Source organism: Pseudomonas sp. AC083, from assembly GCF_979253165.1.
This window is the reverse complement of sequence record NZ_CEEDDH010000001.1, coordinates 1-57671: the sequence shown is the minus strand read 5'-3', so window position 1 is coordinate 57671 and position 57671 is coordinate 1. Positions and strand designations below refer to the sequence as shown.

The 57671-nt window shown below is 60.4% G+C and carries 41 protein-coding genes and 2 riboswitches (1 of these 43 running past the window's edge); of the genes, 20 read left to right on the top strand and 21 right to left on the bottom strand.

Annotated elements, in window-relative coordinates:
* A protein-coding gene (gene cobW, locus AC0IXA_RS00205; protein ID WP_024012737.1) for a cobalamin biosynthesis protein CobW crosses the window boundary here: on the bottom strand, nucleotides 1-390 show its 5' end (the start). The gene continues 675 nt to the left of window position 1, outside the view; only the first 390 of its 1065 coding nucleotides appear in the window; the start codon lies at nucleotides 388-390; its stop codon lies off the left edge, out of view.
* Between the two features lie 99 nt (nucleotides 391-489).
* Nucleotides 490-701: riboswitch (cobalamin riboswitch) on the bottom strand.
* Between the two features lie 779 nt (nucleotides 702-1480).
* Nucleotides 1481-1699: riboswitch (cobalamin riboswitch) on the top strand.
* Between the two features lie 123 nt (nucleotides 1700-1822).
* On the opposite strand from cobW, the gene AC0IXA_RS00200 reads away from it, so the two are divergent.
* The 4 genes from AC0IXA_RS00200 (at nucleotide 1823) to cobM (ending at nucleotide 3968) form a co-directional block, all read left to right on the top strand.
* Complete coding sequence (locus AC0IXA_RS00200; protein WP_016774486.1) at nucleotides 1823-2020, top strand: CbtB domain-containing protein; 198 nt, start codon at nucleotides 1823-1825, stop codon at nucleotides 2018-2020.
* A gap of 11 nt (nucleotides 2021-2031) precedes the next feature.
* Nucleotides 2032-2733, top strand: a complete 702-nt coding sequence (locus tag AC0IXA_RS00195) for a CbtA family protein (RefSeq protein ID WP_056785224.1) — start codon at nucleotides 2032-2034, stop codon at nucleotides 2731-2733.
* Complete coding sequence (locus tag AC0IXA_RS00190) at nucleotides 2730-3143, top strand: cobalamin biosynthesis protein (RefSeq protein WP_341637682.1); 414 nt, start codon at nucleotides 2730-2732, stop codon at nucleotides 3141-3143. The genes AC0IXA_RS00195 and AC0IXA_RS00190 overlap by 4 nt, the downstream gene beginning before the upstream one ends.
* Nucleotides 3144-3221: 78 nt before the next feature.
* Entirely contained in the window at nucleotides 3222-3968 is a 747-nt protein-coding gene (gene cobM / locus AC0IXA_RS00185) for a precorrin-4 C(11)-methyltransferase (protein WP_341637683.1), read from the top strand.
* A 116-nt stretch (nucleotides 3969-4084) separates the two neighbouring features.
* Here cobM and nfuA read toward each other — a convergent pair whose 3' ends face one another.
* Together nfuA and AC0IXA_RS00175 are read right to left on the bottom strand one after the other, a co-directional pair.
* On the bottom strand, nucleotides 4085-4669 hold the full coding sequence (gene nfuA / locus AC0IXA_RS00180) for a Fe-S biogenesis protein NfuA (protein WP_003225494.1): 585 nt from the start codon (nucleotides 4667-4669) through the stop codon (nucleotides 4085-4087).
* A gap of 103 nt (nucleotides 4670-4772) precedes the next feature.
* On the bottom strand, nucleotides 4773-7067 hold the full coding sequence (locus AC0IXA_RS00175; RefSeq protein WP_471811052.1) for a fatty acid cis/trans isomerase: 2295 nt from the start codon (nucleotides 7065-7067) through the stop codon (nucleotides 4773-4775).
* Between the two features lie 155 nt (nucleotides 7068-7222).
* On the opposite strand from AC0IXA_RS00175, the gene metH reads away from it, so the two are divergent.
* On the top strand, nucleotides 7223-10933 hold the full coding sequence (gene metH / locus AC0IXA_RS00170) for a methionine synthase (RefSeq protein WP_471811050.1): 3711 nt from the start codon (nucleotides 7223-7225) through the stop codon (nucleotides 10931-10933).
* A 49-nt stretch (nucleotides 10934-10982) separates the two neighbouring features.
* On the opposite strand, the gene AC0IXA_RS00165 is transcribed toward metH, so the two are convergent.
* On the bottom strand, nucleotides 10983-18350 hold the full coding sequence (locus tag AC0IXA_RS00165; protein WP_471811048.1) for a dermonecrotic toxin domain-containing protein: 7368 nt from the start codon (nucleotides 18348-18350) through the stop codon (nucleotides 10983-10985).
* 133 nt (nucleotides 18351-18483) lie between these two features.
* Complete coding sequence (locus tag AC0IXA_RS00160; protein ID WP_471811046.1) at nucleotides 18484-25635, bottom strand: NEL-type E3 ubiquitin ligase domain-containing protein; 7152 nt, start codon at nucleotides 25633-25635, stop codon at nucleotides 18484-18486.
* Nucleotides 25636-25787: 152 nt separating this feature from the next.
* Between AC0IXA_RS00160 and AC0IXA_RS00155 the strand changes: the two genes are divergently transcribed.
* The 3 genes from AC0IXA_RS00155 to AC0IXA_RS00145 all read left to right on the top strand — a co-directional run bounded on the left by AC0IXA_RS00155 (nucleotide 25788) and on the right by AC0IXA_RS00145 (nucleotide 28616).
* On the top strand, nucleotides 25788-26006 hold the full coding sequence (locus AC0IXA_RS00155; protein WP_041478699.1) for a DUF2970 domain-containing protein: 219 nt from the start codon (nucleotides 25788-25790) through the stop codon (nucleotides 26004-26006).
* 473 nt (nucleotides 26007-26479) lie between these two features.
* Nucleotides 26480-28138, top strand: a complete 1659-nt coding sequence (locus AC0IXA_RS00150; RefSeq protein ID WP_122692730.1) for a nitrite/sulfite reductase — start codon at nucleotides 26480-26482, stop codon at nucleotides 28136-28138.
* Nucleotides 28122-28616, top strand: coding sequence for a DUF934 domain-containing protein (locus tag AC0IXA_RS00145; protein ID WP_122507084.1), 495 nt, complete (start codon nucleotides 28122-28124; stop codon nucleotides 28614-28616). Before AC0IXA_RS00150 ends, AC0IXA_RS00145 begins: the two co-directional genes overlap by 17 nt.
* A gap of 67 nt (nucleotides 28617-28683) precedes the next feature.
* Here the strand turns inward: AC0IXA_RS00145 and sohB are convergent, their stop codons facing one another.
* Entirely contained in the window at nucleotides 28684-29715 is a 1032-nt protein-coding gene (sohB, locus tag AC0IXA_RS00140; RefSeq protein WP_471811043.1) for a protease SohB, read from the bottom strand.
* 204 nt (nucleotides 29716-29919) lie between these two features.
* On the opposite strand from sohB, the gene AC0IXA_RS00135 reads away from it, so the two are divergent.
* Together AC0IXA_RS00135 and AC0IXA_RS00130 are read left to right on the top strand one after the other, a co-directional pair.
* Nucleotides 29920-30630 carry a histidine phosphatase family protein gene (locus AC0IXA_RS00135; protein ID WP_016774478.1) on the top strand — a complete coding sequence of 237 codons (711 nt, stop codon included), beginning with the start codon at nucleotides 29920-29922 and terminating at the stop codon, nucleotides 30628-30630.
* Between the two features lie 63 nt (nucleotides 30631-30693).
* Nucleotides 30694-31011 (top strand): SCP2 sterol-binding domain-containing protein, encoded by a 318-nt coding sequence (locus tag AC0IXA_RS00130; protein ID WP_016774477.1) that lies wholly within the window; start codon nucleotides 30694-30696, stop codon nucleotides 31009-31011.
* Nucleotides 31012-31089: 78 nt separating this feature from the next.
* Here the strand turns inward: AC0IXA_RS00130 and AC0IXA_RS00125 are convergent, their stop codons facing one another.
* The 5 genes from AC0IXA_RS00125 to AC0IXA_RS00105 all read right to left on the bottom strand — a co-directional run bounded on the left by AC0IXA_RS00125 (nucleotide 31090) and on the right by AC0IXA_RS00105 (nucleotide 34415).
* The gene (locus tag AC0IXA_RS00125; RefSeq protein ID WP_471811041.1) at nucleotides 31090-31596 is read right to left on the bottom strand and encodes a hypothetical protein; all 507 of its coding nucleotides are present in this window, start codon (nucleotides 31594-31596) and stop codon (nucleotides 31090-31092) included.
* Between the two features lie 95 nt (nucleotides 31597-31691).
* Nucleotides 31692-32729, bottom strand: a complete 1038-nt coding sequence (locus tag AC0IXA_RS00120; RefSeq protein ID WP_471811039.1) for a hypothetical protein — start codon at nucleotides 32727-32729, stop codon at nucleotides 31692-31694.
* Between the two features lie 12 nt (nucleotides 32730-32741).
* Entirely contained in the window at nucleotides 32742-33209 is a 468-nt protein-coding gene (locus AC0IXA_RS00115) for a PAAR domain-containing protein (RefSeq protein WP_471811037.1), read from the bottom strand.
* Nucleotides 33210-33447: 238 nt separating this feature from the next.
* Nucleotides 33448-33942, bottom strand: a complete 495-nt coding sequence (locus tag AC0IXA_RS00110; protein WP_016774476.1) for an RES family NAD+ phosphorylase — start codon at nucleotides 33940-33942, stop codon at nucleotides 33448-33450.
* Nucleotides 33939-34415 carry an MbcA/ParS/Xre antitoxin family protein gene (locus tag AC0IXA_RS00105; RefSeq protein WP_122610537.1) on the bottom strand — a complete coding sequence of 159 codons (477 nt, stop codon included), beginning with the start codon at nucleotides 34413-34415 and terminating at the stop codon, nucleotides 33939-33941. Before AC0IXA_RS00105 ends, AC0IXA_RS00110 begins: the two co-directional genes overlap by 4 nt.
* A gap of 350 nt (nucleotides 34416-34765) precedes the next feature.
* Here AC0IXA_RS00105 and AC0IXA_RS00100 point away from each other — a divergent pair, with 350 nt between their 5' ends.
* The 3 genes from AC0IXA_RS00100 to AC0IXA_RS00090 all read left to right on the top strand — a co-directional run bounded on the left by AC0IXA_RS00100 (nucleotide 34766) and on the right by AC0IXA_RS00090 (nucleotide 37960).
* On the top strand, nucleotides 34766-35629 hold the full coding sequence (locus AC0IXA_RS00100) for a LysR family transcriptional regulator (RefSeq protein WP_024012724.1): 864 nt from the start codon (nucleotides 34766-34768) through the stop codon (nucleotides 35627-35629).
* Nucleotides 35630-35741: 112 nt separating this feature from the next.
* Complete coding sequence (locus AC0IXA_RS00095) at nucleotides 35742-36887, top strand: sterol desaturase/SRPBCC family protein (protein WP_471811034.1); 1146 nt, start codon at nucleotides 35742-35744, stop codon at nucleotides 36885-36887.
* Entirely contained in the window at nucleotides 36884-37960 is a 1077-nt protein-coding gene (locus AC0IXA_RS00090; RefSeq protein WP_471811032.1) for an SMP-30/gluconolactonase/LRE family protein, read from the top strand. The genes AC0IXA_RS00095 and AC0IXA_RS00090 overlap by 4 nt, the downstream gene beginning before the upstream one ends.
* Nucleotides 37961-38067: 107 nt before the next feature.
* Here AC0IXA_RS00090 and AC0IXA_RS00085 read toward each other — a convergent pair whose 3' ends face one another.
* Nucleotides 38068-38232, bottom strand: a complete 165-nt coding sequence (locus AC0IXA_RS00085; RefSeq protein WP_016774471.1) for a hypothetical protein — start codon at nucleotides 38230-38232, stop codon at nucleotides 38068-38070.
* 99 nt (nucleotides 38233-38331) lie between these two features.
* Nucleotides 38332-38586 (bottom strand): hypothetical protein, encoded by a 255-nt coding sequence (locus tag AC0IXA_RS00080; RefSeq protein ID WP_471811030.1) that lies wholly within the window; start codon nucleotides 38584-38586, stop codon nucleotides 38332-38334.
* Between the two features lie 204 nt (nucleotides 38587-38790).
* Here AC0IXA_RS00080 and AC0IXA_RS00075 point away from each other — a divergent pair, with 204 nt between their 5' ends.
* Entirely contained in the window at nucleotides 38791-39312 is a 522-nt protein-coding gene (locus tag AC0IXA_RS00075; RefSeq protein WP_016774469.1) for a DUF4142 domain-containing protein, read from the top strand.
* Between the two features lie 56 nt (nucleotides 39313-39368).
* On the opposite strand, the gene AC0IXA_RS00070 is transcribed toward AC0IXA_RS00075, so the two are convergent.
* Complete coding sequence (locus AC0IXA_RS00070; protein WP_471811606.1) at nucleotides 39369-39632, bottom strand: hypothetical protein; 264 nt, start codon at nucleotides 39630-39632, stop codon at nucleotides 39369-39371.
* 260 nt (nucleotides 39633-39892) lie between these two features.
* Here AC0IXA_RS00070 and AC0IXA_RS00065 point away from each other — a divergent pair, with 260 nt between their 5' ends.
* The 6 genes from AC0IXA_RS00065 to AC0IXA_RS00040 are packed head-to-tail and all read left to right on the top strand — an operon-like array spanning nucleotide 39893 to nucleotide 45323.
* Nucleotides 39893-40744, top strand: a complete 852-nt coding sequence (locus AC0IXA_RS00065) for an STAS domain-containing protein (RefSeq protein WP_341637695.1) — start codon at nucleotides 39893-39895, stop codon at nucleotides 40742-40744.
* A 4-nt stretch (nucleotides 40745-40748) separates the two neighbouring features.
* Complete coding sequence (locus AC0IXA_RS00060; RefSeq protein ID WP_016774466.1) at nucleotides 40749-41111, top strand: STAS domain-containing protein; 363 nt, start codon at nucleotides 40749-40751, stop codon at nucleotides 41109-41111.
* Entirely contained in the window at nucleotides 41108-41512 is a 405-nt protein-coding gene (locus tag AC0IXA_RS00055) for an anti-sigma regulatory factor (protein ID WP_016774465.1), read from the top strand. Before AC0IXA_RS00060 ends, AC0IXA_RS00055 begins: the two co-directional genes overlap by 4 nt.
* A complete protein-coding gene (locus AC0IXA_RS00050; RefSeq protein ID WP_341638017.1) occupies nucleotides 41509-42522 on the top strand; it encodes an ATP-binding protein in 1014 nt (337 codons plus the stop codon). The genes AC0IXA_RS00055 and AC0IXA_RS00050 overlap by 4 nt, the downstream gene beginning before the upstream one ends.
* Nucleotides 42515-43390, top strand: coding sequence for a sensor histidine kinase (locus AC0IXA_RS00045; protein ID WP_122507075.1), 876 nt, complete (start codon nucleotides 42515-42517; stop codon nucleotides 43388-43390). The genes AC0IXA_RS00050 and AC0IXA_RS00045 overlap by 8 nt, the downstream gene beginning before the upstream one ends.
* Nucleotides 43380-45323, top strand: coding sequence for a response regulator (locus AC0IXA_RS00040; protein WP_073474818.1), 1944 nt, complete (start codon nucleotides 43380-43382; stop codon nucleotides 45321-45323). Before AC0IXA_RS00045 ends, AC0IXA_RS00040 begins: the two co-directional genes overlap by 11 nt.
* A gap of 331 nt (nucleotides 45324-45654) precedes the next feature.
* Here AC0IXA_RS00040 and AC0IXA_RS00035 read toward each other — a convergent pair whose 3' ends face one another.
* The 7 genes from AC0IXA_RS00035 to lexA all read right to left on the bottom strand — a co-directional run bounded on the left by AC0IXA_RS00035 (nucleotide 45655) and on the right by lexA (nucleotide 57510).
* The gene (locus AC0IXA_RS00035) at nucleotides 45655-48288 is read right to left on the bottom strand and encodes an excinuclease ABC subunit UvrA (RefSeq protein ID WP_471811026.1); all 2634 of its coding nucleotides are present in this window, start codon (nucleotides 48286-48288) and stop codon (nucleotides 45655-45657) included.
* A gap of 38 nt (nucleotides 48289-48326) precedes the next feature.
* Nucleotides 48327-50438, bottom strand: a complete 2112-nt coding sequence (locus tag AC0IXA_RS00030) for an ATP-binding protein (RefSeq protein ID WP_341637697.1) — start codon at nucleotides 50436-50438, stop codon at nucleotides 48327-48329.
* A gap of 135 nt (nucleotides 50439-50573) precedes the next feature.
* Nucleotides 50574-51263: a GntR family transcriptional regulator gene (locus AC0IXA_RS00025; RefSeq protein WP_122707997.1), complete on the bottom strand. Its 690-nt coding sequence runs from the start codon at nucleotides 51261-51263 to the stop codon at nucleotides 50574-50576.
* Between the two features lie 517 nt (nucleotides 51264-51780).
* A complete protein-coding gene (locus AC0IXA_RS00020) occupies nucleotides 51781-54858 on the bottom strand; it encodes an error-prone DNA polymerase (protein WP_341637698.1) in 3078 nt (1025 codons plus the stop codon).
* On the bottom strand, nucleotides 54855-56270 hold the full coding sequence (locus AC0IXA_RS00015) for a Y-family DNA polymerase (RefSeq protein WP_341637699.1): 1416 nt from the start codon (nucleotides 56268-56270) through the stop codon (nucleotides 54855-54857). The genes AC0IXA_RS00020 and AC0IXA_RS00015 overlap by 4 nt, the downstream gene beginning before the upstream one ends.
* A 5-nt stretch (nucleotides 56271-56275) precedes the next feature.
* Nucleotides 56276-56893 carry a translesion DNA synthesis-associated protein ImuA gene (gene imuA / locus AC0IXA_RS00010; RefSeq protein ID WP_024012713.1) on the bottom strand — a complete coding sequence of 206 codons (618 nt, stop codon included), beginning with the start codon at nucleotides 56891-56893 and terminating at the stop codon, nucleotides 56276-56278.
* The gene (gene lexA / locus AC0IXA_RS00005; protein ID WP_341637700.1) at nucleotides 56893-57510 is read right to left on the bottom strand and encodes a transcriptional repressor LexA; all 618 of its coding nucleotides are present in this window, start codon (nucleotides 57508-57510) and stop codon (nucleotides 56893-56895) included. Before lexA ends, imuA begins: the two co-directional genes overlap by 1 nt.
* Nucleotides 57511-57671: the final 161 nt, after the last annotated feature.

Genomic DNA, 57671 nt, shown 5'->3' with positions numbered 1-57671 from the left:
AACGGTGCAGGCGCTACGGATTTCCGGCCACTGGAAGGCCTGCACCAGCGGTTTTGGCAGGGCCAGGCCCGAGGTTTCAATAAGGATGTGGTCGAGATCGCCGCGACGGGCAACCAGTTCGCGCATTACCGGGAAGAATTCTTCCTGCACCGTGCAGCACAGGCAGCCGTTGGCCAGTTCGTAAACACGGCCGCTGGCCTCTTCTTCGGTGCAGCCGATGGTGCATTGCTTGAGGATTTCACCGTCGATGCCGAGCTCGCCAAACTCGTTGACGATCACCGCGATGCGCCGGCCCTGAGCGTTATCGAGCATGTGTCGCAGCAGCGTGGTTTTGCCTGAACCGAGGAAACCGGTGACGATGGTGACGGGGAGTTTGGCCAGTGTTTTCATCGGTATGCCCTTTGGCAAGCGGCGGGCATACGGGACGAGAACCGGCAGCGCGCATGCACGCCGGAAGCATTCGCCACCGGATCACCCCGCCCGGTTGTAGTGAGAATCTGTGACGAGGCAGGTCTCCTGGCTGACGGCGTTCAGGCGCTGGGCCTGGCGTCCATTGCGCCTTCCCGCTGGCTCATCGGTTGAGCTGGCAGTGGCGTGGCAACGAACATCACCGTTCACAGTTGCGGGGGCAGCCGCGGCTTTGACCGCGTTCCCTTCTTAGCTTCGGCGAGTGCCGAAGAACCTCGAAAGCGCAAGGCTACGCATGGGTCCGTCATGGGTCAATGGTCGGTGAGTCTGAAACTGGGGTATATCCGTTGCTGCGGTAACGGCTTCTTATGGTTTCGCTCTTACAGCGAGTCCCTTTTTCAAACGCCGGAGTGCCGGCCCAGCAAAAAGGAACCAAAAGGCTTTGCCCCGGCGTACGGCCCGCTCGCTGGAGCTCGGGGTACCTTCGTTACGGAGGGGCAAAAGATCAAAAGCAACAGCAAAAGCAAAAGCCAGATCAAAAGATCGCAGCCTTCGGCGGCTCCTACAGTTGGATTGGGTACCACTTCAAGAACAGGTCGGCTGTCAGGCCGCCTTCGCGAGCAGGCTCGCTCCCACAAAAGCAAAAGCAAAGCAGCGCAGCTGCCCGCGGCGAAGCCGCCCCACTCAACAATGAGCGCAAGCTCGAGTGCTCTTGATCTTGATCCACCGGCGAAGTCGGAAGGCTGAGCGGAGGGATTGATCCGGGCGTGGGAGCGCAGCGACCGTACGACGCAGTCGTACACAGCGGAAGGAGGTGCAGCGAAGCAAACCGGAGCCGCTGCTCCCGGATCAGTTCCGCAGCGAAGGAACCCGAGCCTGCGAGGGCCGAACGTAGGAGCAAGCCTTTTTGGGTACTTTTTCGGCGTTTGGAAAAAGTGCCTCGCCGTAAGGGCGAAACCGTAATCAGCAACACCCGCAGCAACGGATATACACACAAAAACATCAGAAAAACACCCCCACCGCAGCACCGAAAACTCCCCGGAAATTGACTAAAAACCCAAACCCATGTTCTCCTGCCCACCTTGTTACGGGTGCCCTTCACAGGGTGAAACGGGAAACCGGTGAATCATGTGCTTTACTCAAAGCCATGTCAGTCCGGTGCTGCCCCCGCAACGGTAAGCGAGCGATGCGTCAGATCCACTGTGCCCCGGCATGGGAAGGTGATGCTTGCAGGTCGGCCTCGTGCCAACCCCTCGCGAGCCCGGAGACCGGCCCGCAACACCCAGCGCGCGCAAGCGCCGCTGACCACAAACAAACCCGCGGTGGGCGGGCGCTGTTCGAAATCCCTGCGTGCCCGGCTCGCAGGGATTTTCATGCGCTCTGTTTACCCGCTGACATTTCAGAGGGAAGCGCTATGTCGATCATCAGCAATACCGTCAGCCACACTGACCACATCTCCAGCAGCACCACACTCGGCCAACGCGTGGCCGCCGCCCTCTTCGCCTCGATCCTCGGTGCCAGTCTGGTCTGGTTCGCCGGCTTCTCGCACATCGAAGCGGTGCACAACGCCGCTCACGATACCCGCCACAGCGCCGCGTTCCCGTGCCACTGAGGCTTGCCGAGATGATCAAGCGTATCGCGCAAACCGCAGGCTTCACCGGCTTGCTGGCCGCCCTGCTGCTGACCCTGCTGCAGAGTTTCTGGGTATCGCCACTGATTCTGCAGGCCGAAACCTTCGAGAAATCCGAACCGGTCGCGCAAGTTCACGAACACGCCGCCGGCACCGCCGCCCACAGCCATGATGGCGAAGCCTGGGAGCCGGAAGACGGCTGGCAGCGCGTGGTCTCGACCACTGGCGGTAATCTGGTGGTGGCGGTGGGTTTCGCCCTGATGCTCGCCGGCCTGTACACCTTGCGCGCGCCAACCAAAACCTCGCAAGGGCTGCTCTGGGGTCTGGCCGGTTACGCGACGTTCGTACTCGCGCCGACCTTGGGCCTGCCACCTGAATTGCCGGGCACTGCGGCTGCCGATCTGGCTTCGCGGCAGATCTGGTGGATCGGCACCGCCGCTTCGACCGCCGTCGGCCTGGCACTGATCGCCTTCAGTCGTCACTGGCTGATGAAGCTTCTCGGTGTGGCGATTCTCGCCGTGCCGCATGTGATCGGCGCGCCGCAACCGCAGGTGCATTCGATGCTTGCCCCAGAGGCACTGGAAACCCAGTTCAAAATCGCTTCGCAGCTGACCAACGTCGCGTTCTGGCTGGCCTTGGGCTTGATCAGTGCATGGTTGTTCCGCCGTAAAAGCGCAGGTCCATATCAGGCATGACCGATGACCGCGCAGCGCCGACCCTCGTGGTCGGCCTCGGCTGCCAGCGCGGCTGCCCGGCCAGTACGTTGCGTGCATTACTCGATCAAGCGTTGCAGGCGCACCGCATCGAGCTGCGAGCGGTCAAGGCTTTGGCGAGTATCGACCTCAAGCGCCACGAACCGGGGTTGCTGGAACTGGCCACACAATTGAACCTGCCCCTGCAGTATTTCAACAGTGCCGAGTTGGCGCCCTATCAACAGCGCCTCAGTCATCAATCGCAGATCGCCTTTGAGCGCACCGGCTGCTACGGCGTGGCGGAAAGCGCCGCGCTGGCGCTGGCCGAGCAACTGATTCAGGCTCCGGTGAAACTGCTGATTCCCCGGCTGAAATATGCGCAGGCCACGCTGGCGTTGGCCGGCGCCGGGTAAAATCCCGATAATCCCCGCCATTGATCATGAGCACACTTCATCTGAGGTGCGGCTGCGCTTCTTCACAAGGATTCAACGATGACCGTCTACTTCATCGGCGCCGGCCCCGGCGACCCGGAACTCATTACCGTCAAAGGCCAACGGCTGATTCGCAACTGCCCGGTGATCATTTATGCCGGTTCGCTGGTACCCGCAGCGGTGCTGGAAGGTCATCAGGCCGAAATCGTGGCCAACAGCGCTGAACTGCATCTGGAACAAATCATCGATCTGATCAAAACTGCCCATGCTAAAGGCCAGGATGTTGCCCGTGTGCATTCGGGGGATCCAGGTCTGTACGGCGCGATCGGTGAGCAGATCCGCTACTTGCGTGAGCTGAACATTCCTTTCGAGATCATTCCGGGCGTGACCGCGACGGCAGCATGCGCAGCGCTGCTGGGCGCCGAGCTCACTCTGCCGGATATCTCGCAAAGCGTGATTCTGACCCGTTACGCCGACAAGACCGCGATGCCGGCCGGCGAGGAACTGGCCAGTCTGGCGCAACATGGCGCGACCATGGCGATTCATCTGGGGGTCAATCATCTGCAAAAGATACTGCTTGAACTGTTGCCGCATTACGGTGCGGATTGCCCGATTGCGGTGATTCACCGGGCAACGTGGCCGGATCAGGATTGGGTGGTGGGAACATTGGCGGACATTGCCGCAAAGGTCGAGGCCAAAGCGTTTCGGCGCACGGCGTTGATTCTGGTCGGGCGGGTGCTGGGCAGTGAGGTGTTTAGCGAGTCTTCGTTGTATCGCGCCGGGCATGCGCATCTGTATCGACCGTGAGTGGAACGCGGAGCGTCCCGGGCTGCGTACCCACGCAGAGCGTGGGCACGATCGAACCACAGGCATAAAAAAACGGCGCTCACGGGGCGCCGTTTTTCATGTTCGCAGCGAACGCCTTAGTAGTAGGCGTTTTCTTTCTGCGTGTGGTCGGTCACGTCGCGAACGCCCTTGAGCTCCGGGATGCGCTCGAGCAGAGTGCGCTCGATGCCTTCCTTCAAGGTCACGTCGGCCTGGCCGCAGCCCTGGCAACCGCCACCAAACTGCAACACAGCGATGCCGTCCTCGACCACATCGATCAGGCTGACCTGACCGCCGTGGCTGGCCAGCCCCGGGTTGATTTCGGTTTGCAGGTAGTAGTTGATGCGCTCGTTGACCGGGCTGTCGGCATTGACCATCGGCACCTTGGCATTTGGCGCCTTGATGGTCAGCTGGCCGCCCATACGGTCGGTGGCATAGTCGACAACGGCGTCGTCAAGAAACGCTTCGCTGAAGGAATCGATGTAAGCGGTGAAGCTTTTCAGCCCCAGCGCGGTATCTTCAGGCTTCTCTTCGCCCGGCTTGCAGTAGGCAATGCAGGTTTCGGCGTACTGGGTGCCAGGCTGGGTGATGAAGACACGGATGCCGATGCCCGGGGTGTTCTGCTTGGAGAGCAGATCGGCCAGGTAATCATGGGCGGCGTCGGTAATGGTAATAGCGGTCATAAAAACTCCTCGCAGGCTTGGGCGCAGTTTACGCCAATCGGCGCGACTGACAAAGTCCTAGTATTTTTGTCGGGAAAGAATCCCGGCATATGCCTGCGAATGCTCAAAGGTTCTCGTACCGGTTCATATCCAGCACACCCTCTTCCACCGGATCGGTTTCGTGGATGTACTGGCTCAGATCGTGGAAATACAGCCAGAACTGTGGATGACTGCGACGAATGCCCCAGCGTTCGACGATTTTTTCGAACCGATTGGCATCCCTGGCATTCTCCATCGCATCGACAAACGCTGGCACCTGCTCGGCCGGTACGTTGAAGATGAAGTTCGGGTAACTGGTGAGTACGCCCGGATAGATCGTCAAGGTGTCGAGACCCGGTTGATAGCGCAGCGACTCACCGAGCAGAAACGCCACGTTGCTGTGCGCGCGGTTGCGCAGCACGCTGTAGACCTCGCGCTTGCCGCTGGCGGTTTCAACGCGCAGCAAGGTCGCTTCGGGCATCTGGTCGATGACTTTCAACCCTGCGGCCGGTCGCGAGGCCAGACGGCTCAGGGCCTGCTCGGCGTTCTGCAACGCCGGATCTATATTCGGTCGCGAGCAATAAGCGCCGTCGCAGCGATTGATCGGGTCTGGCCGCGCGTTCAGATCACCGTAGCGCGCCAGCAACTGCATGGCGAAATCGTGTTTCGGGTCTTTCTCGTCGAGCTTCAGCGCGGTCGGTTTGTCGTCATCAATGGCCTCGTAATCGAGCCACATCTTGAATTGGCCGCCGTCCTGGTACCAATCGTTGAGGTAATCCTCGCGTGAGTCGGCGGGCATCAGGCGCAGGAAGTTCTGCTCCGCGCCATTACGGATCAGGTCGAAATACAGGCGAGTCTGCGCTTGATGGGAGACGTTGCCGAACACGTCGAAGTTGACCGCGAGCTGGTAATAGGTGCGCTCAAGCAGCGGATAGTCGAACAGCCACATGGTTTGCGGCACCTCACCGATCAGCCCCTTGGTCACCGAAGCACTGTCGAAATGGCGGAAAATGCTCAGCAAGGCGTTGTCGTTGCCGGCCCACAGCGTCGACCAGCTCGGCGCCGGCAGATCGGCGTAGCTGTCACGGCGCAGTGCCTCGTATTCGTTGCGCTTGTCGCGATAGTTGCGCCACAGGCTCAGCACGCTGCCGACATCGTCGTTCTGCCCCGGCATCGCCAGCAGCGGCGTGGCCTGGCCACGGTAGTTCGGGTCGGTGATGTAGAGGTCATGCTCCGGGGCCTGGAACAGCGCCCAGAAGTTGTCGCGGATCACGTCGGTCGCGATCTGCCCACGGCACACCGGGCCGCGAATGAAGGTGCGGACGAAGTATTCGGCGTTATCGAGCATGAACTGATAGCGCGCCTGCGCCGGAATCGCCTCGAAGGTGGCAAACGGATTGGCACGGCTCTGCGGCCCGTAACCCGGCAGCGCATTGACCTGCCAGTTGCCGCTGTAGAACAGGCTCTTGATCCGGGCCATTTTCGCCGCGCTCAGCGGATAAGTGATGTGCGTCTTGTGCACGATCACCCCCTGCACCGGCCACAAGCGGTAATACACCTGCGTGCCCGGGTCGTCGTTCGGGCGGCGCGTGGCGATCAGGTCGATCGGCTGGCCGCTCGGCGTACGCGACCGTACCCACTGGAAATAATGCCCCGGCTCGCCGTCCTTGAAATAAATGTGCGCCAGATACCAGTGCTCGAACAGCCAGCGACCGACCAGACTCTGCCGGGCGCCGGGGGCGTTGAGCAGGTTTTCCCACTGCAGGATCTGCATGGCCTCTTTGGCACTCGGCGCCAGGCTCTGCTCGTCAATCGGCGCGCCAGACGCCAGCCAGCGCTGCAAGGTCTGATATTGCTGGTCGGTCAGCCCGGTGACCGCCAGCGGCATGCCCTCCTTCGGGTGCGCGCCGGCATATCCGTCGAACTCCGCAGGCATTGCGCATAGATTGTTGCGATTGAGCCCCAGGACAATGTCTTCGGGCAGCTTGGCGTTCGGCGTCAGCGGCGTCTTGTGGCCGAGTTCAAGCATGCGTGCCATCAGCGCAGCCTGACTGCCCTGGGCGTCGAGTACCGAATAGAAGTCTTTCTGCTGCCAGGCGCGCTTGCCGAAGGCGTCGTAAAACAAGCGCGTGGTCGGTGCTGCCTGGGTGCGTTCGCCGTCATATACCGGCATCTTGCTCGCGCCACGGGCGGCGCCTTCGCCACTGCCGAGATTGAGCTGACAGGCCGAGTCATAGCACGCATGGCAGGCTACGCACTTCTCGGTGAAGATCGGTTGGATGTCTCGGCTGTAGGAGATGGAAGAAGAAACGGCAGGATCTTGCGCCGCAACGCTCCCGCTCAGGACCAGCAACCATAAACTGATGAAGCGGTGCGGCATGTTGCTGATCTCGATGATAAAAAAAGGCTGCGATTCTACCGTTATGACGCTCGTACCAACATGAGCGATATTCATGCAAAAGCTGCACATGCTCCAAAAGCGCACAGGTTTGCTATGATCCCGCTCCTTCGTAATGGTCTTTCCGAGTAGTCCACATGTCCGATCGCAGCGTCCGCCTTCAAGCTCTCAAGCAAGCCCTCAAAGAGCGCATCCTGATTCTCGACGGCGGGATGGGCACGATGATCCAGAGCTACAAGCTCGAAGAACAGGATTATCGCGGCAAGCGCTTCGCGGACTGGCCGAGTGACGTCAAGGGCAACAACGACCTGCTGGTGATCACCCGTCCGGACGTGATCGGCGGTATCGAAAAAGCCTATCTGGACGCCGGCGCCGACATTCTCGAAACCAACACCTTCAACGCCACGCGCATTTCCATGGCCGATTACGGCATGGAAGAGCTGGCTTACGAGTTAAACGTAGAAGGCGCACGTCTGGCGCGCAAGATTGCCGACGCCAAGACCGCCGAAAACCCGGCCAAGCCGCGCTTCGTTGCCGGCGTGCTCGGCCCGACCAGCCGCACCTGCTCGCTGTCGCCCGACGTCAACAATCCCGGCTACCGCAACGTGACCTTCGATGAGCTGGTGGAAAACTACACCGAAGCCACCAAAGGCTTGATCGAGGGCGGCGCCGACCTGATTCTGATCGAAACCATTTTCGACACCCTCAACGCCAAAGCGGCGATCTTTGCCGTGCAAGGTGTGTTCGAAGAGCTGCACCTCGAACTGCCGATCATGATTTCCGGGACGATCACCGATGCCTCCGGCCGGACCCTGTCGGGCCAGACCACCGAAGCGTTCTGGAACTCGGTGGCCCACGCCAAGCCGATCTCCGTGGGTTTGAACTGCGCCCTCGGCGCCAGCGAACTGCGTCCGTACCTGGAAGAGCTGTCGAACAAGGCCAGCACCCACGTATCCGCGCACCCGAATGCCGGCCTGCCGAATGAATTCGGCGAGTACGATGAACTGCCGTCGCAGACCGCCAAAGTCATCGAAGAATTCGCCCAGAGCGGTTTTCTCAACATCGTCGGCGGTTGCTGCGGCACCACACCGGGCCACATCGAAGCCATCGCCAAAGCCGTGGCCGGTTACGCGCCGCGGCAGATTCCGGATATCCCCAAGGCCTGCCGCCTCTCCGGTCTGGAGCCGTTCACCATCGATCGCAGCTCGCTGTTCGTCAACGTCGGCGAACGCACCAACATCACTGGTTCGGCAAAATTCGCCCGCCTGATCCGTGAAGACAACTACACCGAAGCCCTCGAAGTCGCTCTGCAGCAGGTCGAGGCCGGCGCGCAGATCATCGACATCAACATGGACGAGGGCATGCTCGATTCGAAGAAGGCCATGGTCACCTTCCTCAATCTGATCGCCGGCGAACCGGATATCTCGCGCGTGCCGATCATGATCGACTCGTCGAAATGGGAGGTCATCGAAGCCGGCCTCAAGTGCATCCAGGGCAAGGGCATCGTCAACTCGATCAGCATGAAAGAAGGCGTCGAGCAGTTCATCCATCACGCCAAGCTGTGCAAGCGCTACGGTGCTGCGGTGGTAGTGATGGCCTTCGACGAAGCCGGCCAGGCCGACACCGAAGCGCGCAAGAAAGAGATCTGCAAACGCTCCTACGACATTCTGGTCAACGAAGTCGGCTTCCCGCCGGAAGACATCATCTTCGACCCGAACATCTTCGCCGTCGCTACCGGCATCGAAGAGCACAACAATTACGCCGTCGACTTCATCAATGCCTGCGCCTACATCCGCGATGAGCTGCCGTACGCGCTGAGCTCCGGCGGCGTGTCCAACGTGTCGTTCTCGTTCCGTGGCAACAACCCGGTGCGTGAGGCGATTCACTCGGTGTTCCTGCTCTACGCGATCCGCGCCGGGCTGACCATGGGCATCGTCAATGCCGGCCAGCTGGAAATCTACGATCAGATTCCGGTCGAGCTGCGCGACGCGGTCGAAGACGTGATCCTCAACCGCACCCCGGACGGCACCGACGCCCTTCTCGCCATCGCTGACAAGTACAAGGGCGACGGCAGCGTCAAGGAAGCCGAGACCGAAGAGTGGCGCAACTGGGACGTCAACAAGCGTCTGGAACATGCGCTGGTCAAGGGCATTACCACGCACATCGTCGAAGACACCGAAGAATCCCGCCAGTCGTTTGCGCGGCCGATCGAAGTGATCGAAGGCCCGCTGATGTCCGGCATGAACATCGTCGGCGACCTGTTCGGCGCCGGCAAAATGTTCCTCCCGCAAGTGGTGAAATCCGCGCGCGTGATGAAGCAGGCCGTGGCGCACTTGATCCCGTTCATCGAACTGGAGAAAGGCGACAAGCCGGAAGCCAAGGGCAAGATCCTCATGGCCACGGTCAAGGGCGACGTGCACGACATCGGCAAGAACATCGTCGGCGTGGTGCTTGGTTGCAACGGCTATGACATCGTCGACCTCGGCGTGATGGTTCCGGCCGAGAAGATCCTGCAGGTCGCCAAGGAAGAAAAATGCGACATCATCGGCCTTTCCGGCCTGATCACGCCGTCGCTGGACGAGATGGTCCACGTTGCCCGTGAAATGCAGCGTCAGGATTTCCATCTGCCACTGATGATCGGTGGCGCGACGACGTCGAAAGCGCACACCGCGGTGAAGATCGAGCCAAAGTACAGCAACGATGCCGTGGTCTACGTGACCGACGCGTCGCGCGCCGTCGGCGTGGCGACACAATTGTTGTCCAAGGAACTCAAGGCCGGTTTCGTCGAGAAGACCCGCCTGGAATACATCGACGTGCGCGAGCGTACGTCCAATCGCAGCGCCCGTACCGAACGCCTGAGCTACGCCGCCGCGATCGCGAAGAAGCCGCAATTCGACTGGGCCAATTATCAGCCAGTGGTACCGACTTTCACCGGCAGCAAGGTGCTCGACAATATCGATTTGAACGTGCTGGCCGAGTACATCGACTGGACGCCGTTTTTCATCTCCTGGGACCTGGCCGGCAAGTTTCCGCGCATCCTTGAAGATGAAGTGGTCGGTGACGCCGCCACTGCGCTGTACAAGGACGCCCGGGAAATGCTCACCAAACTGATCGACGAAAAGCTGATCAGCGCCCGTGCGGTGTTCGGTTTCTGGCCAGCCAATCAGGTCAACGAAGACGACATCGAGCTGTACGACGATAACGGCAAGCCGCTGGCCAAGCTGCATCACCTGCGTCAGCAGATCATCAAGACCGACGGCAAACCGAACTTCTGCCTCGCCGACTTCGTTGCGCCGAAAGACAGCGAAGTGACCGATTACGTCGGTGGTTTCATCACCACCGCGGGCATCGGCGCCGAAGAAGTGGCCAAGGCCTATCAGGACGCGGGCGATGACTACAACTCGATCATGGTCAAGGCCCTCGCCGACCGTCTCGCCGAGGCTTGCGCCGAATGGCTGCACCAGCAAGTACGTAAAGAGCACTGGGGTTACGCCAAGGATGAAACGCTGGACAACGAGGCGCTGATCAAAGAGCAATACCGCGGCATCCGCCCCGCTCCCGGCTACCCGGCCTGCCCGGATCACACCGAGAAAGCCGCGCTGTTCACCCTGCTCGACCCGGAAGCTGCGGAAATGCGCGCCGGACGCAGCGGTGTGTTCCTCACCGAGCACTACGCGATGTTCCCCGCCGCTGCGGTCAGCGGCTGGTACTTTGCTCATCCGCAGGCGCAATACTTTGCCGTGGGCAAAATCGACAAGGATCAGGTACAAAGCTACACCGCGCGCAAAGGCCAGGACCTGAGCGTGACCGAGCGTTGGCTGGCGCCGAATCTGGGTTATGACAGCTGAGTCGGACCTCAGACCTGGGAGCGCCCTGCTCCCAGGTCTGCTCGATCAATCAGTCACGGCGCCACGAAGGCCCGGGTTTCGGTGAGGATGGGGCCGGTGGCGACGCTCCCGCATCCTGCGACGCCAGGCTCTCCAGTTCTGTGCGAGTCAAAGCCTTGAGTTTCTCGATACGCGCATCCGCCAGTTCGATTTCAAGCACCCTCATCGCGTCCAGATAATCGCTGTTTTCTTTATCGGGGTAGGCATCCTCGACCGCTTCGTGCCGCCGGGTGGCTTCGCGCTCAAGTGCCTCGAACGCCTCGATGTGGCGATCCTGCAGATAGCGGATCCAGTAGTCCCGCGCAATCAGATCCTCCAGAAACATGGGTGATGCCTCGTCCGCGAGAACCGAGGCACGCGCATTGAGCAATCGTCGCCCGCGAATCGGTGAGGCGTACAACATGTGTTCGGGTTGCGCCGGCAACTCCAGGTCGTCCGGCCAGCCGCGTGTCAGGCCGATGCGGTATTGCAGGCGGACTTCCGCGCGGTCCTTGTTCCTGGCGGCGGCTTCGGCCAGTCGATCCACCCTTTCCAGGCGGAACAGCCGTCGAGTCAGATCAAGCAACGCCCTGCCGCGTTGCAGCGGACGATGCCGTGGAATGTCGCGCAGGGCGTTGAACTCATAGACGCGGGTTTCCAGTTCGCTGAAAGACAGGATCCGGCCATCGGGGCACGTGCCGTGGGTTTCGGCGTTGAGAAACAGCAGCTCGCGCAGTTCAGCGTTTTCCGTGGCAGCCTGGATCACCTGCCAGACCCGGTGGGTCAGATCGGCACCGGCAAACCTGAATTCCAGGGTGTCGGGCAAAGTCGAGAGCAAATGAAAGAACGCCTCATGGTTGGCCTGTCGAGCCAATTGCAGCCATAGCGCTTGCCGCGCTGCACGCGCATCTGCATGGGTATAGGTCATCCATATATCCATCGCCGGTGCCGCCACGTCCTGCGCCGGATTGGCAATCACCTCCGCTGCCTCCACACCGGCATGCACATCCACGGGCCTGCTACCGCCACCGCCTCCGCCACGCGGGTCATCATCGTTGTCGCTGTCGGAGCCAGAGCCAGAGCCAGAGCCAGAGCCTGAGCCCGAATCCGATTCGGAACCGGTATCGCTTTCCGAGTCGCTCATACGCTCGGCGATCAGGCGCTGCAAGGTCTCCGGCGTGTAGCCCAGCACGTCACCGCCGCCATGCGCAACGCTGTAGTCCCTGATCTGCTCCAGCGAATTAAGCTCCAGCGAATTCTCCGACAGATCGGTGCCTGCCACGAGCGCCTCATGATTGCCGCCCAACAGCCGGTCCGGGAAAACCATGATGTTGTTGCCCGACAGGTCCAGCCTTTGCAGATGCGCCAGTTCAAGCACGCCTTCAGGCCAGCGTTCCAGGCCATTCTGGCCGAGGTTGAGGGTTTCCAGACGGCTGAAGGTTGCGGCGTTGAATTCTTCCAGCTGATTGTGACTGAGGTCGAGCCAACGTAGCCGCGCCCCGCTCGCGTGCTGATACACCGATTGCGCCTCGGCCAGGCGATTACCGCTCAATTCCAGCCGTTCGAGCCGGCTCAGACTGGCGACAGCTTCCGGCAGGCGTGCCCGGCCAGTGCCATTGAGCATCAGAGTGGTCAACTCAGGAAAGGCCGGGCAGAACAGGTTGAAGCTCTCGACGGAAAACTTTGCCCCGGTCAGGTCCAGTGTTCGCACATGGGAAAACACGTTCGACAGCGCAGGCAAATCACCCATGCCACCCGCTGAAAGGCTCAGCGTCCGCCCGGCGGATTCGGTATGGCCCGTGAGTCCGTCCCGCCAGCAAGCGCGGATTCTGGTCGCATCGAAGTACCTTGTTGATGGCTGCGCCCTTTCACCAGCCCCTTGCGCCGCGTTGAAGATCCAGCCATTCAACTCGCGCGTCAACGCCTCGTTACTTGCTCGCCACTGGCTCAGTCTGCCGACCATTTGCTCAGCGGACAGACCCTCATTGCGTAAACGCTCAACGCTGGCCTGGGCATTTTCAAGCGAAAGTGACGGAAAGATTTCCACCACGGTACGGCTCATGTCGGCGCCTTGCGTAATGGCCGTGGCGGGTGGCAGCGGCAATAGATGAGCGGCGCGATTGAGAGCCGTGTCAGGCGTGGCACCGCCGAAACCGGCGGGTAACGAAGCCGATTGCGATTCGAACCGTTGCAGCGCCCCTTCGGGCAAACCCAAGGTCATTTCGACACGTCGCTGCGCCGCCTCCATGCTCGCTTCGCCGCTGACACTGAAGCGGTTGTTCAGCAGCCGGGTCTTGAGCAGCACGGTGTCGTTGGCAAGCACCTGTTCCGGGAGCGATCCGATGGTGTTATGGCGCAGATCCAGTGCCTGCAAATGCGCCAGGTTCTCCGCCCCCCTCGGCCACTCATTGAGCCCGTTTGAGCTGAGGTTCAGCGTCCTGAGCCCGGTCAGGCGAGAAACGTCCAGTGTGTCCAGCCGATTGAGGCGGGCATTGAGATGTTCCAGATTGCTCAGCGCGTTGAATTGACCTTGAACCTCAGGGGTCACGGCGATACGGTTGAAAGACAGGTCCAGCTGTGCAAGCCGGGTCATATCGGCTGCCCGGACCGGCACTTCTGTCAAACCGCAAGCAGTGACTTCCAGGCTTGTGGCGCCACTGAATGCCTGGAGAAAGCCGCGGATCTGTTCGACCGGCACAGTCAACCGGTCCAGCCGAACCCTCTGCACATGAGCAAACGTACCGGCTGGCAATTGCGGCAGCTCACTGACCGACTCCGCGCCCTGCGTCCAGGCGGTGTCAATCAGTTCAAACATGCTGGCGTCGTCCAGATCGCTGGCGGATATCCCGTCCTCAGCATCGAAGGGACGAACGTCATCGTTCAAGCGATAACGCCGGCGTATGGCCGCGCGCCAGTTTTTTTCCAGGGCACGAACCACCCGGGCATTGGGCGGCGCTTGCCAGCGCGCTGCCGGCGTCGCCGTACGCAACTCCGCGGATGCGCTGGCCTCGTAGAACTGGCGGAAAATTGCGTTGTGTTCCACGCGCAGAATCTCCACGGCTTTAAGTCGGGTTTCCGGAGTGTTCCACAGACTCATGATGCGCTGAGGTAACGGGTTGAGACGCCCGGCCTCACCCGTCAGAAACTTCAGTTCCCCGGCGCAGTAGCGGCGGACCATCGAATCCAGGTCAACCAGATGCCCCCACTCCCCCATGTAGTTTTTTACATAGTCGTAAGCCGGTTTGAACGCTCCATGGGAGAACCTCGACCAGTCCAGGGACAAACCGGCCCAGAGTTTCTCGTGCCCGGCATAGAGGGTCTGTGGAAGGGAAGCGATGGCGGTCTGCGTCAGATCCAGACGCTCCAGCTCAGGCAGTTGTTCCACATAAGCCGGCCACTGTCTCAGACCCGCCGCTTCGATCTTGAGTTTCTTCAGTCCTGCAAGGGGGGCCAGATCCAAATCAGGCGGACTGCCTGCGCCGCCGAGAAAATCGAGATGAAGCTCCTCAAGGGCGGTCAGGCTACGCAATCTTGTCGACAGATCGGAAGCCATCACTCTGGCTGGCGTTCTGAACTTGAGCTTTTTCAGCGCGGACATGCGAGTCACGCTCAGGGGCAAGGTCGTCAGTGACTGCTCGCGCGCCATATAGGTGCCGAACAGACTGCCCCGCTCCCCCAGCGACAACTTTTCGATATTGGCAAATCGTGCCAGGAAGGCGTCAGCATTGGCGTCGGTCAAGCCGCCGCCGCCAATCGAAAGTTCACGCACGTGAGCAAAGTCGGCGGTCAGCTCTGGCAGAGGATCGTAGGTGAGAATCAAGAGCTGATCGGCACCCGCGAGCCCAGTGGACAAAGCGTTGCGCCAGCAGGCTTTGAGCGCTTGAGCGGTGCGAAACTTGTAATTGGTTCCGGAACGTTCCCAGGGCGCCGCCGTCGCTGTCCCTGCCCATTCATCCAGCGTCGCATTCAGTTGTTCCCACTCACGCCGACGGGATTGCAACAGCTCGAAAATGGCGCGGTTGTCTTTTCCTGCCCGATATTGGTCAAGGAGGAAGCCGCGAGCCTGTTCGTCGGTCAGTTGCGGGTAGATATCCTGCACATGAGCCAGCAAATTCGGTGCCCATCCCGCGCCGCGTCCACTGGCGGGATAACCGATCAACGTGCCGTGCACCCGCACCGGCGGTTTCATCCACCTGGCCTGGGGGGCCAGCAGCGCGTGGGCATCACCCTGGTGCTGGTCGGCGTAATCGATGATCTTGGCTTGCAACTCTGCGGACTGCCCGACCTCAGGGACACCGAGGCTGCGGCGCGCATGATCAGGCAGGGCATGCATGATCGAGGAGTAAAAATTGTCGCCGTTGCGAGGCAGGCTGTTGAGTGCCTCACCGCGCTCGTTGTATGCCTGAAACTGAACGCCTGTTTTGATCAGGTATTTTTTCTCGCCGGCGGTTTCACTGCCGATGCTGTCGAGCAGCATGCCGGCGTCGTGGCCTTCGCGTACTTCAATGCGAAGGCTGTCGGGCCAACCCGCCAATTGCTCCAGCGTGTGCAACGCCAGGCGCCGGCTGTCCGCAGAAGCGACGTTTTCGCTGCGCAGACCGGCATATGCCGCTACCTGTCGACTCTGGCGCGCGTACCAGCGGGCCTCCTCCAACAGACGCAGCGGTATTCGTTGCCCTGCGCCGAGTTGCTCAAGATCATCGGGGCGAGCATGTGCCAGCACCGTTTGTGCCGCCGGTTCACTGAGTCCCGGGCAGGCCTTCTGTAAACGCACGACCTGCGGATCGACGGGGTCGGTCCCCAGGTAAATGCTGTCGTAAATCGCCGGCTGGCGGGTGCTGGCGTAGTCGGCGATCTGCTGGCCGAACTCTGCCGGCCGGGCATTGCGCACCCGTGCACCCTGCTCGCCCAGCAGCCGAGTGATTTCTGACTCGTCCAGCGCCGCGAGGATACGTGCTGGCAGTTCACCGCTGGAGATATCGGCCCGCGATATCTGAATGGGTGACTTGACGCCGATGTCGCGAAACCGCCGCGCGGAGCCATACCTGACGGACTTGCCGGACAATTGCTCGCCGTCGAAGACTTCCAGCACCCGGTTCTCCGGCCAGCGCGGCATTTCGGTGATCAGCGGCAACGCGTAGAGGTACAGTTCATCGATCGGTTTTATCCCGCGCAACTGCTCGACAACCAGTGCCGCGTTGCCGTCTGCTTGCATCATGCGCATGGCCTGGGTCAGTTCCGGTGGTGGCAGCGAAGAATCAATGTGCATCTTGCGCAATGCGGCTTCACTGACACCGCTGATATCGGCAGCCTTGATCAGCTGTGCATCGGAGAAGGCTTCGGTTGCATGGCCGATGCGCCGCAACAGTGTCAGACGATCCCAATCCCGCGGACGTTCCAAAGTATGCCGCCAGGCACCGCTTCCATTGCTGTGGAGCACCGGCTGCCAGGCGTTGATGTCGGTCGGATGCCTGATTCGCCATTTGCCGATCGATGCATCGAAAAACTGCTCATAGACCTTGCCGCTCTGGCGAATATAGGTTTTACCCTCAAGCACGTGCTGGCCGGCACTGTTTGGCCCGGGACTGTCAGGCAGTGCAACAGTCGACTCGTAAGCGCTCAGGTCGGGTTTCCACAGCCGGGTTTCGCCGTTGGGCAACTTCACCGGATGCAGACTTTCAATGACCGGCACGGCTTTGGCGCTCGAGATTTTCCTTACGGCGGCGCCCACACCGGCCATCAGCGCAATCTGCGCAAGGTTTTCCGCCACATCGATCAAATGATCCTTGGCCGCACGCCGATCGCCCTCGGCCCATTCGATTGCGCCCTCAAGCGTTTCATAGAGCAGTTGCCCGGCCATCACCACCATCATCACTTCGCCCAACACAGGCACGAACATCGAGACCATGTTCAGACCGAGCATGCCAAGTTGCATCAGATGGGCCAGTTTGGCGTCCCTTGCTCGCGCGTCTACCTCGGCAGTCGGTACCGCATGGCTTCGGGCATCATCGATCAGCTTGGTGCGGTTCTGGCTATAGAGGTATTGCCACAGGTCCTCGTTGGGAGCCCAAAGTCCCTGCCCCTTGCGTCCCAGGGTGGACGGTGCGATGTAGGGGTCCGCCACTGGCTCCCATTTGACCTGGCGTTCGGGCGGTACCTGCTGAATGCGGGTGAACGCTGAACCGCCGGTGAATCCCTGCAGCACTGCCAGCCATGGGGAGCGCAGCAGATCCCAGCCATCGCCCGGTGAGTCAGCCGCCTTTTGCCTGAACTGGCTGAAATACTCGGGACGCTGGTCATAAGGCAGGAACTGGCCGAGAAAGCGCTGGTAGGCGGTGGGCTCCGCGCCCGTCTGTTGCAGAGTGTCGCGTGCAGTGAGCAAGCGTTTGAGTTCGTCGCGCATCTGCTGGAACGTGTAGCGCTTGAGCGGATGTTCAGGATCGTGCGGGATGTAAAGAATCAGTTCGTCGGTGTAGCGGTATTTCTCGCAGATGACGAACGCGACGCAGCCGGTGAGTCTTTTTTTCATCAACCCCAGGTCCTTGAACCAGACCTGTTTTTTACCCATCCAGGGGTGCATCTCGCCGTCAATCACCGAGAGGATCATCGCGTGATCCGCAGCCTCGATATCCTTCTGCAACAGCGCCTGCTCGGCCGCAGCGCGCAGCGTCGCCTTCTGGGCGGCGATGAAGCGTTCGGCAAGCAACGCCTCAGCCACCGCTTCCTCAGGATGAAAGAATTCTTGCAGGTAAGTCTGGTATTGCTGGCCGATATCCAGATCGCGGCAAAGGCGCAGAAACTGGCTGACCGAAATACCGATCTCTACGTGGTCGAACGTCTGCGCCGTGGTGGTTGCCACGACAAAACCAGAGCTTGAATGGTAGGTCCCTTCGCATTCGCCAGCTTCGAAGTTGTGCAGTGCGGCTTCCAGCAGCGTTATCTTCAGCGCCTCGAATGAGGCCAGCTCGATTCGCTGGATACCGATCTCAACCGGGCGGCGCAGACACAGCAGCGTTTTGTCGACATCGATATCCAGCGAGTGTTTGTCTTTCAGCGCTTTGATGACCAATGGCCGGGCAAACGTCTCGACGTCCTGAAGTTTCGCCATGCGCTTGTCGAGACTGTTCTGGGCGATGACACTGGCCTTGAACGTGTCGTCCACGGTTTTGCGCTGGGCCGGCGTCGCATCCTGATACCAGGCTGGCAACGTCGTCGCAACCGCCTTGAAGGCTTCGCGCCGTTGCGGCGAAGCCTCGGTCAACCATTGCGGGATCGAGGCCTCAAGAAACTCGCCGTGCAGGCTTTGCGTGGCAATGGGTTTTACTGACCGACTGACGTCTGCCGGCCGAGCGGTCGACGCAGGCTGCGTCGACACGGGTTTAGGGGGGATAGCGATCATGGTCACTCCTTGTTGATGGAGCGCTCAGCAGACCATGTCGCGTTATCGCTTCTGCGTTATCCGGATATAGCGCAACCATCAGTGGTAAGCGGATGTGACTTGTCCTGCCTCGGACCGCCTCAGCAGGGTGCCCTCAGGAACCGGATGGTGAAGGCAGGCGCCCGGGTTGTTCGGATTCCGTGGCGAAGCTGTTCAGCTCGTTGATCACCCGGCGTGTCAGCTCGGCGCGTTTCTGTGTGCGCAGCACGTCCATGGCCTTGCCCAACCTGTACAGCTCAATGTCGTATTGCTCGGAACTCAGTTCATTGCGGGCGAGACGCTGATTGAGCTGGTCCCACAGTTGCTGGCGTCGCTCGTCAACCGCAACGTCCAGCGCGGCCATCTCTTGTGGGTGGAGATCTTGCAGGTAAGAGATCCAGTAGTCGCGCTCTGCCATGCTTACGGACAGCGCATCGGTGCCCTCTGCCTCAAGAATCGAGGCGCGGGTGTACTCCAGCAGTTCATCACTCAGCGGGACGTCATAAATCATCGACGCGGGTTGGCCCGGTAAATCGACACCGTCACCCCAGCCGCCCGTCAAACCGATGCGATATTTAAGGCGCACTTCCGCACGATCCATACCCAGCGCTGCGGCTTCAGCCAGCGTTTCGACGCGATCCAGACGAAACAGTTGCCGCGACAGACGCAGCAGCGCCCGACCTCTGGGGGCCATTCGATTCAACGGAATGTCATGTAATTGGTGATGTACCGCAACCCGCACTTCCATATCACTGAATGTCAGAATTCGCCCGTCCGGGCAGGTACCATGGGTCTCGGCGCCCTCAAACAACAGTTGCCGCAGCTCAGTATTTTCGGCAGCGGCTTGCATGACACGCCAGACTCTCTCGGTCAGGTCGCCTCGCACCTGCAAGTAGTCTTGCGTGTCGAGCAACAAGCGCAGCAACTGGAAAAACCGCTCATGATCAGGTTCTTGCGCCAATTGCGCCCAGAGTTCGGTTCTCTGCGCAACCTGCTGCGGATCGCTGTCGGCCAGCCATGGATCGCGCGAGCGTGGCGCGACATCGTTGGCTGGATCGAAGACGTCCTCGGGAGGAAATACTTGCGCATGGGGGTCGTGAACAACGCCGCCAGCGTTTTCAATTGCAACGCCGTTTTCGGGAATTCCTAACAGATCACCAAACACCAGACGTTCGATCATTGCCTCAATCTGGCCGCGCGTCATGCCCAGCACATACGGTGCCGAGTGTTCGCGGCTGTAGCGCCTGAGGTCCTGGAGTGCCGAGAGCGACAAACGGCGATTATCCGACAAATCCGAGCCCGCGATCAGACCGGAATGATCATCAGCGAAAAGCGCCCTGGGGATGTCGGTGATTTCGTTACCGCACAGGTTCAATTCCCGCAATCCGGGCGCTCTCAACACCCCGTCAGGCCATTCGCTCAATTGGTTGTATCGCAGATCCAGAGACTCGATCACACCATAGTCGGGCGGATTGAATACGCGAAGTTCGTTGTAACTCAAATCCAGCGTGCGCAGCCGCGCATTGCCCAGCAAAGGGTAAACACTCGTCGCACTGCGCAAGCTGCAATACTGCATCTCCAGTCGCGTCAAATGGCGCATTCGCAGCACCGGAGCAGGTACCGCACCTAATTCGTTACCACCCAGAAACAACGTATCGAGGTCGGGAAAACCCTCGAGAAAACCCGCGCTTCCCCGCGCTGTGATCCCTGCCCCGCTCAGATCCAGCATCGTCACGCCCGGAAACTGCACCACAAGCGCCGGCAGTTCTCCAGTCTGCAATCCTGCCAATTCGAGCTCCAGACCGACGCTGCCGGGGTGTTGGGTCAGGGTGTCGCGCCATGTCTCGCTGATTCGCCGGGCCACCAGTGAACGCACTTGCGCACTGACCAGGACAGTGTTCGTTCGTACTTCCCTGGTATAAAGCCAATCGTTCAACTGACGGGTCAGCGCCTCGCAGCTCAGATGCCATTCGCTGATCTGCGCATCGATCTGAGCGTCATTCAAGGCCCGTGTCCGCAGCACCAGCAGACTACGTTGCGCCCGTTCGCGATTCAGTATCACCGCCAACCGCTGCAAATGCCCCGAAGCGCCTGAACTGACAGGCGCCGGCTGCGGGAGCGGCAGAAGCAGATCACTGAACGAACCGCCGGTTTCCAAAGGCGGAAAATGCTCAGGCACCGGCTCTGCGGCAAAGCGTGACAACGTGCCCTGGTGCAACCCCCGCTGCTGCTCGATGCGCTGCAGCGCCGCGTGAAAGGCTGCTTCACCTTCGGCACTGAAGACGTTGCCCGACAGATTCGCCCTCATCAATACGTCAGGATGCGCCAGCGCTTGCGGCGACAGGGACGCGATCCGGTTGTCTCGTAAATCGAGCCATGACAGCCGTGAAAGAGTTTCCGCCCCGGTGGGCCAGGCCTGCAAATCCGTCGATCTCAGATTCAAGGCCTCAAGCCCGCTCAAGGCTGTGGCATCGAGTCGCCCCAGCGGGTTATGACTCAGGTTCAGTCGTACCAGTTGTGGCAGGGCATCGAGTTGGCGCTGGACCATCGCCGTCACGGTGATTCTGTTACCGGACACGTCGAGCCGACGTAGCGCGGGCAATTCCTGGGCTGCAAAAGGGAGCTCGGTGAACGTACTTCCCCCCAGTTCAAGGGTTTCGATATGACTGAAGGCGCGAATAAAATCCCGCGCCTGGCCGGAGGGCACGTTCAGCCCTCCCAGGCGCAGTGTGCGCACATGAGCGAAACTGCCGGCCGGCAACGAAGCAAGCTCGACACTCGTGTTGGCGCCGGGCGGCTCGACGAAGGTAAAGCGCTCGACGTTGGCTGCCAGGCCATAGCGCTGACGAATTGCACCGTGCCAGCTGCTTTTCAGCGCTTGTAACAGGTCTGCGTTGGCCCCTGTCGACCAGCGCCGCGCAGGCGCTGCATAGCGTGATCCCTGCAGCGGGGATGGTGGATAAAACGCGGCGAAGATGGCCTCATGTTCGGTCCGAAGCTGCTCGATTGCCGCCACCCTCGCCGACGGTGTTGACCAGGCCGCGTTGAATGCCTGCGGCAAAGGGTCGGCGCTATCCGCCACGACGGCCATGGTATCGAGTTCGGCGCGGCAATATTCACTGACCATCTGATGCACGTCGAGCAGGTGGCCACGCGGGCCGGAGTGGCGGCTGACATACTCATAGGCCCGACGGAACGTCGCTGGGGTGACACGTGACCAATCCAGCGATAACCCGGCCCAGAGTCTTTCATGGCCGCTGTAGAGCGAGTCGGGCAAGGTTTCAATCAAGGTGTGTGTCAGGTCAAGGCGTCTGAGCTGCTGAAGTCGTTCAACGTATCCCGGCCATCGCCATAACGCGTGGGGCGCATCGATGCGTAATCTGCGCAGTCGTGTCAGCGATTGCAGATCAAGACCATGCAAGGTGGTGGAATCGAATCCGTGATAGTCGATGCGCAGGTCCTCCAGCGAAGTCAGTGCACCAAGCCTTCGCGCAAAGCTCTCCGCCAGCAATGGCGCGTCGGTAGAGAAACGCAGACGTCTCAGGCCGGGCAGCCGCTCAACGGCCTCTGGCAATGTGCTAAGCGGTCGGGTGACAGGTGTCTGGCCATAGCGCCTCAATTCACCGATCCGTAAATCGGTGACATTCGGGAACGCCGCCAGAAACCCGTCCGCATTGACGTCGGTGATGCCGATGCCGGTGATGGCCAGTTCGCGCACGTGGGGAAAGCCTGTACTCAGCTCGGGCAATGGCGTGTCGCAATGGATTGTCAGGCGGGCCGCCGCCTGCCCGTCCAGCGGACCATTACGCCATGCCTCTCGCAGTGTCTGCGCCAGTTGCGCCCTGTGCGTTGCAGTACGGCTATCACTCGGCGCTGCCTGCCATCGCTCAAGTGCAACGTTCAATGCCTCCCATTCCTGGCGGCGAGATTCCAGTTCGATATGAATCTGCGCTTCACTCTGGCCGCTTTGCCGAGCGAGGAATGCCCGCGCCTGGCGCGAGTCGGGGTATAGATGCGCAATGCGTGATTCGAGAGATGGATTGAGACCGGTACCACGGCCGCTGGCGTAATAACCCAGCAGTCGCGTGCCCACGCGTACCGGCGGTTTGAACCACTTTGCAGCCGGTGACAGCAATCGCGCAGCTTCGGCTCGATGGAGGTGAGCCGATTCGATGATCCTCTGTTGCAGCTCACCATGGGCGTTGCCGACAGACAATCCGATTGATGAACGTGTGTCCTCAGGCAACGCATGCATGAGCGAACTGTAAAAGCTGTCCTGGACCCTCGAGACTCTGTTCAATGCCTGGCCGTGATCATTGAACGCTTGATAGAAAGGTCCGTTTTTCACCAGATAGCGTCTAACCGGTGCCATAGGCTCGCCGATGCTGTCGAGCAAGTTGCCAGTCACGCTCCCCTCGCGAATTTCCAGACGCAGCGAGTGCGTCCAGCCAGACAATTGTTCCAGAGCGTGCAAAGCCAGTCGCCGACTGTCCGCCGACGCCAGGTTTTCGCTGTGCAAACCGGCGAATGCGCGGGCCTGGCGACCTTGGCGGGCATGCCATCGAGCCTCTTCCAGCATTCTCAACGGGGAACGCCCGGTCGCATCCATTCGGGCGAGCTCGTGCATCGAAGCATGCTCGATCACATCCTGGGCAGCCGCGTCGCTGAGACCGGGACATTCACGCTGCAACAGGCGCACGGGCGCACTCGACGATTCGGTACCCCGATAAAGACTGTCAAAAATCGCCGGTTGACGCGTATAGGCGTATTCGGCGAGTTGTTTGCCGAACTCATCGGGCCGTGCCGGGCGAAATTGCGCAGCGGTTCGTCCCAGCAGATAGTTGATTTCCTGCTCTTCCAACGCAGCCAGAATCCGCGCCGGCATTTCCCCGTTCAACACTTGCGTACGTGTCAGGCGGATAGCGGGCTTGTGGCCCAAGCCGGGCAGCGTATTTTGCGCACCATAGCGGATGGGCGGCCCTGCTCCGTGCGGATCAGCTGTCATTTCCAAAACCCGATCGGCAGGCCAACGGGGCATCTCGGTGACCAGCGGGACTGCATACAGGTAGTGCTCGTCTATGGGCCTGGCTCCGCGCAACTGCTCGACCATTTGCCTCGCCTGCGCATCGGCATCGAACAGGCGCATGGCATCTCGCAGTTCAGGGGGCGGGGGCAATTGATTCATATGCATCTTGCGCAGGGCGCCATCGCTGATACCGCTGATATCGGCCAGCGCCAGCAATGTGTCATCGGAGTAAGCATCGGCGAGGTGCCCGATGCGTCGCAGCAGGGTCAAGCGATCCCACGCCATGGGCTGTTCCAGGCTCAGGCGCCAGGCACCGTGGCCGTTATGGCTCAGCAACGGTTGGTAAGCCAGAGAATCGGTGGGATGTTTCAACCGCCAATGCCCGGTGGAGTGGTCAAACGTTTGCTCATAGAGCCTGTCGCCCTGGCGCATCCAGGTTTTGTCGGCGACGCGGTACTGTCCCGGCGTGTCGGGCCGCGACAGCTTGCCGGGCATGAGTTCTTGTTCATAGCCGCGCAAGGTCGGCCTCCACAGGCGCCTCTTGCCATCAGGCAGAGTCACCGGGTGCAGATCTTCGATCACCGGCTCCGGTTTAACGGCTGTCACCCGATTGAAGGTTGCTCCTGCGGCGGCCATTACGCCGATCTGCGCAAGGTTTTCAGCAACATCCACCAGATGCGCCCTGGCGGCGTGCTTGTCCCCCTCGCTCCACTCGATCACGCCTTCGACAGTTTCGTAGAGCAACTGGGCCGTCATGACAACCAGCATGATTTCCCCCAGTACCGGAACGAACATGGACGCCATGTTCAGCGCCAGCAGACCGAATTGCAGCAGCCCTGACAGCTTGGCATCGCGCGCCTTGGCGTCGACGTCGGCGGTGGGCACCGCGTGACCACGAGCGTCGTTGATGACCTTGTCACGGTGTTTTTCGTACAAGTACGCCCAGAGATCGTTGTTCCTCGCCCATGGATATACCTGGAGGTGCGGCATCAACGAAACAGCCACGTAAGGATCGGTGTCCGGCACCATTTTTTGATATTTCGGTGAAGTCTTCCAGATCTCTACGAAAATCAACGTTGTCTGCAGAATCTTGCGCCACGGTGACGACAGCCAATCCGATGCTCCGTCTGCAGACTTTACGAATTGACTGAAGTAATACGGACGCTTCTCGTAAGGAAAAAACTGACTGAAGAATCGCTGATAGGACGTGGGCGCCGTGCTGTCCGCCTGTTGCGCATCGCGAGCACTCAGCAGACGCTTGAAGGTGTCCTGCATTTGCGTGCCGGTATAGCGCTTGAGCGGGTGTTCCGGATCGTTGGGTACGTACAGAATTACCGCGTCCACCGGGCCATACTTTTGCGCGATCTTGAACACCACACAACCGACCAGCCTGTGCCGCATCAAGCCCAGGTCTTGAAACCACACCTGCTTGTCGCCGATCCGGGGGTGCCTGTTGCCTTTGATCACCGAAAGGATCATTGCGTGATCCTCAGGTTGAATATCCTTGGTCAACAGTGCGCGCTCGGCTGCCGCGCGCATGGCCGTTTTCTGACTGGCGATAAAGTGCCGGCGCAACTTCGCTTCCGCGGCCGGATCGACCGGATGGAAAAACCTTGTCAGATAAGCCTGGTACTGGGCACCGATATCCAGTTCGCGGCACAGGTTCAGGTAGTTCCTGACCGACACATTCACCGGAACAGCCTTGAGGGCACCTTTTACGGCGGTTGCGGTTGCGAAGCCAGAGCTGCTGTGAAAGGCGCCGTAAGCACACTCATCACTTTCGAAGTTGTGCAAAGCGGCCTGGAGCATCGACAGCGTCAATGCCTCGAATGAACCGATTTCCTCGCCGAGAATGCCAGCGCGTATTGGCCGCCTGAGGCACAACAGCGTGTTATCCAGATCCACGGCGACCTCGTAGCGGCGCTTCAGCGCCTGCGCCAGTAGCGGCCGGGCGAAGGTTTCGATGTCTTTGAAGGTGGACATGGTGCGGTCCAGCCTCGTCTGAGCAATAAAACTGATCCTGTACCTGGTATCGACCACCTGACGCTGGGCCGGCGTCGCTTGCGTGTACCAGTGCGGGAACACTGTCTGCGCCTGCTTGAGCTCGGTTTTCCTGTGCACCGGCGCCTGAATCAGCCAATGCGGCATCACGGATTCGAGCCAGGGTGCGTGAAGGCTCTCGGACGCCGCAGGTTTGAGGGGGCGGTCGGTAATGGTCGAAACGTCTGAATCGGTGGACATACATCGCTCCTGTAAATGGAGCGACAGCACATCACTGACGCCGCGGTGTCCGGCGGTACATGGATATATCCGCCGCGCAAAAGTTGTAACGTGGCATTCGGGACCACAGCGATTGACTATGCTTCGGGGGACGATTTTTCGCAGAGGGATTTATGGACGATCCAATCGACAACAAACCGCCGAGTTTCTGGCAGATGCTGCACAGCGTCATGGCGGCGGCTTTCGGGGTGCAGAGCGGCAAGAACCGGGAAAGGGATTTTACCCACGGCAAACCCAGTCACTTCGTGATTCTCGGCGTATTGTTTACAGCAGTGTTCGGCCTGACGCTGTTTGCCATCGTCAAACTGGTGTTGTATCTGGCCGGGGTGTGATGCTACGAAAAAAGGTATCTGATGCAGGTTATCCGGGCCTTGGGAGAAAGGCCCGGAAGCGCGGACGTTACTGGTGGCTGACCCAGAAGACCGCTGTTCCTACAACGAGAATGATCAGGAACAAAATGGCCCACGCGTCGACGCTACTGTCGCTTTTCCTGGCTTTGGTCGGGTTGCTCATTGCATCGCCTCTTGTCGGTTTTATCGGTGATTGCACAAAGACTCGATCACAGTTAAGACGATGATTGTCCGCACGACAAATGTGGATTAGATGACCGGCATTCGCGTTAGGCGATTTGGTTCTTTATATATACGCAAACATCACTTTTGCGCATAACTGCAAACGGGTATATTGCCCCGGCTCCGTGACGGAGTGCGCGGCCGTGCGCGCAGAATTGCAGAGGCAACATCGGACTCCAGCAAGCGAAAACGCAGCGTTTTCCGAGTAGCCCAAGCCTGAGAACAGGACTTATATGTACGTATACGACGAGTACGATCAGCGGATCATCGAGGACCGCGTCAAGCAGTTCCGTGATCAGACCCGACGCTATCTGGCAGGTGAGCTGAGCGAAGAAGAATTCCGCCCCCTGCGCCTGCAAAATGGCCTGTACATCCAGCGTTTCGCGCCGATGTTGCGCGTGGCGGTGCCTTACGGCCAGCTGACTTCGCGTCAGGTGCGCATGATGGCCAAAATCGCCCGCGACTACGACAAGGGCTATGCCCACATCAGTACGCGGCAGAACGTGCAGTTCAACTGGCCTGCGGTGGAAGACATCCCGGACATCCTCGCTGAGCTCGCGACGGTGCAGATGCACGCCATCCAGACCAGCGGCAACTGCCTGCGCAACGTCACCACCGACCAGTTCGCCGGTGTCGCTGCCGATGAAGTGATCGACCCGCGTCCATGGTGCGAGATCGTCCGCCAGTGGACCACGTTCCACCCGGAATTCGCCTACCTGCCGCGCAAATTCAAGATCGCCGTCAACGGCTCGACCAGCGACCGTGCTGCCATTGAAGTCCACGACATCGGCCTGGAACCTGTCTACAACGCTGCTGGCGAGCTGGGTTTCCGCGTGCTGGTTGGCGGCGGCCTCGGGCGTACTCCGGTGGTGGGCGCATTCATCAATGAATTCCTGCCTTGGCAAGACCTGCTGAGCTATCTCGACGCCATCCTGCGTGTGTACAACCGCTACGGCCGTCGCGACAACAAATACAAGGCCCGGATCAAGATCCTCGTCAAGGCGCTCACGCCTGAAGTGTTCGCGCAGAAAGTCGATGCGGAAATGGAGCACCTGCGCGGTGGCCAGACCACGCTGACCGAAGCCGAACTGCATCGCGTCGCCAAGCATTTCGTCGACCCGGACTACAAAACCCTCGACAACCAGACTACGCAACTGGCCGATCTGGACCAAGAGCATCCCGGTTTCGCCCGCTGGCGCAGCCGCAACACCCTGGCGCACAAGAAACCCGGCTATGTGGCTGTGACGCTGTCGCTGAAGCCGACCGGTGTTGCCCCGGGCGACATTACCGACAAGCAGCTTGATGCCGTCGCCGATCTGGCCGACCGCTACAGCTTCGGTCAACTGCGCACCTCCCACGAGCAGAACATCATTCTTGCCGATGTCGAGCAGAGCCAGTTGTTCACCCTGTGGGGCGAGTTGCGTGAAGGCGGTTTTGCCACGCCAAACATCGGCCTGCTGACCGACATCATCTGCTGCCCAGGCGGTGACTTCTGCTCGCTGGCCAACGCCAAGTCGATCCCGATTGCCGAATCGATCCAGCGTCGCTTCGATGATCTGGACTACCTGTTCGACATCGGCGAGCTGGACCTGAACATCTCCGGTTGCATGAACGCCTGCGGTCATCACCACGTCGGCCACATCGGTATTCTCGGCGTGGACAAGAAAGGCGAAGAGTTCTATCAGGTCTCCCTCGGCGGCAGCGCCAGCCGTGATGCGAGCCTGGGCAAGATCCTCGGCCCGTCCTTCGCACAGGAAGCCATGCCTGACGTGATCTCGAAGCTGATCGACGTGTACGTTGAACAACGCACCGAAGACGAGCGCTTTATCGACACTTATCAGCGTATTGGCATCGACCTCTTCAAGGAACGCGTCTATGCAGCGAATCATTAAGAACAACGAAGTCGTCGACGAAACCTGGCACCTGTTGCCGAAGGATTTCAATATCGATGAAATCAGCAACTGCGACGATCTGATCGTGCCGCTGCAGCTCTGGCGCGAACACAGCCGCATGCTCCTGGCCCGCGACGGTGGTCTGGGTGTGTGGCTGGATGCTGATGAAGAGGCCGAGGAAATCGGTGACGACGTCGCCAAGTTTCAGGTGATCGCCTTGAACTTCCCGGCGTTTACCGACGGCCGTAACTACTCCAATGCCCGCCTGCTGCGTGACCGTTATGGTTTCAAAGGCGAGCTGCGTGCGATTGGCGATGTACTGCGGGACCAATTGTTCTACATGCATCGCTGCGGTTTCGACGCCTTTGCCATTCGCGCGGACAAAGACCCGTACGAAGCACTGGAAGGCCTCAAGGACTTCTCGGTGACTTACCAGGCTGCCGCTGACGAACCACTGCCGCTGTTCCGTCGCCGCTAAGCGTCGGACGTTTGTCGCAGACACAAAAACGCCGGTCATGTGACCGGCGTTTTTTTATGCCTGCGGTTTACCAGAACCGTTGCTGGGTAAGACGGCTCCACCAGCTCAACAGCACGCGGTCCACTGAACCGCTGGCGGCCATGCCGATGCGTTCCTGCAGGCTTTTGCGCTCGGCGTAGTGCAGATGATAGACCTCGGCCTGTTTGGCCTTCTGTGCCAGGTATTCATCGCTGGTCTTCAGTTCGTCCACCAGTTGGTTTTCCAGCGCAGCGACACCGAGCCACACCTCACCGGTAGCCACCTCATCGATCGCCAGTTGCGGGCGATAACGGGCGACGAAGTTTTTGAACAAGCGATGGGTAATGTCGAGGTCTTCCTGAAACTTCTCGCGGCCCTTTTCGGTGTTTTCGCCAAACACGGTCAGGGTGCGTTTGTACTCACCGGCGGTCAGCACTTCGAAATCGATATCGTGCTTCTTCAAAAGGCGATTGACGTTGGGCAATTGCGCGACCACGCCGATCGAACCGAGGATGGCGAACGGAGCGCTGATGATCTTCTCGCCGATGCACGCCATCATGTAACCGCCGCTGGCCGCGACCTTGTCGATGCACACGGTCAGTGGCACCCCAGCGTCGCGAATGCGCGCCAATTGTGACGACGCCAGACCGTAGCTGTGCACCATTCCGCCGCCACTTTCCAGACGCAGAACCACTTCGTCTTTCGGCGTGGCCAGGGTCAGCAGCGCGGTGATCTCGTGGCGCAGGCTTTCCGTGGCGGAAGCCTTGATATCGCCGTCGAAGTCGAGCACGAACACCCGGGATTTGGTCTCAGGCTTGTTCTTTTGCTTCTTCGCGCTTTTTTCTGTTTTCGCTTCGCCCTTGCGCAATGCCTTGAGCTGATCCTTGTCGAGCAGGGTCTGCTCCAGGCGTTCACGCAGGCCCTTGTAGAAATCGTTGAGCTTGCTGACCTGCAACTGGCCCGCCGATTTGCGCCGGCCCTTGCTGCGCAACGCGGCGAAACTGGCCAGCACCACCAGAATGGCGATCACCAGCGTGACGGTCTTGGCCAGGAAGCTGGCGTATTCGGTGAAAAAATCCACAGAGACTCCTCAAAGCAATGCGTGACGGTGTATTACACGCGGAATGGCTCCAGCATACCCATGCGCCGGCTCGTCGGCCAGCCGTGAAACCTCTGGCAACACGCCTGTAACGGGCATTTCAAACAAGCGTATGTTTTTTCATTGACAGCCTTACGCCATCCTCATAACCTCGCCTGACCTTCAACGTACCGGGACGACGCGGACGTGGGCAGCATCTACTTGATACGACATGGCCAGGCCTCCTTTGGTGCAGACGATTACGACGTGCTGTCGCCGACCGGTGTGCGTCAGGCAGAAATCCTCGGCCAGCACCTCGCCGACCTCGGTATCAGCTTCGATCGTTGCCTTGCCGGTGACCTGCGTCGCCAACAGCACACGGCCACCAGTGCACTGGAGCAATTCAGCGCCAGAGGCTTGCCGGTTCCAGTCCTCGAAACCGATTCCGCCTTCAACGAATTCGATGCCGATGCGGTGATCCGCGCTCTGCTCCCGGCCATGCTGCCGGAAGAGCCGGAAGCCCTCGACATCCTGCGTAACGCCGCGCAGAACCGCGGTGAATTCCAGCGCATCTTCGCCCTGATCGTCGAGCGCTGGCTCGCCGGCACCTACGACACACCCGGACTGGAAAGCTGGCTGGGTTTCGTCGAACGGGTTCAGGCCGGTTTGCACCGCATCCTCGACCTGGCGGAAAAAAACCAGAAAATCGCCGTGTTTACCTCCGGCGGCACCATCACTGCCCTGCTCCACCTGATTACGCAAATGCCTGCCAGACAGGCCTTTGAATTGAACTGGCAAATCGTCAACACCTCGCTCAACCAATTGAAGTTTCGTGGTCGCGAGGTGGCTCTGGCTTCCTTCAACAGTCACGCACACCTGCAACTGCTGAAGGCCCCGGAACTCATCACTTTTCGCTGAGTCCGGCTTACTGTGACCCTGGCTGTAACCACCCAGCTCCCATGACCAAGAAAGGATCGAACCATGACCTCCGTAGCTGATGCCGTAAAAGCAATGCAAGCCAAGTTCAACCCAGCCGCCGCTGCCGGTCTGGACCTGGTCTTCGGTTTCAACATCACCGACGAAGACAAGCAATACGCACTGATCGTCAAAGACGGCACCTGCGACATCCAGGAAGGTGAAAACCCGGATGCCAACTGCACGCTGGTGCTGGACAGCCAGACCCTGAAAGACATCGTCAGCGGCGAAACCGACGGCATGCAGGCCTTCATGGGCGGCAAGCTGCGCGTTGAAGGCGACATGATGCTGTCGATGAAACTGTCCGAGCTGTTCCCTTCGTAAGAAGCTTCTTGGTAAAACACAGATCCCGCTTATTGGCGGGATTTGTCGTTTCAACCATTGAAGTCATGGCAACGTGAGTTAACGCTTGGCTGAAGCCGTCCCATCAAGCTCTTTTTTTACCTGAAGGTATGCAGCCTCTTCATCACTTTTTTCGATCAGATTCGAAGCCATGGAGCGGGGCAAGAGTTTCTTTTCTGTCACGTCCCAATCGATCGTAACGACCACGGTCTTGTTTGCAAACGTAATGAAAAGCCAATAGGAATCCACGGGCTTGTCAGGCTCGGCAAATGAACTATAGGCATACCGTATCTGGCGATGCAGGTCCGGCGTATTCAGAATGAGGTCTTCGGTGTCCAACCTCGGAAACTGTCGCCCTACAGCGAATAACGCTTCGGTCAAGAGAACATCATTCTCAATATGTCGCAAACTTTCAGGCTTATTGCGCAGCATGGTCACTGGGCTCTCTTCAGGCGGAGTACCCATGAGACGCGGGCGATACATACCTGAACTGAACCACCGGCTGGCGTCGAAACGGTTTTCTTCCGGACTCCACGGGCCGTAATACATCATTACTTTGGCTGGCATCTGGGCTTCCTTGGCGTAAATAAATAGTCCTGCAAAGCTGACAGCAATCAACAAGACACATAAGACGTGACGTTTGCCTATAAACTTCAGGAGCGTCATAGCGGTTTATAGGCAAGCAGGTGTTTGGGTACGCCGTCCGGTGTATCACCTGATCGAACGTCACGATGTGCGCCTAAGGCATCCAGCGGAAATCCAATCTTCCGTTCATACAATGCTCGGCTGTCATCGTGCGCCAGCAAATTGCGCTCTTCTTCAGAGACTGTTGGCGCTGGCGCCTGCGGCGCCTGTTCATCAGGTAATTGCGCCGTTGGGTCTTTGAGGGTCTTGCGATGTTCGATCAGCTTTCGTTCATAAGCGGTTTTTCGACTCAAATAATTCCGCATCGCTCGCCCATCAGCTGCTTCTCTTTCACGAATTCCCGGCACAGATCCCCGTTCCGCGGCAGTACCATAAGTCGTGTCGTAGTTGCTGCGTCTTGGAAATGCCCACACGGTGGTCCGGGTCGCATTAGCAAGAATCTGCGCCAGGCTGCGCTCGTAATGAGGATCTTCTGTTTCATTGACCTTGAAGTCGGCATCGATACCCAAACCTGTGCGACAAGCGTAGGAGTGAATTTTCGCACCATAGGCAAACGCTTCGGGCTTGAACATATTCGCTTGTGCATCACGCAGACGGTAGCTATCGTTTTTATCCAGCTCGTAGCCCAACTCGATACTGCCCACCACACCATGGGAAAAAAAGTCGAGCGGTTTGATCTCGCGCCCGCGGCGTTGCCGAGCTGCGATGAAATCCACAAGACCGGATATCGAGTCCATCTCCCGGTACTGTGCTCCGTGCTGATTTTCGACAACGTCCTTCAAAGCCGCCAGCAAGTTCTCCGGATAGTCATTTTGGAAAATCAGAAATACACGCTGGATTGTGAAGTTTGGAGTGCCGATTGGATACTTTGTGAGTTGGCGAATACCCTGATTGATAAAGCGCATCTTGTTGCCCTTCTGGCCACGAACCTTTTCATAAAGGGACATGTAAGACGCACCCACAACCGTTACGTAATCCTGTGCCAGCGTACCTTTCACTTGGGTCGTTGTATGTTGATCGCTTGTTCGAGCTTGATTCTTTCTGGGGGCTGCCACCTGCCACCTCCCTTAGTAATCTAGGCCGAGCGCGTCGAGATGGGCGGCGGCTTCCTTACCCCACTGCACAACTATCGAAGTCGGGTTGGCCGTAAACACTCGCGCGGCGTTACCATGACTGTCGGTATGGCCTACGAGACGCTGACCGTCACCCGTTTCGATGCAATAAAGCATGTCGGGAATAGCTTCGCCAGTGGTCTCATCAACCAGTTGGAAGCGCTCGCTGTGTTTGGGAACAGTGATAATCGGCGAGAAAGGTGCGGAACCGACCTGGGTGCCGACAAAAACGTCGCCAGAGCCCGTGATTATCATGCCTCCGTGGGCCGTCGCACTGCCCAAGAAAGCAATAGGCTTGCCATTGATCAAAATATTGCTGATGCCTTCGGTGACAGTGTCTCCGCACGCTGTGGTGTCTCCGACACGCAAAACCGGCATTCCATTGATGTTTACCTGAACCGCTGCTACCGGGATTGGTGCCATGGCCTGTGATCGGGCATGCATTAAGATCGCTGAGTCGAGCGGCAGGCTTTGCCATCTTTAACTTCCTTGTAGTAAGCGTGGGCGCGAAATGTACCGGATCTTTATATTGGTTGAAAGCCTCAATCCAGGCGTAGAATGCGAGCCGCCGCGAATGTAGCTGGCAGCGACTCATCGGCCCTTGATCGCTCCCGGAACCTGGAAATTGTCGTGTCGGATTCGCAGACCCACACAAATACGATCAACCCTCCTGCAACAACCGCGTATCCAGCCCAAACCGCTCTTGCGAAACCATCCTGAACTGACCCTCCGCCAGATCGCAACTCACCAGCAAATTCCACGAGTGTCGGGTGGCCACCGAAGGCACCAGAACAAATGGATGTTCAGCCAACAGTGCATCGGCAAACTTTCGCTGGTTGGGTGAGGTTTTGATCGGGGTGAGCCAATGGGGATTGGGCACATCTTCCGGTTGCACGATTCTGACGCTGGCGTCGTGGGTGATTTCAAAACAGGTCAACACATAGGGTTCCTGATCAAGCGCATCGAAGCTGCCATGGGCGGCCACCTCCAGTATCGCCGTGGAGGGGTCGACCGACGCATAAACGACTCTGCGGCCGGGCGTATTCCAGCGGCCGCCGTCCCGTTTCGATCCGAGGCCGCTGTCCCAGGTCTCGCTGTACACCTCGCGATCCAGCCGCCAGGCGTACCAGCGATCATCCCAGGGCAAGGGATTCATTGATAAACCCCGTATTTGATCTGGTTCAGATACTCCTCCACCATCCTGAAGCCCAACGCATGTCCAACCAGATCGAGCGGCACATATCCGTAGAAGTAAGTGGCGCGGTGTTCCAGCCATGATTCGGCCTTGGCCTGACGCCCGAACACCTCGATGGCCAGTTCCAGCGCAGCGGCATATTGGTAGGCGATCACGCTCTGCGGCGTGTCCAGGCGCACCGACGCGCCTTCCTTGAGCAGGCGTCGCACGGTTCTCACGGATTTGCCGGTGATACGTTTGACCATCTCTCCCTGTTGGTACAGCTCGGAGGTTGCGATCATGTTCACCACATCAAGCAGCTCAAATCCTTCGCTTGTGCAGCGCAGGATGAGCATCGGATCGTCGCCGGTGTCCTGCCCACGCAACAGCAACTCCAGAGGTTTGCCCTCGAGCTTCTTCAAGCCCGTGAGCCGGGGCACTTTGGCGCTCGGCATGGCAACGTCCTCCGAGGGACACCTGGCGCGATCGTCGCGCCAGTAATGGCGAGGCGAGTAAGCAGGCGTATGGCTTTCAATCAGTGGGATTCGCATAGTCCATCCTTTGTCCGGGTCCAGAGCGATCTGTGCGCTCGATGACTTCAATGTCAGGACTGATCCTATAGACCCGGCGTCCGACGACCAACCTGAAAAAGTCGTCAGAAATATCCCCAAATCTGATCAAAACGCTCCTGTTTCCGTAGGACTCAAACGCAATTTTCAGCGGTTCAATCCGTTGTTGCTTTCAGGTTGGGGAGAGAGCCTTTTGACTTACAATGCGCCCCACCTCCAGATACCGGCCCCGCCCCATGGACATCGACCTCGCTCGCACTTTCCTCGAAATCGTCCGTCACGGCAGCCTTGCTGCCGCCGCGCAGAAGCTGTTCGTCACGCAGACCGCGATCACCGCAAGGGTGCAGAAGCTTGAAAGCCAGTTGGGCAGTACGCTGTTCGTGCGCAATCGCGCCGGGGCGAAGTTGACGGCCAATGGCGAAGCGTTCGTGATCTACGCCAATCAACTGGTGCAGACCTGGGAAGCCGCGCGCCGCGACTTGCCGCTGCCCGAGGGTTATCACAACGTTCTGCATATCGGTGGCGAGGTCAGCCTGTGCAACCCGTTGATGCTCAGTTGGGCGGCGGAACTGCGCGAGAAAATCCCCGGCCACGCACTGCGCATGGAAATTCGCGATGGCGAAAATCTGCTGCGTCAGCTCGAACTCGGTGTGCTCGATGCCGCGCTGGTTTATCAGCCGGAATACTGGCCGGGTCTGCAGGTCGAGCAAGTGCTGGAGGAAAAACTGATTCTGGTGCGCGCGCCCGAGCGTCCGGAGCCTTACGTCTACATCGACTGGGGCCCGGACTTTCGCCGTCAGCACGACGCCGCCCTGCCGGAAAAAGCCAAAGCCGCGCTGAGCTTCAACCTTGGCCCGCTGGCCTTGCAATACATCCTCGAACATGGCGGAAGCGGTTATTTCCGTACCCGGGTCGTGCGCACTTATCTGGAGACCGGCGCGCTGGAAGCCGTCACCAAAGCCCCGGAATTCGGTTATCCGACCTATCTGGTGTATTCCCGTGATCGCGACTCGGCAGTGCTGCAGCAGGCATTCGATCTGTTGCGCGAAGTGATCCGCACCGATGACGACTGGTCACAGCGCTGGAATCCGTTGAGCTGACGGGCAGCCTCAGTCCAGAGCATGGCGCTTAAGGCCGCAAGGTTCGCCCTGCACAAGTCAGCGGATCGGCTAATCTGCCGGGTATAACAACAATACCCGCAGGTGAAACGCATTGAGGCAGACCACCGAGGCATTCCGCAGCCGCTACCGGGCGGCCATTCATCCTTTGTACAACCCATGGCTGCATGGCGCGTTCGTGTTGCTGTTCGGCATTTTCGCGATCGCTGCGTTCTGGCGCACGGTGCATTCAGTGAGTTGGCTGGAATGGCTGACGGTGCCGCTGAGCCTGTTGTTGTTCAACTTCGGCGTGTACATGGTCCATCGCCATCTCGGTCATCAGAAAAAATCCTTCGCGAAGATGTTCTATGCCCGGCATGCCGGCGACCATCACAGCTTTTTCACCCCCGGGCACATGACCTACGACAGCGCGCGGGACTGGCGAGTGATTCTGTTTCCAGCCTGGCTGATCGTCATTCATACGCTATTGACCACCCTGCCCCTGTGGTGGCTGCTCGCGCAGGTCAACGCCAATGTCGCCGGGCTTTTCGCCGGATGCATGGTGCTCGGTTATCTGCTCTATGAGGTGTTCCATGCCTGCGAACATCTGCCGCCGCAAAATCCGTTGGCCCGTTTGCCGTGGATCCGCCAGATGCGCCGTCTGCACGAACTGCATCACCGCCGCGAGCGCATGCAGGAGCGCAATTTCAACATCGTTCTGCCCTTGATGGACTACCTGTTCGGCACGCTGTATCTCGAGCCGGAACCCGCCCCTTTGAGTGATTCGCGAATGCCCATGACGCGCATGCAGCACCAGATCGATATCGCCGGCGAACCGGTCGCCGTGCTGGCCTATGCCGCCAGCGTCAGTCACTGGCCGGACTGGCATCCCTCCTCATTGAAGATTGACGGTCCGCACGGTCCACTGCATGCCGGTGCGCGTTTCGAAGAGGACATCCATGCCGGCGGACGTGCCGGTCACTTGCGCTGGGAAGTCACTGAATACCTGCCGGGCCGGCGCTGGTGCGCACGCGCGCAAAGTGATCAGGGCCTGTCCCTGCGTTTGACTTACGAGTGCTCGGCGGAGGCTGGTGGCACGCGATTCGTGCGTACGCTGGAATATCGCTTTGACGGTTTGCTCATGCGTCTGGCTAATCGCCTGTTGCTCAAGCGGCGCATCGAGCGCGAGTCTGCCGCGTCCATGCTTGCCCTGCGCGACACGACCGCGCAGTACATCGGCGCGGCGAGGGCCAGCGCGTGAAATTACGTTATGTGCTGTGCCTGCTGATCGTTCTGGTCATCGCCTTCTTGTTGTTGCTGCCGACCAAGGTCGAACCGGTCGCCTGGACACCATCACCGGCGCCCTCGTTGAAAGACGGGATCTACGCGGACAATCAGCGCCTCAAAGCTGTGGCGAAGGTCGGGCCGAGTGACATCGAAGGGCCTGAGGCGCTGCTGCTGGAAGACGAATTCCTCATCACCGGATTGCATGACGGCCGGCTGATCCGCAGCAGCCTCGACGGCACGCAGCGCAAAGTCCTCGCCGACACCGGTGGCCGTCCACTGGGCCTGGCCCGTCATCCGAACGGCATGCTGGTGATTGCCGATGCGGTCAAAGGCCTGCTGTCGCTGGATGCGCAGGGACGCGTGATCCCCTTGACCACCGAGGCCAACGGCGTGCCATTTGGTTTTACCGATGATGTGGCGGTCGACAAGTCAGGCCACTACGCCTACTTCAGCGATGCCTCGAGCCGCTGGGGCTATGGCCATGACGGTGAGGCGATCATCGAGCACGGCGCCGACGGCCGTTTGCTGCGTTACGACTTTCAAACCGGCAAGACCAGCGTCTTGCTCGACAAGTTGCAGTTCGCCAACGGCGTCACCCTTGGCCCCGACGAAGCCTATGTGCTGGTCAATGAAACGGGTGCTTACCGCATCAGCCGCTACTGGCTGAGCGGGCCGAAGGCCGGTACCCATGATGTGTTCATCGACAACTTGCCGGGGCTTGCGGACAACCTCTCGTTCAATGGCAGCAATCGCTTTTGGGTAGCGTTGTACGCGCCGCGCAACGCGTTACTCGATGGTACCGCGCAGCACCCGTTCGTACGCAAGATGATCGTGCGGGCGTTGACGGTTTTGCCCAAGCCTGTCGAAAAGCGTGGGTTTGTGCTGGGGCTGGATCTGGACGGCAAGGTGATAGCCAATCTGCAGGACGCGAGCGATGGCAATTATTCGCCGATTACCACGGTGCGCGAATATGGGCAGTGGTTGTATTTCGGCTCGTTGAAGGCGAGGCATATGGGGCGGATGGGGCTGGATGCGGCGCTTAAGTGAGCCAGCGGGATTTGTATGTAATGGACTGACGCCTTCGCGAGCAGGCTCGCTCCCACAGGGGAAACGAATTCCAAAGTGGGAGCGAGCCTGCTCGCGAAGGCGGTCTGTCAGTTGCCGGACCGGTCGAACTTCTCCGGATCTTCATCCTCCGGCAGTTCTTTCACGGTTTTTTCCGGATGCGCTGTGGTATGCGCCGGGCTGTTGGGTTCAGGGCGGGTCGGAATCGGGTCGAAGCCGCCCTGCTCTTCACTGGGGAATTTCGGATCGTTCATGAGGCACCTCGCAACGAGTCGATGGTTTGCAGACTCTGCACATTGGAGGTGCCGTGGGTGGTCGCCGTTCCCTTTGGATGGCGACCACGGGTCAGGTAATTATTGCCCGGTCAGCGGCTGCCCGGCCAACCGGGCGACGATCTGTTCCTTGACGATCACGCGCTTCTCTTTGAGCTTTTTCAATTCGTCGTCAGTGGGGGCGTCTGACTGGGCGTTCTCGGCTTCGACCACTTCAGCATCCACCTCGAAATACTTGTTGAGCAGCGAATCCAGCTTCGCATCCTCGGAGCGTTTTTGCTCGATCTCTTCCTTCTTGCAGCCCAGGTCCTGATACAGATCATGTGAAACCGGCATGAAACACCTCCATCAAATTGATCGACAACCAGCGCGACCGATGCGCTGACTCGTTATCAGCATGGCCTTGCGCAATGGCTTCTGTCGACACCCTGTCAGACCAGCGGTTGCCGTTCGTCGCCCTGTCGTAAATGCGATAAAACCTTTGGCGTTTGCGTCCGCTCCATTGGATAACGCTCACAAAAACCTGCGTGGAGATACCCAATGGACGGATTCAACCTGCGTCATCTCGCTCTGGCTGTTGCACTGTCTGCCGGCATGGGCAGCGCCTTTGCCGCGACCGACAATGACTTTGTCGATAACGCCGCCGCCGGTGGCATCGCTGAAATCGAAACCAGCCGCTTGGCTCTGGAAAAAAGCCAGTCCGCTGACATCAAAGCCTTTGCCAATCAGATGATCACGGATCACAGCAAGGCCAACGATGAGCTGGCAGCAATTGCCAAGGCCAACGACATCGAAGTCCCGGACACCACCACCCTGGTCAAACAGGCCAAGGAAAAGATTCTCGACATGCGCGATGAATCCTTCGATGCGGCCTACGCCAACAACCAGGTCAAGGCTCACGAAGAGACCATCGAGCTGTTCAAGAAACAGGCAAACACCGTGACCGATGACAAGGCCAAAGGCGCTACTGAACTGAAAGCGTTCGCGCAGAAGATGCTGCCAGCGCTGGAAAAACACCTGGCCCACGCCAAAGAGCTGCAAGCCAAACATCCGAGCAAGTAACCGCCCGGCAATAAAAAGGCCGCATCCTTCGATGCGGCCTTTTTGCGTTTCAGCGATCAACCGCCATCGGTGTCGATATCGGCGTCGGTGTTCTCGCCAGGTTCAGGACGGTCCGGGTCAGGCTTGAAGCCGGGGCTGAAGTCGTTGCTGTTGTCATTGTGATGCTGCTTCTGATCGACCTCGGCAGCCGCGCTGTCAGCCTGTCCTTGTTCAGCCGGCGCGGGGGTATTTTGTCCCGGTGCCTGCGGGTCGATGGCCGGGTCGTTGCGGTTAATTGACTCTGAGGACTGATTTTGCTGTTGCGGCGCTTGCTCGTTCATATCCACCTCATTCATAGTCCTGCCTCCTTCTTCCAGCACGACTGGAAAACGTCGGGCATGCAGATTCGAAGCCTGACGCCGTAGATTCGTTCAAAAGATCGCTGCCTGCTGCCACGCCGACTAGAGTTAGCGGGGCGTTCGACGCGGCAGGCAGAAAATTTCACCGCTGGATGAACAACTATTTCAAGCGGCAAATGTCAGTCAATTCGCGCCGGTCATTTCGCTGAGCCGGCCCCTATACGTAACGGAGCGACACGCACATGGCAGCACTGCAGAACAGCACAGTTGAAGCAATCAGGAACAACCAGGCTCAACTGCTGAGCGAATGGACCAAACGCCTCGAAGCCAGCGGTGCCACGCGCAATCTCAAGGAACACGACCTCGCTCAGCAAACCCGCGACTTGCTCTCCCTGCTACTGGCCGGTCTGGAAAACGGCAACGGCAGCAAGATTGCCGCCGCAGGCTGGGAAAACACCCGTCAGTTCCTTGAAAAGCTGTCGCAGAGCCGCGCCCTGCTCGGCCAGGATTCCCAGCAAACCGCCAATTTCATCTTTGCCCTGAAGGGACCGTTGTTCGCCCTGCTGCAAAACCATTATCAGGACCAGCCGGCACTGCTCGCCGAGCAACTGCTGGAAGTTTCCGAACTGCTCGACACAGTCGGCATGCACACCATCGGCACCTTCCAGAAATCCCGTGAAGCGGTGATCAAGCGTCAGCAGGAAGAATTGCTGGAACTGTCGACTCCGGTGGTCAAGCTGTGGGATGGCGTCCTCGCCCTGCCAATGATTGGCACACTCGATTCGCAACGCACCCAAGTAGTCATGGAATCGCTGCTGCAACGCATCGTCGACACCGGTTCCGAGATCGCCATCATCGACATCACCGGCGTGCCGACCGTCGACACCCTGGTTGCCCAGCACCTGCTGAAAACCGTGACCGCCATTCGCCTGATGGGCGCTGATTGCATCATCAGCGGCGTGCGTCCGCAGATCGCCCAGACCATCGTTCACCTGGGTCTGGATCTGCAAGGCGTTGTGACCAAGGCCAACCTGGCCGACGCCTTGAAACTGGCCCTGACTCGCCTGGGCATCAGCCTCGGCAAAGCGGTCTGAGCCGATGGAACGTATTCCGATTCTTCAAATGGGCGATTTGCTGCTGGTGACCATTCAGGTCGACATGCACGACCAGCTCGCCATGACCCTGCAGGACGATCTGTCCGAGCGCATCAGCCGGACCTCGGCCCGTGGTGTGCTGATCGACATTTCCGCACTGGACATGGTCGACTCGTTCATCGGGCGCATGATCGGCACCATCTCGGGGTTGTCGAAAATCATGGACGCCGAAACCGTGCTGGTCGGCATGCAGCCGGCCGTGGCGATCACGCTCGTTGAGCTGGGCATGACCTTGCCGGGCGTCAGCACCGCCCTCAACGTCGAACGCGGAATGAAACTGCTGCAGGATCGAGTACGCCTGCAATGACCGTACGCAGCAGTGGTACTCAACCCATCCTGATCGAACAGGACGTGGTACTGGCCCGCCAGACCACGCGCAAGCTCGCCACCGAATGCGGCATGCGCCTGATCGACCTGACCAAACTGGTCACCGCCGTCAGCGAGCTGGCGCGCAACACCATGGTCTATGGCGGCGGCGGTGACATGGATTGGCAGATCCTCGAGGAAAACGGCCGGGTCGGTTTGCGCATCACGTTCCGCGACGAAGGCCCGGGTATCCCCGACATCAAACTGGCGATGACCGACGGCTGGACTTCCGGCAGCGGACTAGGCCTCGGCCTGACCGGCGCCAAACGTCTGGTCAATGAATTCGAACTCGACACAGAGCCCGGCAAAGGCACGCGCATTACGATCACACGATGGACATGAATATCACCGGGTCGTTGACCCAGGTTCTGCCGATCGAGGACAGCAGCCAGATCGGCCACGCCCGGCGCACCGCGCAGAAACTCGCCGAGCAGCATGGCTTCGACGAAAACGATGCCGGCCGCGTGGCACTGGTCGCGACGGAACTGGCAAGCAACGTGCTCAAGCATGCCCAGCGCGGCGAGTTCCATCTGCGTGTGCTGACTCGTCCGGATAACGGTTTCGGCATCGAAATGCAGACCGTGGATCGGGCGCAGGGCTTTGATCTGGATGCCTGTCTGGCGGATGGCTTTTCCACTGGCGGTACGCAGGGCATCGGTCTTGGCGCGGTGTCGCGGCAGACCAATGTTTTCGATGTCTACGCAGACCACCGTGGCGCGGTGTTGCTGGCGAGAATTTTTCCGCGCAGCGATCGTCAGGCGGATATCCGCTTCGGCGTCAGCCAGCATTCGCTGCATGCCGATCCAGCCTGCGGCGATGTCTGGCATCTGGCATATGAAGGCTCGCGGATCAGCGCGCTGGTGGTCGATGGCCTCGGTCATGGCGAAGACGCCGAGCGCGCAGGCCTGGCCGGTGCGCAGGCATTTGCCCGGGCACCGTTTGCCGATCCAGTGGTATTGATGGAAGACCTGCATCAGGAAATGCTCGGCACCCGCGGCGGCGCCGTCGCTTTCGCGCAGTTCGACAGCCAGCGCGATGGTCTGACGTTCGCCGGTGTCGGTAACATTGGCGCCAGCTTGCTGGACCCGGCAAAGTCACGCGGGCTGGCCTCGCATCCCGGTATCGTTGGCGGCCAGTACCGTAAAGCCAAACCCTTTGACTATGCTCACGTGAACGGACATTTATTGATCATGTACAGCGACGGCTTACAGTCCCGTTGGAATCTCAAAGACTACCCCGGACTGGTGCATCGCCATCCGTCCGTGATAGCCAGCGTCCTGCACCGCGACTTCTGTCGTGGTCGCGATGACGTGACGGTGCTGGTCGTTGATCTGGAGGCCACACATGGCTGAATCGACAACCCTGAGCCCTGCTGAACAGGCGGCGCTCATCGCTCAGTTGCAGCGCGAAACCACTGCCCTGCGCGAAGAGCTCGATGAAACCAACCAGGGCGTGCTGGCGCTGTACGCCGAGCTCGACACTCAGGCTGAAGAACTGCGTCAGGCATCGGATCTCAAGAGCCGTTTCCTGTCATACATGAGCCATGAATTCCGCACGCCGCTGGGCTCGATCCTGAGCATCAACAGTCTGCTCGCTGACGAACTTGACGGTCCGCTCAGCCCTGAACAGCACAAGCAGGTGGCCTTCGTCAGCACCGCTGCCCGCGAGCTCAGCGACATGGTTGATGACCTGCTCGATCTGGCGAAGATCGAAGCCGGGCGCATCAGCATCTCGCCGGCCTGGTTCGACATGTTCGACCTGTTTTCGGCCCTGCGCGGGATGTTCCGGCCAATCGTCGATGCTTCGGCGGTGGATCTGATCTTCGAAGAGCCGCTGGGCCTGCCGCGCCTGTATACCGATGACAAGAAGCTCGGGCAGATCCTGCGCAACTTCATTTCCAACTCGCTGAAATTCACCACCCGTGGCGAAGTGCGCGTCTCGGCGCGACTGGAAGGTGAAGACAAGGTGCGCTTTGCCGTCAGCGACACCGGCATCGGCATCGCTGCCGAGTTGCATGACACGCTGTTCGAGGACTTCTCCCAAGTCGATTCGCCATTGCAGAAGCGTCTGCGCGGCACCGGTCTGGGCCTGTCACTGTGCAAGCGTTTCGCCGCCCTGCTCGGCGGTGAAGTCGGGGTAGACAGTACGCCGGGCGTCGGCTCGACGTTCTTTGTCATCATCCCGCTGGCGATCGCTCTGGAGAACGTCGATGAATCGTGACATCCGCCTGTTGATCGTCGATGACAACGTCGCCACCCGTTACGCCCTGCGCCGGCGCCTGGAGCGCCATGGCTACACGGTGCTCGAAGCCGGCACCGGCAGCGACGGCCTGGCCCTGATCGAGAGCGAAGCCCTCGATGCGTTGATCCTCGACGTCAACCTGCCGGACATGAGCGGTTTCGACATCGTCCGCCTGCTGCGCGCCGACCCGCGCACTGCGCTGCTGCCGGTGATTCATGTGTCAGCGGCGTCGATCCAGACCGGCGACATCATCACCGGTCTCAACGCCGGCGCCGACGCCTATCTGATTCACCCGGTCGACCCTGATGTGTTGCTGGCGACGCTGCGTACCCTGCTGCGGGTGCGCGACACGGAAAATGCCCTGCGCGAAAGCGAGGCGCGTTTCCGCGAGATTTTCGCCAACGTCTCGGCGCCGATCGCAGTGCTCGATGCCAATCTGAAAGTGCATGAATGCAACCACGCCTTTGCCCAATTGATCGTCGATAACCGCGACCCGCAAGCGCTGCGTGAATGCTTCGCCGAAGATCAATGCTCGATCCTCGATGAACTGCGTCTGCGTCTGGTCGACGGCGAGCGCTGGAAAGGCACGCTGAACATGCGCGTGCAGGGCGAGATTCGCGAGACGCAATGGCAGATTTCGCCGTATCGCACGCCAGAGCTGAGCCTGGTGTTCGTCGAGGACGTCACCGAACACCGCCACCGCGAGCGCTCGCATCTGGCGCGACTGGATGACACCACCACGCAGCTGGCCAAGGAAGTCGCCGAGCGCGTGCACGCCGAAGCGCAATTGCTGCAAGTGCAGAAAATGGATGCACTGGGCAAGCTCACCGGCGGTATCGCCCACGATTTTAACAACCTGCTGACCGGGATCATCACCAGCCTGGAACTGATCCAGAAACGCGTGGCCGATGAGCGTCTGGACAAGGTGCAGTTCTACACCGAAGCAGCGCTGAACTCAGCGATGAGCGCGGCCTCGCTGACCCATCGTCTGCTGGCATTTGCCCGGCAGCAGCCGCTCGATACACGGCCGGTGGACATCAACGAGCATGTCCGCTCGCTGGAAGAATTGCTGGTGCGCACCATCGGCGAGCGCATCACCCTCAAGCTGGAACTGACCAACAAACCGGCGATTGCGCTGGTCGACCCGGTGCAGCTGGAAAGCGCCGTGCTCAACCTGGTGATCAACGCCCGCGATGCCCTGCCCTCCGGCGGCAATATCTGGGTCAATACTTACGCCGCTTATTCCCACGGCGATCCGAATCTGGCCGATGGCGCGTACGTGGCGCTGTCGGTACGCGACGACGGCACCGGCATCGAACACAACGTGATCGACAAGGTGTTCGAGCCGTTCTTCACTACCAAGCCGCTGGGCCAGGGCACCGGGCTCGGTCTGTCGACGATTTACGGCTTCGCCCGCCAGTCCGGCGGTGACGCACACATTCGCAGCGTTGCCCGCCGTGGCACCGAAGTGACCATCATGCTGCCCGGCACCAACGACCCGACCGGGGCCGATGCGCCTGTGCCCGTGCCTGACGCGAAAGGCAGTGGTGAGCATGTGCTGATCGTCGAGGACATGGCCACGGTGCGCTTGTTCGTCACCGAAGTGCTGGAGGATGCCGGCTATCGCTGCACGCAAGCGGCGGATATCGAATCGGCGCTGGAGCGCTTGCAGAATGACCCGTCGATCGATCTGCTTTTGACCGACGTCGGCTTGCCGCGCATGAGCGGCCGTGAACTGGCGGATGTTGCCCGTGGCTGGCACGAAGGGCTGCCGATCCTGTTCATGACCGGCTACGCCGAAACCGCCCTCAACCGCCAGGTCTTCCTTGGCACCGGCATGGACATGCTGGTCAAACCGTTCCAGATCAGTGAACTGCTCGACAAGGTCCGCCGCACGCTGGATGGCGCCTGAACTGACACACATCCCCGTGTAGGAGCGAGCCTGCTCGCGAAGGCGTCCGTCCAGTCAGCTCATCTGCGGCTGACATTCCGCTTTCGCGAGCAGGCTCGCTCCCACAAGGGGTCTGCTGTGTTACCACTTTATTGGGTACAGCCTGCAAAACTGTGGGAGCGAGCCTGCTCGCGAAGGCGTCCTTCCAGTCAGTTCATCTGCGGATTACATTCCGCTTTCGCGAGCAGGCTCGCTCCCACAGGGGATCTGGTGTGTGACGACCTTTCTGGGTACACCTTTCAGAACTGTGGGAGCGAGCCTGCTCGCGAAGGCGTCTGGCAAGGCGCCGTGATTATCGGCTTAACGCCCGAGCCAGGAACGGCGCAGTCTTGCTCTTCTTGCTCGCCGCGACTTTCTGCGGTGTGCCGGCGGCGACGATCCTGCCGCCCTGATCGCCGGCCCCGGGGCCGATGTCGATCACCCAGTCGCTCTGCGCGACGACGCGCATTTCGTGTTCGACCACAATCACCGTGTGCCCCGCCGTCACCAGCGTATCCAGCTGCTCGAGCAATCGATCGACATCTCGCGGATGCAATCCAGTAGTCGGTTCATCCAACACATACAAGGTCGCGCCACGCTGGTTGCGCTGCAATTCGGTTGCCAGTTTGATCCGCTGCGCCTCACCGCCGGAGAGCTCCGTGGCCGGTTGCCCCAGACGCAGATAACCCAGACCAATATCGCGCAGCACCTCCAGCGAACGACGAATCCCTGGCTGCTCGGCAAACACGGACACCGCTTCATCGACAGTCAGTTGCAGCACCTGAGCGATGCTCAAGCCTTGCCAGAGAATCGCCAATGTCTGCGGGTTATACCGCGCGCCATGACAGGTCGGGCACGGCGCATACACGCTGGGCATGAACAGCAATTCAACACTGACAAAACCTTCGCCCTCACACGTGGCGCAACGGCCCTTGGCGACGTTGAAAGAAAACTGCCCGGCGTCATAGCCCGCCGCTTGCGCTTCGGGAGTTGCGGCAAACAGCTTGCGCACGTTGTCGAACAACCCGGTGTAAGTCGCCAGATTGGAGCGCGGTGTGCGTCCGATGGGTTTCTGATCAACCTGCACCAGGCGTTTGATCGACTCCAGGCCGGCGCTGATCTGCCCGGTGCTGGGCGGCGGCGTGTCATCTTCCAGACTCGGTTCTTCCGACTCGGCCTCGGCCACTGGACGGCCCAACTGCGCGCCGACCAGTTCCAGCAAGGCCTGACTGACCAGACTCGATTTGCCAGAACCCGATACGCCGGTCACCGAGGTGAAACAGCCCAAGGGGAATTCGGCGCTGAGATTATTCAGGTTGTTGCGCGTCACGCCGTCGAGCTTCAGCCAGCCGCTCGGCTTGCGTGCGGCGCGCTCAGGGCGCTGGTTTTCCGCGAACAGATAGGCGCGGGTCTGCGAATCTGCAATATCCGCAAGTCCCGCAGGCGGACCGCTGTACAGCACGCGCCCGCCCTTTTCGCCCGCCGCCGGGCCGACGTCAATCAGCCAGTCGGCACGGCGCATGGTTTCGACATCGTGCTCGACCACAAACAGCGTATTGCCGTCAGCCTTCAAGCGCTGCAACGCCTCGAACAGCGCCTCGCCATCCGCCGGATGCAGACCGGCAGACGGTTCGTCCAGCACATAAATCACCCCGAACAACTGCGAACCCAATTGCGTGGCCAGGCGCAAACGCTGCAACTCGCCAGACGACAGCGTCGGTGTACTGCGTTCCAGCGCCAGATACCCCAGGCCGAGATCGGTCAGGGTGCTGACTCGCTCCAGCAGATCTTCAGCAATGCGCTGCGCCGCCAGACGTTTCTCCAGCGACAGGTTCGGCGTGTGGCGCACGTCCGGCGCGCTGGCGTGACCGCTGGCGCCATGGGCGACCCGCTGCTGACGAGCCTCGCGGGTTTGCGCATGGCTGAGGGTGTCGCCGCTCTCCTCGGCCTGTTCCAGATAATTTGCCGCTGCTACAGGCCGCAGCACTTCGGCCACTTGCAGCAACGGCATCTGTGACAACTCGCCAATGTCGTAGCCGGCAAAGGTCACCGACAACGCCTCGCGCTTGAGCCGTTTACCCTCGCACAATGGGCAAGGGCTGCCGCGCATGAACTGCGAAACACGCTTCTTCATCAGCGCACTTTGCGAGTGGGTGAAGGTGTGCAGGATGTAGCGCCGCGCGCCGGTGAAGGTGCCCTGATAACTCGGTTCCATCTTGCGCTTGAGCGCGACGCGGGTTTCTTCCGGGGTCAGCCCGGCGTACACCGGCACCGTCGGCGTCTCTTCAGTGAAGAGAATCCAGTCGCGCTGCTTTTTCGGCAGTTTTTTCCACGGAATATCGACATCAATGCCCATGGTCACGAGGATGTCGCGCAGGTTCTGCCCCTGCCACGCCAAGGGCCATGACGCCACGGCGCGCTGGCGGATGGTCAGGTTCGGGTCCGGCACCATCAGCGCTTCGGTCACTTCATAGACGCGGCCAAGTCCGTGACACTCCGGGCAGGCGCCCTGCGGCGTGTTCGGTGAAAAGTCTTCGGCATACAGCATCGGCTGCCCCGGCGGATAACTGCCGGCGCGGGAATAGAGCATGCGGATCAGGCTCGACAACGTCGTCACGCTGCCCACCGACGAACGCGCGCTCGGCGTGCCGCGCTGCTGTTGCAAAGCGACGGCGGGCGGCAGTCCTTCGATGGAATCGACATCCGGCACGCCGACCTGATCGATCAGCCGCCGCGCGTACGGCGCCACGGATTCGAAATAACGCCGCTGGGCCTCGGCATACAGCGTGGAAAACGCCAGCGACGACTTGCCCGAACCGGAGACACCGGTGAACACCACCAGCGCATCACGCGGAATATCGACATCAACGTTCTTCAGGTTATGTTCACGGGCGCCGCGCACGCGAACCATGCCGGCGGGTGCTTTGGAATTGCGCTTGGAAATCATCGGCCTGCCTTGATTGAAAAACTGGGCAGCGCTCGGCATCAGGTGCCGAGCACCTCGCAAATCATCTGCAGTAAAGCTTGCGGGCTGTAGGGTTTGCCGAGCAGATGCGTATCGGGGCTGAGCTGGTGGTCGCGGGAAATGATGTCGCGGGTATGCCCGGAAGTGAACAGCACCGGTACCGGCGGTGTCTGCACCTTGGCCCAGGCAGCAAGATCGGAACTCTTGATAAGGCCGGGCATGACCACGTCGGTGAAGATCAGATCGATCTCGATGCCTTCCAGCAACATCTGCATGGCCACGTCGCCATTGCACGCGGTCATCACCCGATAGCCTTCCTCGCGCAGCAACTCGACCGCCGAAGCGCGCACCGCGTCATTGTCTTCCACCACCAGAATGGTTTCGTGGCCGCCGCTCTTGCGTTCGCCGACACTGGCGGTCTCTTCGCGAACCGGACGCAGACTGCGCGGGAAATACAACTGCACCCGCGTGCCTTCGCCGAGCTTGCTGTCGATCTCGACGTGGCCGCCACTCTGTTTGACGAAGCCGAAGACCATGCTCAAACCGAGCCCGGTGCCCTGGCCGTCGGCCTTGGTGGTGAAGAACGGTTCGAAAACCTGTTCCAGCATTTGTGGGGCAATACCCACGCCGGTGTCAGTGACCGCCACGCGAACATACTCACCGGACGCGATGCCCTTGCCGGCGCAGTATTCGCTGTCCAGGCAGACATTGGCGGCACTTAGGCCGATGACGCCCTCGCCCTTCATCGCGTCGCGGGCGTTGATGGCCAGATTGAGAATCGCGTTTTCCAACTGGTTACGGTCGACGTTGATATGCCACGGCTGCGGCGGCAACTGCACGTCGATCTGAATGGTTTCGCCCAAGGCGCGTTGCAGCAACTCGCCAACGCCTTCGAAAATCTGTTCTGGGTTGCACACGGCCGGTGACAGCGGTTGCCGGCGGGCAAATGCGAGCAATTGCGAAGACAGTTTGGCGCCGCGCTCGACCGCCGCCAGCGAAGCCCCGACCCGGCGCTGCACGTTGGCATTGTTCGGCTCATGCCGAGCGAGCAGATGCAGGTTGCCGGCGATCACTTGCAGCAGATTGTTGAAGTCATGGGCAACGCCACCGGTCAGGCCGCCGATGGCTTCGAGTTTCTGCGACTGGCGAAGTTGTTCTTCAGCCGCCAGCCGCGCATTCACCTCGGCGGCCACGCGCTGTTCGAGGTTGCGGGTGAATTTGAGCAGCGACTCTTCAGCATTCTTGCGCTCATGAATATCGATCAGCACGCCGGGGAAGCGAAACGGCCTTCCGTCTTCATCGAACTCGCAGGCACCACTGGCCAGCACCCACAGATATTGGCCATCGCCGCGCTGTACGCGGTACTCGGCGTTGTAGGGCTCGCCAGTGCGCACACAATGGGCGACCCGCTCCTGGACCCATGGGTGGTCGTCGGGATGAATGCGCGATTCGGCGATCTCTTGTTGCAGATCGCTCAAGTCCTGATCCGGCGGATAGGAAAAGGTGCGGGCGAAGCGTTCATCGGCGGAAAAGCGATTGTTTTTGATGTCCCAGACAAACGAGCCAAGCAGTGCGCCGGCATTCAGCGCCAGACGCACACGCTCGTTGTCGGCGCGATAGGCATCTTCGGCCGCCTGACGCAGGCGCTCGGAATGCACCAGTTCGGTGGTTTCGACCACCATCGCCATGACGCCGCCGGGCACGCCTTCGTCGTTGGCCACCGGGCTGTAATACAAATCCATCCAGACGTCTTCGGGCACGCCGTCGCGCAGCAAAACCAGCTCTTTGTTGCGATAGGACAAGGTGCCACCGGCCAGGCAGGTGTCAACCACGTGGCGGTTGAACTCGGCGACTTCCGGCCAGCCCAGCTCAACCGGAGCCCCGAGCAGATAGGGATGGCGGCCACCGGCAAATTCGGAATAAGCGTCGTTGTAGATCATGTAGCCGGCGTGGCCCCACAGCATCACCATCGGCAACGGCGAAGCCAGCATCAGTTGCACGGTGTTGCACAGGCTGGCCGGCCATTCGGCGAGCGCGCCCAGTTCGGTGTGGCTCCAGTCGAACGCACGGATGCGTTCGGCCATTTCGCCTTTCCAGCCTTCACAGCCGTGGCTTTCGGATAAAAACTGCATCGCCTGACTCAGTGTCCTTTTTTGCGGTTTTCCGATCTATCGCAACGCTACAACGACGCGACGCCCGTGTGTTTCGAGGCTGTGAAAACGCATTGGTTTCATCGCAGGTATAGCCGATTTGCGACGCAGAGCCATTCAGACGCCAATCAAGTGCTTGAGTGGGTGATAACCGGTTTTCATTTTTGCCGCGACGTCGAGGATCGCCTTCTCGATTCCGTTGAGGTGCGTACAGGTCAGTTCGATCGCGGCGCTCTGATCGCCGGCTTCGATGTACTCGAGCAAACGCAGGTGTTCATCGTCGCGGCAGGCTTGATGACTGTCATCATCGAGCGCGGCGGCATACAGCGAGGCCCGCGAGATCAGCTTCTGGAACCAGTCGAGCAGTACCGGATTGTTCAGGCTGCGCGCCAGTTTGAGGTGGAACTCGCCGAGCAGATGGATCAGTCGTTCATGGTCGCCGGCCGCATGGGCGGCGTCTTCCAGTAACAAGTGCTCACGCAGATCCTGCATGGCAACGCTGTCTCTACGCCGGCACAGTTCGGTGACGATGCCGATCTCGATCAGCCGCCGGGTTTCGAACAACGAACGCAGCTCTGCGTCACTGGGCAGCGACACCGATGCGCCTTTGTTGGGCTCGGTGGTGACCAGACCATCGGCTTCCAACTGCTTGAGCGCAGCCCGCACCGAGGTGCGACTGACATTGAACAGCTCGGCCAGCGAGGCCTCGCCCAGCTTCATGCCCGGGCGCAACGAACGCTTGCTGATCGCCGCATAAACCCCTTGGTAGACGCGATCGACCGTGGTTTCCAGCTTCTTTTCGCTCATTCGAACACTCCTTTGGCGTCGGGCAATTCATCCTGGCAGTCGCTCGCCATGGAGTTGATCGGGTTCCCGTACCAGTGTGAAGCGCAGAATATCTGCCTTCGGCCCAAAGGTGCAGCCTTTTGATTTATCTCGATTTTGAATAAACAGCCAAAAACCTGTGGGAGCGAGCCTGCTCGCGAAGGCGGCGGCACGTTCGACATCGTCATTGCCTGACACTGCGCTTTCGCGAGCAAGCTCGCTCCCACATTGATACGGGGCAGATCGACCATCTCCAGAGCAACCAAAGTCCCTGTGGGAGCGAGCCTGCTCGCGAAGGCGTCGGCACAGTCAATATCGTCATCGCCTGAGACTGCGATTTCGCGAGCAGGCTCGCTCCCACACTGATCCGGGGCCGATCAACCATCTTCATCGCAACCAAAATCCCTGTGGGAGCACGCTGCTCGCGAAGGCGGCGGCACGTTCGACATCGTCATTGCCTGACACTGCGCTTTCGCGAGCAGGCTCGCTCCCACACGGGTCAGTGGAAATCCCGGCTCTGCACATGAATGCCATTGAGCAGCGGGCTCAGGTCGCTCATGCGCCCGGCGATCAGGTGGCGCACATCGCCTTCGCGTTCCCAGCGGCCGTCGACCTTGAGCAATTGCGACCCCACCAGCACTTGGCGCTGACGCTCGGCCAGGTCACGCCAGACCACCACGTTGACGTTGCCGAACTCGTCTTCCAGGGTCACGAACGTCACGCCGCTGGCCGTACCGGGGCGCTGTCGGCCGGTGACCAGACCGGCCACGCTGACCGGCCGGCCATGTTCGATATCCATCAATTCCCGCGAGCTGCGGCAGCGCCGGGCCTGCAACTCGCCACGCAACAATGCCAACGGGTGCGGCCCCAGCGTCGTCCCCACCGTGGCGTAATCAGCATGCAAGTCTTCGCCAACGCTGGGTTTGGGCAGGACGATTTTGACTTCTTCCTCGTTGGGCAGGCCGGCGAACAGGCCGAGTTGTTTCTGCACCCCGGCCACTTCCCAACGCGCACGATGGCGATGCCCGGCCAGACCGCGCAAGGCGCCGGAGTCTGCCAGCAAGGCCTGCGCACGACTGTCGAGGGCGGCGCGCTCACCCAGGTCAGCGACATCGGCAAAAGCTCCGTGGCGGCGCGCGGCTTCGATGCGCCGGGCATCTTCTTCGCGAAAACCCTTGATCATCCGCAGGCCCATGCGAATCGCCGGTTGCCCGGCACTCAGCGGTTCGAGGCTGCAATCCCAGTCGCTGGCGCGCACGTCCACCGGACGGATCTGCAATTGGTGCCGCCGCGCGTCCTGCAGAATCTGGTCCGGGCTGTAAAAGCCCATCGGCCAACTGTTGATCAGTGCACAGGCGAAGGCCGCTGGCTCGTGACACTTGAGCCAGCAACTGGCGTAGGTCAGCAAGGCGAAACTGGCGGCGTGGGATTCGGGGAAGCCGTAACTGCCGAAGCCCTTGATCTGCTCGAAGATCTGCGCAGCGAATTCCGGTGTGTAGCCGTTCTTTTTCATGCCGGCGGCGAGGCGTTCCTTATGCGGCTCCAGTCCGCCATGGCGCTTCCACGCCGCCATCGAGCGGCGCAACTGATCGGCCTCGCCGGGGCTATAGTCGGCAGCGACGATGGCGATCTGCATGACCTGTTCCTGGAACAACGGCACGCCCAGGGTTCTTTTGAGTACGACTTCGAGCGCCGGCGACGGATAGGTTTCCGCCTCTTCGTTATTACGTCGGCGCAGATACGGATGAACCATGCCGCCCTGAATCGGCCCGGGCCGGACGATCGCCACTTCAATCACCAGATCGTAGAAAGTCTTTGGCTTCAGGCGCGGCAGCATCGACATCTGCGCCCGCGACTCGATCTGGAACACGCCGACGGTATCGGCGCGGCTGATCATTTCGTAGGTCGGTTTGTCTTCGGCGGGGATCGTCGCGAGCGTCAGGTTCAGATCACGATGCCGGCGCAGCAGATCGAAGCAGCGGCGAATCGCACTGAGCATGCCCAACGCCAGGATATCCACCTTGAGCAGGCCGACCGCATCGAGGTCGTCCTTGTCCCACTGAATGATGGTGCGGTCGGCCATTGCCGCGTTTTCGACCGGCACCAAGGTGTCCAACGGCTGCTCGGAAATCACAAAACCGCCGGGATGCTGCGACAGATGCCGAGGGAAGCCGATCAGTTGCCCGGTCAGGCTCAGCACCCGGCGCAGCACCGGACTATCCGGGTCGAAGCCGCCTTCACGCAAACGTTCCAGCGGCGGCGTCTCATCGCTCCAGCGCCCGCAGCAGTCGGCCAGCGCGTTGATCTGATCCGGCGGCAGGCCGAGGGCCTTGGCCACATCGCGCACGGCACCGGTGGCGTGATAGGTGCTGACCACCGCCGTCAGCGCCGCACGTCGCCGGCCGTAACGGTTGAACACGTATTGCAGGACTTCTTCGCGGCGCTCGTGCTCGAAATCGACATCGATGTCCGGCGGCTCGTTGCGCTCTTTGGACATGAAACGTTCGAACAATAGCGTGGTGCGCTCCGGGTCGATTTCGGTAATACCCAAGGCATAACACACCGCCGAGTTGGCTGCCGAACCACGCCCCTGACAGAGGATTTTCTGTGTGCGGGCAAAGCGCACCACGTCGTGCACGGTGAGGAAATAGCTTTCGTAGCCGAGCTCGGCGATCAATTGCAGCTCGTCATCGATCTGCTTGAGCACCTTGGCCTGAGGCCCTTTCGGCCAGCGCCAGGCAATGCCCTCCTCGGTCAGATGGCGCAACCAGGAACTGGCACTGTGGCCCTCGGGCACCAGCTCTTTCGGGTACTGATAGCGCAGCTCGCTCAGATCGAAGGTGCAGCGGCTGGCCAGGTTGACCGATTCTGCAAGCAAGGCCGGCGGATACAATTCGCGCAGCACATCAAGGCAACGCAAATGCCGCTCGCCATTGGGGTGCAGGCGCAGACCCGCTTCGGCCACGGGGACGTGATGACGGATCGCGGTCATGGTGTCCTGCAAGGCACGGCGCCCCCGGGCGTGCATGTGCACATCGCCGCTGGCCACGGCTGGAATCTGCAACTCAGCCGCCAGAGCCAACAATGCCGCGAGCCGCTGTTGATCGTTCTGCCCGCGATGCAGTTGCACCGTGAGCCACAGGCAGTCCCCGAAGGTTTGTTTCAGCCAGCGCCCTTCTTCCCGGTCATCCACTGAATCCGGCACCCACAACACCAGCAAACCCGGCAGCGCTTCGGCGAAGTCTTCGCGCAGCACCTGATACTGGCCTTTCTGCGTACGCCGCCGAGCCTGGGTGATCAAGCCGCACAAGGCCTGATAACCGGCAAGGTTTTCCACCAGCAGCACCAGTTTCGGGCCGTTGTCGATGCGGATCTCGCTGCCGATGATCAACGGCAACTCAACGGACTTCGCCGCTTGCCAAGCACGGACGGTTCCGGCCAGGGTACATTCGTCGGTGATCGCCAGCGCCTGATAGCCGTGCTTTTTCGCCCGCTGAAACAGTTCCAGCGCGCTCGAGGCTCCGCGCTGGAAACTGAAGTTCGACAGGCAATGCAGTTCGGCGTAATCGGCACTCATGCGAACCAGCCTTGCAGCCACAGCGGACCGCCCTCACCCACCGCCCGCCAGGCCCAGCCCTGCTGACCGGCGCGGTTCTGGATCAGGTAGTAATCACGCCGCACGTCGCCACCGTCCCACCAACCGGATTCGATGCGCTCCGGCCCCATGAGAATCCGCGCCGAACCTTCCGGCACGCTTTGCGGTTCGTTGAGCAGCCAGCCAGGACGCTGCACGCTGGGCAACCCCGTGCAAAGGTGTTTATCGGCAGCGTTCTGCCACGCGCACTCAGGGCGATGATCGGCCTGAAAGCGCAGCCCCTGCACCGCATCATCACCCAGCCGTGCGCGCAGACGTTCGCGCAATTGCTCCCAGGGCAAGGTCTGCTGCGGGCGGTCGTCGAACAGCTCCTGATACTGCGGAACGAAACTCGGCAGGTCTTCGGCGCGCAAGCGAAAACCACGCACCGGTGCTTCGACCTGGACTTGTTCCAGCCGGCCACGGGCCAGTTCAAACAGCATTGCCGCGTCACGTTCGGCACTGAGCAGGCCGACCTTGATCACTGTGTCCGGCAGCCCGGCGTGTTCCAGAAGCAAATCGAAGCGCTGCACACCGCTGTCGCGCCCGCAGAGGAACGCCGACAAATCGCCGGTCAAGCGCCGTAGCGGGAACAGCAAGGCTTGATGGGATTGCACGTCGAAATTCAGTTCGATGCGGATATCGAAACGGTCGGGCGGCAGATAGAACGCCAGCGCCAGAGGGCGTGCGCCGAACAGTGTATCCAAGTGCTTGAGCATCTGCGCTTCGAAACGCCGGGCCAGTGCCTGGCGTGGCAGGCTTTGCACCTGACTGAGATTGCGCAGGCCCATGCGCGACAACGCCGTGGCGACATTCGGCTCCAGCCCGACGCGGTCGACCGGCAATTGCCCAAGATGATGCTGCAAGGCCTCGCTGTCCGGCACCACCAGGCCATCGTAGGCATTGGCCAGCACTCGCGCAGCCACCGGGTTCGGCGCGGCGACGATGCGATGACGAAAGCCCAGGTCTTTCAACTCCTGGCGCAGGCGAGCTTCAAATTGCGGCCAGGTACCGAACAGGCCCAGGCTCGATTCGATCTCGAACACCACGGTACGCGGATAATGCACGCTGACTTGCGCGCTGAAACGATAGGCCCATGCGGCGAGAAACTGCTGCCAGTGCTCAACCTCGGCCACCTCATAATCGGCGGTGGCAAAGCCTTTGCTCATGGCTTGCGCGGCGGTCATCGACATGCCGGGGCGCAGGCCGAGTTTGCGTGCCGCCGGATTTACCGCTTGCAGCACCCGCCGCTGGGCCGGGCCGCTGAGCAGGACCAGCGGCTCTTCAGGGTCGGGCCGCTGACGCAGCACGGCGTCGAGGGCCAATTGCGGAAACAGGATACATACCCAGCGCATGACAATCAGTGCCCCACGGCAAAGGCAATCGGCGTAGCACGCGCCAGGCCGCCACGGCATTTGAGTACGCGTAGCTGCGCCGGTTTGGCATCGATGGCTATGCGTAACGCTGCCGGTGACGGGTTGACCGCTTCGCTCAACGGGCGCCAGGCAAAGGCCAGGGTCTGGCCGGTTTCCGCCGCTACCTGCAAACGCCGCAAGGCTCGGTCATCGGCCTTGTTCGGCCAGCACAGCACCGCGCCGCAACTGCCCGAGCGCAGGCATTGCTCCGCCGCCCACAAGGCATCGCGCTCGCTGGCCTGAATCACCGACAACTGGCGCAGATCGACTCCGGCATTGGCCCAGGCCTGCGGGTACGGCACGAACGGCGGCGCCACCAGCACGATGCGCTCACCCGCCGCGGACAATCGCGCCAGGGTTGGCCAGACCAGCTGCAGCTCGCCGACACCGGGGCCGGCGAGGAGGATTTCGCTCAGCGCCGCTTCCGGCCAGCCGCCGCTGGGCAGCGCTGCGTCCAGTCCCGCATGCCCGGTCGGCTGCGGACTCGCCGCCGGTGGCGCAGGCCGGCCGCGCCAGACCTGGCCGCCATTGAACAGCGTATCCAGTGCAACGACGGCGCCCATCAGCCTTGCCTCACCAGACCACAGAACACGCCTTCGATGGCCAGGTCCTGATCATCACGCACGACAATCGGCTGATACGCCGGGTTGCGTGGTAGCAGGCGCACTTCATCCCCGACCCGCTCGAAGCGCTTGATGGTGACTTCACCGTCCAGACGCGCAACGACGATCTGGCCGTTGAGCGCCTCGGGGTTGCGCCGTACGCCGACCAGATCGCCGTCGAGGATGCCGTCTTCGATCATCGAGTCACCCTGCACCCGCAGCATGTAATCAGGGGTGCGGGAGAACAGCGCCGGGTCGAGCAGCAAACGGTTATGGATATCGGCATCGGCGCCAATCGGTGCGCCGGCAGCCACGCGACCGAGTACGGGAATCTCCAGCAGCTCCGGACGCGGTGGCTGACCGAGCAGGCGAATGCCCCGGGCCTGATGCGGATTGACCTCAATGAAACCGGCTTCGGTGAGCGCCAGCACATGCTTGCGCGCCACGCTGCGCGAGGCAAAACCAAAAGCCTCGCTGATTTCAGCGAGGCTTGGGGGCTGACCGTGCTCGGCGATGCGATCGCGGATAAAGGTCAGAATGGCGGTACGGCGGGGAGTGAGGTTCGTCATGGAGTACATTTGTACTCCTGTAGGAATTTACTGACAAGAACCGCCAGTCGGCGTAGGAGCTGCCGAAGGCTGCGATCTTTTGATCTTGCTTTTCTGATCGTTCCCACGCTCTGCGTGGGAATGCCTCAAGGGACGCTCCGCGTCCAGTGACGCGGAGCGTCACGGGCTGC

Excerpts from the sequence above, each read along its gene's own strand:
- AC0IXA_RS00190 (WP_341637682.1), top strand. The coding sequence starts at position 2,730 with ATGACCGATGACCGCGCAGCGCCGACCCTCGTGGTCGGCCTCGGCTGC.
- lexA (WP_341637700.1), bottom strand. The coding sequence starts at position 57,510 with ATGTACTCCATGACGAACCTCACTCCCCGCCGTACCGCCATTCTGACC.
- AC0IXA_RS00150 (WP_122692730.1), top strand. The coding sequence starts at position 26,480 with ATGTACGTATACGACGAGTACGATCAGCGGATCATCGAGGACCGCGTC.
- AC0IXA_RS00070 (WP_471811606.1), bottom strand. The coding sequence starts at position 39,632 with ATGAACGAGCAAGCGCCGCAACAGCAAAATCAGTCCTCAGAGTCAATT.
- AC0IXA_RS00025 (WP_122707997.1), bottom strand. The coding sequence starts at position 51,263 with ATGAGCGAAAAGAAGCTGGAAACCACGGTCGATCGCGTCTACCAAGGG.
- AC0IXA_RS00020 (WP_341637698.1), bottom strand. The coding sequence starts at position 54,858 with ATGAGTGCCGATTACGCCGAACTGCATTGCCTGTCGAACTTCAGTTTC.
- AC0IXA_RS00165 (WP_471811048.1), bottom strand. The coding sequence starts at position 18,350 with ATGATCGCTATCCCCCCTAAACCCGTGTCGACGCAGCCTGCGTCGACC.
- AC0IXA_RS00115 (WP_471811037.1), bottom strand. The coding sequence starts at position 33,209 with ATGGCACCAATCCCGGTAGCAGCGGTTCAGGTAAACATCAATGGAATG.
- AC0IXA_RS00145 (WP_122507084.1), top strand. The coding sequence starts at position 28,122 with ATGCAGCGAATCATTAAGAACAACGAAGTCGTCGACGAAACCTGGCAC.
- nfuA (WP_003225494.1), bottom strand. The coding sequence starts at position 4,669 with ATGACCGCTATTACCATTACCGACGCCGCCCATGATTACCTGGCCGAT.
- AC0IXA_RS00040 (WP_073474818.1), top strand. The coding sequence starts at position 43,380 with ATGAATCGTGACATCCGCCTGTTGATCGTCGATGACAACGTCGCCACC.
- AC0IXA_RS00175 (WP_471811052.1), bottom strand. The coding sequence starts at position 7,067 with ATGCCGCACCGCTTCATCAGTTTATGGTTGCTGGTCCTGAGCGGGAGC.
- AC0IXA_RS00195 (WP_056785224.1), top strand. The coding sequence starts at position 2,032 with ATGATCAAGCGTATCGCGCAAACCGCAGGCTTCACCGGCTTGCTGGCC.
- AC0IXA_RS00015 (WP_341637699.1), bottom strand. The coding sequence starts at position 56,270 with ATGCGCTGGGTATGTATCCTGTTTCCGCAATTGGCCCTCGACGCCGTG.
- AC0IXA_RS00045 (WP_122507075.1), top strand. The coding sequence starts at position 42,515 with ATGGCTGAATCGACAACCCTGAGCCCTGCTGAACAGGCGGCGCTCATC.
- AC0IXA_RS00060 (WP_016774466.1), top strand. The coding sequence starts at position 40,749 with ATGGAACGTATTCCGATTCTTCAAATGGGCGATTTGCTGCTGGTGACC.
- AC0IXA_RS00030 (WP_341637697.1), bottom strand. The coding sequence starts at position 50,438 with ATGCAGTTTTTATCCGAAAGCCACGGCTGTGAAGGCTGGAAAGGCGAA.
- cobM (WP_341637683.1), top strand. The coding sequence starts at position 3,222 with ATGACCGTCTACTTCATCGGCGCCGGCCCCGGCGACCCGGAACTCATT.
- AC0IXA_RS00080 (WP_471811030.1), bottom strand. The coding sequence starts at position 38,586 with ATGCCGGTTTCACATGATCTGTATCAGGACCTGGGCTGCAAGAAGGAA.
- AC0IXA_RS00055 (WP_016774465.1), top strand. The coding sequence starts at position 41,108 with ATGACCGTACGCAGCAGTGGTACTCAACCCATCCTGATCGAACAGGAC.
- AC0IXA_RS00200 (WP_016774486.1), top strand. The coding sequence starts at position 1,823 with ATGTCGATCATCAGCAATACCGTCAGCCACACTGACCACATCTCCAGC.
- AC0IXA_RS00110 (WP_016774476.1), bottom strand. The coding sequence starts at position 33,942 with ATGAATCCCTTGCCCTGGGATGATCGCTGGTACGCCTGGCGGCTGGAT.
- AC0IXA_RS00085 (WP_016774471.1), bottom strand. The coding sequence starts at position 38,232 with ATGAACGATCCGAAATTCCCCAGTGAAGAGCAGGGCGGCTTCGACCCG.
- AC0IXA_RS00065 (WP_341637695.1), top strand. The coding sequence starts at position 39,893 with ATGGCAGCACTGCAGAACAGCACAGTTGAAGCAATCAGGAACAACCAG.
- AC0IXA_RS00075 (WP_016774469.1), top strand. The coding sequence starts at position 38,791 with ATGGACGGATTCAACCTGCGTCATCTCGCTCTGGCTGTTGCACTGTCT.
- AC0IXA_RS00130 (WP_016774477.1), top strand. The coding sequence starts at position 30,694 with ATGACCTCCGTAGCTGATGCCGTAAAAGCAATGCAAGCCAAGTTCAAC.
- metH (WP_471811050.1), top strand. The coding sequence starts at position 7,223 with ATGTCCGATCGCAGCGTCCGCCTTCAAGCTCTCAAGCAAGCCCTCAAA.
- AC0IXA_RS00155 (WP_041478699.1), top strand. The coding sequence starts at position 25,788 with ATGGACGATCCAATCGACAACAAACCGCCGAGTTTCTGGCAGATGCTG.
- AC0IXA_RS00105 (WP_122610537.1), bottom strand. The coding sequence starts at position 34,415 with ATGCCGAGCGCCAAAGTGCCCCGGCTCACGGGCTTGAAGAAGCTCGAG.
- AC0IXA_RS00050 (WP_341638017.1), top strand. The coding sequence starts at position 41,509 with ATGAATATCACCGGGTCGTTGACCCAGGTTCTGCCGATCGAGGACAGC.
- AC0IXA_RS00160 (WP_471811046.1), bottom strand. The coding sequence starts at position 25,635 with ATGTCCACCGATTCAGACGTTTCGACCATTACCGACCGCCCCCTCAAA.
- AC0IXA_RS00035 (WP_471811026.1), bottom strand. The coding sequence starts at position 48,288 with ATGATTTCCAAGCGCAATTCCAAAGCACCCGCCGGCATGGTTCGCGTG.
- AC0IXA_RS00100 (WP_024012724.1), top strand. The coding sequence starts at position 34,766 with ATGGACATCGACCTCGCTCGCACTTTCCTCGAAATCGTCCGTCACGGC.
- AC0IXA_RS00125 (WP_471811041.1), bottom strand. The coding sequence starts at position 31,596 with ATGCCAGCCAAAGTAATGATGTATTACGGCCCGTGGAGTCCGGAAGAA.
- imuA (WP_024012713.1), bottom strand. The coding sequence starts at position 56,893 with ATGGGCGCCGTCGTTGCACTGGATACGCTGTTCAATGGCGGCCAGGTC.